General features: G+C 66.2%; 45 protein-coding genes and 1 tRNA gene. 34 read left to right on the top strand and 12 right to left on the bottom strand.

All coding sequences use genetic code 11. From position 1 onward, the window contains the following. The 5 genes from DPV79_RS37230 to DPV79_RS37210 form a co-directional block, all read left to right on the top strand. Positions 1–365, top strand: a 365-nt coding sequence (locus tag DPV79_RS37230; protein ID WP_165843581.1) for a GNA1162 family protein, incomplete at its 5' end; no start/stop codon positions are given. A 209-nt stretch (positions 366–574) separates the two neighbouring features. Further along, positions 575–2284 (top strand): molecular chaperone HscC, encoded by a 1710-nt coding sequence (locus tag DPV79_RS37225; RefSeq protein WP_113047765.1) that lies wholly within the window; start codon positions 575–577, stop codon positions 2282–2284. A gap of 13 nt (positions 2285–2297) precedes the next feature. Beyond that, positions 2298–4022: a hypothetical protein gene (locus DPV79_RS37220; RefSeq protein WP_113047764.1), complete on the top strand. Its 1725-nt coding sequence runs from the start codon at positions 2298–2300 to the stop codon at positions 4020–4022. A 92-nt stretch (positions 4023–4114) separates the two neighbouring features. Further along, positions 4115–5779 (top strand): zinc-ribbon domain-containing protein, encoded by a 1665-nt coding sequence (locus DPV79_RS43510; RefSeq protein ID WP_244321871.1) that lies wholly within the window; start codon positions 4115–4117, stop codon positions 5777–5779. Between the two features lie 58 nt (positions 5780–5837). Continuing rightward, on the top strand, positions 5838–6269 hold the full coding sequence (locus tag DPV79_RS37210; RefSeq protein WP_244321870.1) for a hypothetical protein: 432 nt from the start codon (positions 5838–5840) through the stop codon (positions 6267–6269). A gap of 89 nt (positions 6270–6358) precedes the next feature. Here the strand turns inward: DPV79_RS37210 and DPV79_RS37205 are convergent, their stop codons facing one another. Continuing rightward, positions 6359–7498, bottom strand: a complete 1140-nt coding sequence (locus DPV79_RS37205; RefSeq protein ID WP_113047761.1) for a tyrosine-type recombinase/integrase — start codon at positions 7496–7498, stop codon at positions 6359–6361. Positions 7499–7584: 86 nt separating this feature from the next. On the opposite strand from DPV79_RS37205, the gene DPV79_RS37200 reads away from it, so the two are divergent. The 7 genes from DPV79_RS37200 (at position 7585) to DPV79_RS37175 (ending at position 13949) form a co-directional block, all read left to right on the top strand. Next, positions 7585–7678: transfer RNA gene (locus tag DPV79_RS37200), tRNA-OTHER, on the top strand. Continuing rightward, positions 7649–7918, top strand: a complete 270-nt coding sequence (locus DPV79_RS42345; RefSeq protein ID WP_133295761.1) for a hypothetical protein — start codon at positions 7649–7651, stop codon at positions 7916–7918. The genes DPV79_RS37200 and DPV79_RS42345 overlap by 30 nt, the downstream gene beginning before the upstream one ends. Continuing rightward, complete coding sequence (locus DPV79_RS37195) at positions 7915–8244, top strand: helix-turn-helix domain-containing protein (protein WP_021161135.1); 330 nt, start codon at positions 7915–7917, stop codon at positions 8242–8244. Before DPV79_RS42345 ends, DPV79_RS37195 begins: the two co-directional genes overlap by 4 nt. Positions 8245–8393: 149 nt before the next feature. Then, entirely contained in the window at positions 8394–10049 is a 1656-nt protein-coding gene (locus DPV79_RS37190; protein ID WP_113047760.1) for a TIGR04222 domain-containing membrane protein, read from the top strand. 421 nt (positions 10050–10470) lie between these two features. Then, on the top strand, positions 10471–11214 hold the full coding sequence (locus DPV79_RS37185; RefSeq protein WP_113047759.1) for an LbetaH domain-containing protein: 744 nt from the start codon (positions 10471–10473) through the stop codon (positions 11212–11214). A gap of 39 nt (positions 11215–11253) precedes the next feature. Further along, positions 11254–13194, top strand: coding sequence for a tetratricopeptide repeat protein (locus DPV79_RS37180; protein WP_113047758.1), 1941 nt, complete (start codon positions 11254–11256; stop codon positions 13192–13194). Positions 13195–13286: 92 nt separating this feature from the next. Beyond that, on the top strand, positions 13287–13949 hold the full coding sequence (locus DPV79_RS37175; protein WP_113047757.1) for an acetyltransferase: 663 nt from the start codon (positions 13287–13289) through the stop codon (positions 13947–13949). A gap of 10 nt (positions 13950–13959) precedes the next feature. Here the strand turns inward: DPV79_RS37175 and vioA are convergent, their stop codons facing one another. From vioA to DPV79_RS37150, 5 genes are all read right to left on the bottom strand, one after another. Further along, entirely contained in the window at positions 13960–15102 is a 1143-nt protein-coding gene (vioA, locus tag DPV79_RS37170) for a dTDP-4-amino-4,6-dideoxy-D-glucose aminotransferase VioA (RefSeq protein ID WP_027788660.1), read from the bottom strand. A 28-nt stretch (positions 15103–15130) separates the two neighbouring features. Continuing rightward, the gene (locus DPV79_RS37165) at positions 15131–17470 is read right to left on the bottom strand and encodes a tetratricopeptide repeat protein (protein WP_113047756.1); all 2340 of its coding nucleotides are present in this window, start codon (positions 17468–17470) and stop codon (positions 15131–15133) included. A gap of 244 nt (positions 17471–17714) precedes the next feature. Continuing rightward, the gene (gene fliT, locus DPV79_RS37160; protein WP_113047755.1) at positions 17715–18014 is read right to left on the bottom strand and encodes a flagellar protein FliT; all 300 of its coding nucleotides are present in this window, start codon (positions 18012–18014) and stop codon (positions 17715–17717) included. Between the two features lie 25 nt (positions 18015–18039). Beyond that, the gene (gene fliD, locus DPV79_RS37155; protein WP_059620871.1) at positions 18040–19548 is read right to left on the bottom strand and encodes a flagellar filament capping protein FliD; all 1509 of its coding nucleotides are present in this window, start codon (positions 19546–19548) and stop codon (positions 18040–18042) included. A 132-nt stretch (positions 19549–19680) separates the two neighbouring features. Continuing rightward, entirely contained in the window at positions 19681–20850 is a 1170-nt protein-coding gene (locus tag DPV79_RS37150; protein ID WP_113047754.1) for a flagellin, read from the bottom strand. Between the two features lie 520 nt (positions 20851–21370). Between DPV79_RS37150 and rpsU the strand changes: the two genes are divergently transcribed. After that, complete coding sequence (gene rpsU, locus DPV79_RS37145; protein WP_006401410.1) at positions 21371–21583, top strand: 30S ribosomal protein S21; 213 nt, start codon at positions 21371–21373, stop codon at positions 21581–21583. Positions 21584–21749: 166 nt separating this feature from the next. On the opposite strand, the gene DPV79_RS37140 is transcribed toward rpsU, so the two are convergent. Continuing rightward, positions 21750–23873, bottom strand: coding sequence for a TonB-dependent siderophore receptor (locus tag DPV79_RS37140; protein ID WP_113047753.1), 2124 nt, complete (start codon positions 23871–23873; stop codon positions 21750–21752). Between the two features lie 227 nt (positions 23874–24100). Between DPV79_RS37140 and DPV79_RS37130 the strand changes: the two genes are divergently transcribed. After that, positions 24101–25342: a PepSY-associated TM helix domain-containing protein gene (locus DPV79_RS37130; protein WP_113047751.1), complete on the top strand. Its 1242-nt coding sequence runs from the start codon at positions 24101–24103 to the stop codon at positions 25340–25342. A 117-nt stretch (positions 25343–25459) separates the two neighbouring features. Here the strand turns inward: DPV79_RS37130 and DPV79_RS37125 are convergent, their stop codons facing one another. Next, positions 25460–26062 carry a DNA-3-methyladenine glycosylase I gene (locus DPV79_RS37125; protein ID WP_048025305.1) on the bottom strand — a complete coding sequence of 201 codons (603 nt, stop codon included), beginning with the start codon at positions 26060–26062 and terminating at the stop codon, positions 25460–25462. A gap of 142 nt (positions 26063–26204) precedes the next feature. Here DPV79_RS37125 and DPV79_RS37120 point away from each other — a divergent pair, with 142 nt between their 5' ends. Then, positions 26205–27086: a glucosamine kinase nucleotide-binding domain-containing protein gene (locus DPV79_RS37120; protein ID WP_113047750.1), complete on the top strand. Its 882-nt coding sequence runs from the start codon at positions 26205–26207 to the stop codon at positions 27084–27086. Positions 27087–27229: 143 nt separating this feature from the next. Then, positions 27230–28054 carry a Cof-type HAD-IIB family hydrolase gene (locus DPV79_RS37115; RefSeq protein ID WP_048025307.1) on the top strand — a complete coding sequence of 275 codons (825 nt, stop codon included), beginning with the start codon at positions 27230–27232 and terminating at the stop codon, positions 28052–28054. Between the two features lie 118 nt (positions 28055–28172). Here DPV79_RS37115 and aqpZ read toward each other — a convergent pair whose 3' ends face one another. Continuing rightward, the gene (gene aqpZ, locus DPV79_RS37110; RefSeq protein WP_021162848.1) at positions 28173–28913 is read right to left on the bottom strand and encodes an aquaporin Z; all 741 of its coding nucleotides are present in this window, start codon (positions 28911–28913) and stop codon (positions 28173–28175) included. A gap of 304 nt (positions 28914–29217) precedes the next feature. Between aqpZ and DPV79_RS37105 the strand changes: the two genes are divergently transcribed. Continuing rightward, complete coding sequence (locus DPV79_RS37105; RefSeq protein ID WP_021162849.1) at positions 29218–29514, top strand: H-NS histone family protein; 297 nt, start codon at positions 29218–29220, stop codon at positions 29512–29514. 106 nt (positions 29515–29620) lie between these two features. Here DPV79_RS37105 and DPV79_RS37100 read toward each other — a convergent pair whose 3' ends face one another. Continuing rightward, positions 29621–30685, bottom strand: coding sequence for a glycosyltransferase family 4 protein (locus DPV79_RS37100; protein WP_021162850.1), 1065 nt, complete (start codon positions 30683–30685; stop codon positions 29621–29623). A gap of 227 nt (positions 30686–30912) precedes the next feature. Then, positions 30913–31308: a hypothetical protein gene (locus tag DPV79_RS42340; protein ID WP_133295760.1), complete on the bottom strand. Its 396-nt coding sequence runs from the start codon at positions 31306–31308 to the stop codon at positions 30913–30915. Between the two features lie 39 nt (positions 31309–31347). Here DPV79_RS42340 and flhD point away from each other — a divergent pair, with 39 nt between their 5' ends. From flhD to DPV79_RS37015, 16 genes are all read left to right on the top strand, one after another. Continuing rightward, complete coding sequence (gene flhD / locus DPV79_RS37090) at positions 31348–31668, top strand: flagellar transcriptional regulator FlhD (protein ID WP_027788649.1); 321 nt, start codon at positions 31348–31350, stop codon at positions 31666–31668. 96 nt (positions 31669–31764) lie between these two features. Beyond that, complete coding sequence (flhC, locus tag DPV79_RS37085; RefSeq protein WP_011350591.1) at positions 31765–32319, top strand: flagellar transcriptional regulator FlhC; 555 nt, start codon at positions 31765–31767, stop codon at positions 32317–32319. Positions 32320–32498: 179 nt separating this feature from the next. Further along, complete coding sequence (gene motA / locus DPV79_RS37080) at positions 32499–33359, top strand: flagellar motor stator protein MotA (RefSeq protein WP_011350592.1); 861 nt, start codon at positions 32499–32501, stop codon at positions 33357–33359. Between the two features lie 13 nt (positions 33360–33372). Further along, the gene (gene motB, locus DPV79_RS37075) at positions 33373–34392 is read left to right on the top strand and encodes a flagellar motor protein MotB (protein WP_048025309.1); all 1020 of its coding nucleotides are present in this window, start codon (positions 33373–33375) and stop codon (positions 34390–34392) included. A gap of 24 nt (positions 34393–34416) precedes the next feature. Next, positions 34417–34794 carry a response regulator gene (locus DPV79_RS37070; protein WP_021164383.1) on the top strand — a complete coding sequence of 126 codons (378 nt, stop codon included), beginning with the start codon at positions 34417–34419 and terminating at the stop codon, positions 34792–34794. 33 nt (positions 34795–34827) lie between these two features. Continuing rightward, entirely contained in the window at positions 34828–37107 is a 2280-nt protein-coding gene (cheA, locus tag DPV79_RS37065; RefSeq protein WP_113047749.1) for a chemotaxis protein CheA, read from the top strand. Positions 37108–37158: 51 nt separating this feature from the next. Beyond that, positions 37159–37674: a chemotaxis protein CheW gene (gene cheW / locus DPV79_RS37060; protein ID WP_021164320.1), complete on the top strand. Its 516-nt coding sequence runs from the start codon at positions 37159–37161 to the stop codon at positions 37672–37674. A gap of 37 nt (positions 37675–37711) precedes the next feature. Next, entirely contained in the window at positions 37712–39679 is a 1968-nt protein-coding gene (locus DPV79_RS37055) for a methyl-accepting chemotaxis protein (RefSeq protein ID WP_113047748.1), read from the top strand. Positions 39680–39682: 3 nt separating this feature from the next. Then, positions 39683–40675 carry a CheR family methyltransferase gene (locus DPV79_RS37050; RefSeq protein WP_059587976.1) on the top strand — a complete coding sequence of 331 codons (993 nt, stop codon included), beginning with the start codon at positions 39683–39685 and terminating at the stop codon, positions 40673–40675. Continuing rightward, positions 40672–41451: a chemoreceptor glutamine deamidase CheD gene (gene cheD / locus DPV79_RS37045; protein ID WP_059587977.1), complete on the top strand. Its 780-nt coding sequence runs from the start codon at positions 40672–40674 to the stop codon at positions 41449–41451. Before DPV79_RS37050 ends, cheD begins: the two co-directional genes overlap by 4 nt. Beyond that, the gene (locus DPV79_RS37040; protein ID WP_042977249.1) at positions 41448–42539 is read left to right on the top strand and encodes a protein-glutamate methylesterase/protein-glutamine glutaminase; all 1092 of its coding nucleotides are present in this window, start codon (positions 41448–41450) and stop codon (positions 42537–42539) included. Before cheD ends, DPV79_RS37040 begins: the two co-directional genes overlap by 4 nt. Positions 42540–42606: 67 nt before the next feature. Then, entirely contained in the window at positions 42607–43002 is a 396-nt protein-coding gene (gene cheY / locus DPV79_RS37035; protein WP_006485893.1) for a chemotaxis response regulator CheY, read from the top strand. 1 nt (position 43003) lies between these two features. Continuing rightward, the gene (cheZ, locus tag DPV79_RS37030) at positions 43004–43735 is read left to right on the top strand and encodes a protein phosphatase CheZ (protein WP_021162684.1); all 732 of its coding nucleotides are present in this window, start codon (positions 43004–43006) and stop codon (positions 43733–43735) included. Between the two features lie 268 nt (positions 43736–44003). Beyond that, positions 44004–44507, top strand: coding sequence for a DUF2844 domain-containing protein (locus DPV79_RS37025; RefSeq protein WP_059678248.1), 504 nt, complete (start codon positions 44004–44006; stop codon positions 44505–44507). Between the two features lie 16 nt (positions 44508–44523). Continuing rightward, positions 44524–45765 carry a DUF3443 family protein gene (locus DPV79_RS37020; RefSeq protein ID WP_113047747.1) on the top strand — a complete coding sequence of 414 codons (1242 nt, stop codon included), beginning with the start codon at positions 44524–44526 and terminating at the stop codon, positions 45763–45765. A gap of 170 nt (positions 45766–45935) precedes the next feature. Beyond that, positions 45936–46433, top strand: a complete 498-nt coding sequence (locus tag DPV79_RS37015; RefSeq protein ID WP_021162681.1) for a VOC family protein — start codon at positions 45936–45938, stop codon at positions 46431–46433. Positions 46434–46528: 95 nt separating this feature from the next. Here DPV79_RS37015 and DPV79_RS37010 read toward each other — a convergent pair whose 3' ends face one another. Next, complete coding sequence (locus DPV79_RS37010) at positions 46529–46933, bottom strand: hypothetical protein (protein WP_060343785.1); 405 nt, start codon at positions 46931–46933, stop codon at positions 46529–46531. A 375-nt stretch (positions 46934–47308) separates the two neighbouring features. Between DPV79_RS37010 and DPV79_RS37005 the strand changes: the two genes are divergently transcribed. Next, on the top strand, positions 47309–47689 hold the full coding sequence (locus DPV79_RS37005) for a DUF805 domain-containing protein (protein ID WP_021162679.1): 381 nt from the start codon (positions 47309–47311) through the stop codon (positions 47687–47689). The last annotated feature ends 167 nt before the right edge of the window (positions 47690–47856 follow it).

The raw sequence follows: 47856 nt of genomic DNA, 5'->3' as shown, positions 1-47856 counted from the left end.
TGCGCGAGATCTTTGGAGCGGATGCGGCGCTTTACTCCAAGGTGACGCAGTATGGCTCCGTTTATCAGATCATCGACAGCACGACTGTGGTTGCGGCATCGGCAAAGCTCGTTGATCTGAAGAGCGGTGATGTACTGTGGCAGGGCAACGGGCGAGCGACCGGCAAGGAAATGGGTAATAACGTCAACGTGGGCGCATTCGGGATCGTCGGCGTGCTGGTCCAGGCCGCTGTCAAGCAGGTCGCGCATTCGTTGTCTGATGAAGGCCATGCTGTTGCTGCGCTGACGAGCAATCGACTCCTGTCCGCTGGGCCGCCGAACGGCTTGCTGTATGGTCCGAGATCGCCGAAGCACGGAACGGACTGAGAGCATCTTCCTGGTGTGAGCTCACACGGCGGTGTGTGAGCTCCTCATCAGAATCAGCGTGAGGGAACTGGATACGCAGGCGCCGGGCAGCGATCCGGCGTGCAGGCGCTTGCGCTTGATGCGCACCGAGTTCGCGATCGGCGAAGTAAAAATCGAGTAATCAAGGCGTCGTTGAAAGGACGACCTACCGGAGTTCGGGGAACCGCAATATGTCTCATATCGTTGGAATTGACCTGGGCACGACGAATAGCCTAGTCGCTGTTTGGCGTGACGACGGTGCCGAATTGATTCCGAACGCGCTCGGAGAACGCCTCACGCCATCGTGTGTGTCGATCGACGCGGATGGGGCGATATTGGTCGGCCGGCCCGCGCTCGAACGCCGCACCACGCATCCGGAGTGTACTGCTGCGAGCTTTAAGCGCTACATGGGTACGGAACGGAAACTGCACCTGGTCGATCGTCTCTTTCGGCCAGAAGAGCTGTCGTCGCTGGTTCTGAAGTCGCTTAAGGCGGATGCCGAGGCCTGGTTGAATGAGCCCGTCTCGGACGCCGTGATCGCTGTTCCGGCCTATTTCAACGATGCGCAACGCAAGGCGACCCGGATTGCCGGCGAGCTCGCAGGCCTCAATGTGTTGCGTTTGATCAATGAACCGACCGCCGCTGCGCTTGCATACAGCGTACATCAGCGCGACGCGGAGCGGAAATTCCTGATCTTCGATTTGGGCGGCGGAACCTTCGATGTGTCAGTTCTCGATTTCTTCGAAGGTGTGATGGAGGTGCGGGCCAGCACGGGTGACAACTTCCTCGGCGGCGATGACTTCACCCACGCACTATGTGAGCTGTTCTGTCGCCAACGGGGTTTCGCGTTGAGTGATCTTTCGTCGGCCGACGCGCAGCGATTGTGGCGTCAGGTGGAAGCTGGGAAGCGGCGGCTGACGCAGAACGACAATGATCGCATCACGCTGGAACTGCGAGTCGGCGATGTCGAACACGTTGTCGAGTTGAATGCCGATGATCTCGATCGCACTTTTGAACCATTGCTGGATAAGCTGCGCAAACCGGTTGAGCGAGCCCTTCGCGACGCGAAGATTCCGCTCGGCCAACTCGACGAGATTATCCTGGTCGGCGGCGCGACCCGCATGCCTGCGGTTCGCAAGCTTGTGTCGCGGATGTTTGGTCGCTTGCCGGCCGGTCACTTGAACCCGGACGAAGTCGTCGCGCTTGGGGCCGCCGTGCAGGCTGGACTCGTCGGTCGTCATGCAGCGCTCGACGAAATGGTAATGACCGATGTCGCCCCCTATAGTCTCGGGATCGATGCGGCAATTCAGGTGGGTGCCGATAGTTATGCGGGTGGGCATTTCGTGCCGATCATCGAGCGCAACACGATCGTGCCGGTCAGCCGCGAGCAGCGAGTGACCACGATTCGCGACCGGCAACAGTATCTGAACATCAGAGTATTTCAGGGCGAAGCGCGGTTGACTCGCGACAATATTGCCCTCGGCGAGCTGAAGCTTGAAATGCCGCTCAAGCCGGCGGGCGAGGCGGGCGCGGATATTCGCTTCACATACGACGTCAGTGGCGTACTGGAAGTGCAAGCGACGGCGTTCCCAAGTGGTGTTACGCGGACAATCGTTATTGAAGAGAATCCGGGCGTGATGACACGGGAGGAGATTGCGCGCTGTGTGGCCGCGTTGGCGGCGCTGAAGGTCCATCCTCGAGATCAAATCGAAAATCGAACTCTGCTGGCGCGGGCGGATCGCATTTACGAGGAATTGTTGGGCGAACCGCGTCGCTTTCTCGCGGCGCATATCGCGCGATTTCAGGCAGTGCTCGAACGCCAGGCATCCGACGAGATTCCGCGTGTACGGAGGGAACTGGGCGCGCTGCTCGATCAAATTGACGCTCAATCCACCTACTGAGCCGAGAGCGCACATGAATCAATGGCCTTGGAGCGTGCTTGAGATTGAATCGGATTCCGATGAGCGGGCCGTACGGCGAGCCTATGCACGAGTGTTGAAGCAACGGCGCGCCGACGAGAATCCCGAGCAGTTTCAGGCGTTACGTAGCGCGTATGAACATGCGTTGATGCTCGCCCGTCATGCGGCGCAGGAGATCACGCTCACCGTGGTCGAGGCCGATGGCGCGGATTTGCAGGCGCAACTCGACCGGACCGAAGTCGGCCACAAGGAGAGTGAAACATCGCGGGGCGGCGGTGTCGAAACGCCCGATCGAGCGGAATCGCCCCCGCCGGTGGACACGCCTGATGCGGCTGCCGAAGCGACGAGAATCTGGAGCGAGTTCGCGGCGGAGCCTGATAACGTGACCTCGCGGCGTTCGATCACGGAACTGTTTGCGTCAGTGATCAGCATCGCACTGCGTGACGAGCTCGAATGGCGCGCATTGCTGTACTGTCTGCGCGATGATATTCCGGACGGTTGTCGAGGCGACATCGCTGCGGTTCTGAATTGGCGCGAGCAATCGGAACATTTGATGCAAAGGAATGTCTTCGTGGCGCGACAGGCATTGGCGAGAGTCTTCGCCGACGACGAATACCGCGACCTCGAACGGCGTTTCCCATTGTCGGTCGATCTCCTCGATCGACCGCATCCGGGTATGGCGAAAGCGCTGTTTCGGCTGATTGATGGCGCCCGCCTTCGCGCGATGCAGGCACTGCTCTTCTCGTTACAGACGTCCTCCACCAATGCTCGGCTTCTCAGATTCGACAGCGAACAGATCGCATTCTGGGAGCGCGCGTGCGCGTATCGGGCGAAATGGGGCCGACTGGGTACGATGGTGCCGTTGCTCGGCGTCTGGTGCGGCGTGCTGTTGGCCAAAGGCTTGTCGGTCGCGCATTCGGACGGCGGCCACAGGGCGTGGAGCGGGCGCGAATGGGTAGTCGTCGCACTGGTCGCGCTCCTGACTATGCTCGTCTACGGCATCGCCGTGTTCGGTTCGTCACCCTTATCGTCACGCTCGAAGCGCATCGCACAGGAAAATCTTGGTGCGCGATATGGATGGATCGGGTTGTGGGTTGCGGCGGCATGCGCCGGCTATGCCGACCAGCAAGGCAGTATCGTCACGGCGGCGGCGTTGGGATCACTATCGATTTCGTCCGCATGGGCGGTAGCTGTACATGGCTGGCCTCGCCTGAGAGGGTTGCTGATCGTTACTGCCTACGCAGCGGGAGGTTTTGGCTTCTACAGCTATTTCGTCCACGTCGCTGGTGGTCCGTGGCAGTTGCCGATCGCGCAAGGCGCGTTGTATGCGATGTTCAGCGGCTTTGTCCAGGACGAGTTGCGCGGGATCATAGGGCGCTGGCCGCGCACGCATCACGTGGCGGTGGCGGCGTGGCTTGTTGGGGCAGCTGTAACGGCGATATTGCTCGTCGCGCCGGATCTAGCGGATGCGGGTACTGCGTGGGTCGGGCCGACTTGGAGTGCCTATGCGCTACTTGTCGTGGTTGGGGGCGTGCTTGGGAGCATGCGTTGGGGGCAATTGACGGAAATTTTCCCGTCTATGTTCCGGGGCTACGGATTTATCCTTTGGTTTGCAGTGGTATTTACACAAGCATCATTCGCGGCGTTTGTCGTGCTATGCGTGATGGGTTTCTGGATTGTCCAGGACATTTTGAGAAAGAGGCATGCTCTACCCGGATAGTCGAGAAAGGGGAGCGGATTGGAGCGTCACTGTTCCTGCGTGGAGCGGTTTCAGGTGATGCACGACGACAGCACTTTGAGTCGTGACGCGTCGTGTGGTTGACCCGTGAGCAAGTTGCTTCGGTTGGCTCGATGTTCGATGGTTTCGACGAAACGGTACCTTATTCAGATATGGCGCGTACGGGTGAACAGGCGTTCCAACAGGTCGCGAATACTGCAAAGGCAGCCGGCCTTACGTTAATGGCGTCGGAATGGGTCGGTGCGGACGCTCGCTACGTTTTCATGTGTTCAAAAGGGCACAAGTTTGAGCGGCGCGCAACTTCCATTCTGTATAAAAATGCGACCGCGTGTCCCGAATGCAAATGCGAAGCGCTGCGTGATCGATGGATGGCAATAGTTCAGGAGCGCGGAGGCGAACTTGTAGAGGGCGAATTCACGACCGTAGTCAGGCGCTATCGGCTGCGCTGTGCAAAGGGGCACGAATGGGAGGCGTTGGGCGAGCATATCGTCGCCGGCCGCTGGTGCCGCCGTTGCGTGGCCGAAGCCAACTCAGCACGCCTATTGGATCAGGAGGGGCTCGCCCGCCTGCAAGCAGCGGCACGGAGCAAAGGCGGTCGCTGTCTCGCGACGGAATATGTGGGTAGGGCGGCACGCTACGAAATGGAATGCTCGCGCGGTCACCGCTGGCAGACCAAAGGCGGGCTTGTTTTAGACGGTCATTGGTGTCCAGCGTGCGCGAGAAAGGAAAGTGCCGAACAACAGCGCAGATCCGATGGCCTACAGCGATTGCAAGCAGCAGCAGCGTCAAGAGGCGGCATTTGTCTGAGCGAAACCTATACCGGTCTGATGTCACGATACAGGTTTCGTTGCGCAACCGGCCATGAGTGGCAAAGCTTTGCCGGCGCAATATTGGGCGGGACATGGTGTACGGCATGTCGATTCGACGAAGCGGGGGCGGTAGCGTTTGAGCGATTGCACGCCACTGTTACGGCACTGGGTTGGCGATGTCTCTCTGGCACCTGGGCCGGCTACAACGAGCGGTATGAATTCGAATGCGAGAAAGGCCATCGATTTACTCGCAATGCAATGGCGCTACTGTACCGAGGCGAGCAAGCTCGTTGTGAGGCATGCGATGCAGACGAGATTGAAGCACGTTGGCTGGCGACTATCACCGATCGCCGTGGCGTGCTCCTCAATGGACCGTTCAGCGGATTATTGAAACGTTACCGCCTCCGCTGTGCCGAAGGGCACGAGTGGGAGACAACTGGCGAGTTGATCCGTAGGGGTAAATGGTGTCCGGAATGCGGACGAGTGAAATCGGCAGAATGCAATGTTTTGGCCGATGGGCTTGCGAGATTGCAGGCGATTGCTTTACAGCATGGTGGCCGGTGCTTGGCTGCGCAGTACACGCGTAGTCGGGATCATTACCCGTTCGAATGTGCGAAAGGCCATCGATGGAAGGCGTCTGGACAAATGGTGGTGACCGGGCATTGGTGTCCGAAATGTGCGGGTCTTGCGCGACGTCTTACGCTCGAAACCATGCAGGCAATTGCGAGGGAGCGCGGCGGGCTGTGCCTGTCCGACGAATACCAAGGCGCACATGTGAAACTGACCTGGCAGTGCCATCGTGGGCATGTCTGGCAGTCGTCACCGGCGAACGTCAAAAACAAGGGACGTTGGTGTCCCAATTGCGCGTTTCTTGAAATGACGAAGGACCCGAAGAAGCGTCTGAGGTGGGATTACGAGGGCAGGGAGTGATCGGGTGAGCTGATCAGTTCGGACAATATGAAAGGGTAGGCAAGTGGGAAAAAGTACGATGCGACGTGGTGGACGCGCCGGGCTGACGAAAGAGATGTTGTTGCCGTTGTCGACTGAAAAGGTGCGGTCGTTGTCGCTGGAGAACCATATGGCTCTGGCTGTGATTTGCTCGGGAAACGGAGATTGCGATCAGGTCACTTGTCTGTTGCGAGTCGTTTACTTGGCGTTCTACCTGCGTAACGAGACAGCCTCCGGTGTGGGTTTGGAGTTGTACCGTCGAGCGGAGGCCGTACTAGATGCCTGTATTGCACGAGCAGAGCGCGAGGAGCCGTGGATGCTTCACGAGAACGAAGCCGCTGACGTGGAGCGGCTTCTAGTCGTGCATGACGCACAACTGGCAGCGGTGCCGAAGTACCGCTATCTTACGGCGTGGGATCAGTTGCAGCGATTTGTGACGGGAACGGGGCGCTCGCCGATTCCGCTGGCATGATGGGGAGCAGGGTATGATTCGAGCCAAGAGTAGCCTGCGGCATGAAAGCGTCCGGGCTATATTGGCTCGCGACTTCCAGTGGCCCAAACTTACAGAATAGCAATGGCATCGAGCTTTGCGCGCATCCTGTCGTGCCGGAGATGTCCGTAGTGCTTGTCGATCATCTCCGTTGATGTTCCTGCCATCCGGGCGACTTCGAAGCTGTCTATGCCGCTCGCGATCATTTCGCTGATTGCCGTGTGGCGAAGCGAGTACATAACAACGGTCGAAGGAAGCTGTGCGGCTTTGACGGCGTCTTTAAATGGCTTCTTCCATAAATCCTTGTTCCATGGCTGGCCATACTCGGTCGAGAAGATGGGGGCGTTGGCGATCTTTCCCTTGACCTGCTCCTCGAAGAAGTGGATTGCCATAGATGACAACGAGACGATGCGATGTCCGGTTTTCCCATCGAGAACGAGCGTACCTTGCTGGCGATCAAAATGCTTGACACTGGTACGTGCGAGTTCGCCTGGGCGAGCTGCGGTGAATAGCATGGCTTTGACCAGTTGCCGGAGATCTTCGCCGCAGGCTGCAATTAATGCACTTCGTTGCTCAGAGGGAAGGAACGACTGTCTACGACGTCCGACGTCTTTGAATTTTGTGACGGTTTTCCATCCCGCGTCTGTCGCAACGAGACGGTCGTGTAGTGCAAGATTCAGGGCTGCTTTCAACGATGCGAGGTTGCGGTTAGCCGAGTCCTTAGCACGCCGGAGGTCATCTTCGTCCTCGGCGGACTCCTCGATCTCGCTGATTTGCTCGGCGAGCCAGTCCTTCACGTGCGAGGTACGCAGCTTTGATAGATCGATGCGACCAATCTTGTTGTCGTAGATCAACCGTTTGAAGCGGCCTTCGGCGTCCGATTTACTGGAGGCACCTTTGTGCAACCCGAGATGCTTGACGTAGTGCTCGCAAGCATTCTTGATGGTAGTGGCCTTGGTCGATACCCCGGCGTCGACAGCTTTCGACCATTCGAGGGTGGCTTTTACCGCGTCGTCGAAGTTCGGGAGGGTTCCGAGCGCCTTGTATTCTTGTTTGCCTGCTTCATTGCGTCTGCGAGCAATCCATGTCCCGTCACCCTCGGCAAGTTTGCGGAATCCGACGTAGAGACCGGATTGGACCCGAGCAAAGTACGGTTCGCGGCGCGGGGGCAATTTGTCGCGTGCGGTCTTGCTGGTGATAGAGGTGGCCATGGTTTTCGTACGGAAATGGTACGGAAATTATAGGCTGGACATCGCCGGATGGCAATAAACGTATATTTCATTAAAATCAGGGTATTGCGCTTGTATTTGGATGTCTGTGGATGGATGTGGATCTCGAATCCTGCCCTCCGAAGGCAGGGGTTGCTGGTTCGATCCCAGCCGGGCGCGCCAAAACATGCCTGTTCAGGCGTTCGGCGGTTTCGCCGTCTCATCCGCATCACCATTTCCCCGCTTGCAGTAATATTTCGGCCTGCCATCAGCGTGGCGGTTTCCGAACGCACGCATCCGACCGAGCGAAACCTTGCACCGATGTCGTTCGACGCACCCGAAGCCCGCCTGAAACACCGACTGAGCATGTCGACCGAAACGACGAACAGCCGCCCGGAAGCCGGCGCCGCGATCACCGCATGACCAAATCCCTCCCAGTCCAGATCATCAACGGCCCGGACGGCGCGCCAGCCTTCGTCGTGATTCCGTACGCGGACTATGTCGCGCAGCGGTGCGCCGCACGCGACCTGATTCCGCACGAGCTCGTGACGCGCGTCGTGTTCGACGGAAGCTCGCCCGCGCGTGCGTGGCGTGAGCATCTCGGCCTGACGCGGGCCGAGGTCGCGCGGCGGATCGGCATCAGTCGCTCGGACTACGCCAAACAGGAAAAGCGCGGGAAGCTGCGCAAGTCGATGCGCAAGAAGGTCGCGGCCGCGCTCGACATCACGATCGCGCAGCTCGATTTCTGACGTTCCGACCCGCGGCGCAACGCGGCGAGCGCCCCGCATGCAGGCGGCCGGCACGCCGTCGCGCCGCCTCGCCGATGTGCGAGAATCCCCCGCAACGACAACTCCAAGCGTCGATCGCGGCGGCCGTCCGCGCATCGCGCCGACTCCCGATGGCTGCCATTCCGTCTACCTCGACCGCAGTCGATGCCCGCGCGCTGACCGATGCGCAGCACGCGTTGCTCGCGCGTCTGCACGCGTATTCCCCTGACGACCCGAACGCGCCGCTGCCGTACAGCCGGCGTCTTGCCGAAGCCGAAGGCTGGTCGCATGCGCACGCGCTGGCCGTGATCGACGAATACAAGCGCTTCGCGTTTCTCGCGCAGGCGGCCGGACACCCGGTCACGCCGTCGGTCGCGGTCGATGCCGCATGGCATTTCCACCTGCAATACACGCTCGAATACTGGGACGTCTTCTGCGCCGGCGTGCTGCGCGCGCGGCTGCATCACATGCCCGGCACGGGCGCGCCGGACGAGGCCGCCGTGTACGCGCAGCGTTATCGCGACACGCTGGACAGCTATCGCCGGCTGTTCGGCTGCGAGCCGCCGGAGTCGATCTGGCCGCGGCCAGCCGACTTGCGTGCCACATCCGGATCGCCGCTCCCGGAACCGTCGGCCGCGAACGGGGCGGGGGACGCGAATTCGCCGGCCGCCGTGCAGTCGCGCAGAACCTGGCGCGACCGGCTGCCGAAACTCGCGTGGCCGGCCGCCGCCGCGAGCGTCGCGGCGACCTGCGCATCGGCGCAGGACTTCAACGTGTTGAACTACGCGGGGCCACAGTTTCTCGCGTTCTATGTGCCTGCGTGCGTCGTCGCGTTGTTGTTGATCGTCGTGCTTCAGGCAATCGAGTTCCGCTGTCGACGCTGGGGCGGGCGTACGCGCAAGGCGTCGGCCGACCTGAGCACCGACGAAGTCGCCTATCTCACCGGCGGCGAAGCACGGGTCGCCGAGGTCGTGACGATGTCGCTCGCGCAGGCGGGTGCGGTCGACCTGTGGACCGCACCCGGGCAGGGTGGCTGCGTGCAGATCGCCGACATGGAACGTGCGGGGCGTCATGACGACCACTGCGCGTGGCTCAAGGAGCAGCCGTCCGGCACCGTGAGCTACGACGTGTTTCGCAAGCGACTCGCCGGGTATGCGCAGGAGGTCGTCGATGGAATGCGCGCACAAGGCTGGCTGTGGGCACCCGGCGAGATGCGCGCGTCGCGCCTGGCCGCGCGTGCGATCGTGCTGATCGTACTGGGCACGGGGGCCGCCAAACTCGCGATCGGCCTGAGCCGCGGGCGACCCGTGTTGCTGCTCGCGGTCTGCATGGTGGTGTTCGCGGTCGCGTACCGGATCGTCGTGCGGCGGCTGACCGGTTTCGGGCGCGGTGGGGCGACGGCTGCCGGGCGGGCCGCGCTGCTTGCGCGCCGGATCGCGCACGATCCGCGTGCCGCGCGAAATCCGCAGCGCCCGCAATCCTCGCAACCCGATGCGCACGCAGCGCAGCAGGCGCAGGACCGCGAACGCGACGAGACGGACCCGTTGCTGTGGACTGCCGCGCTGTTCGGTGCGGGTGCGCTGGCCGGCACCGCTTGGTCGGTGTATTCGCAAACCGTGCAGACCGCGTCGCGGATGTCGTCGCTCGCCGCGCTGAAAGCGGGCAGCGGCAGTGCGTTCGATGCATCGGACAGCAGTTGCTCGTCGTCGAGCTGCAGTTCGTCGAGTTCGTGCAGTTCCAGCTCGTGCAGTTCGAGTAGTTGCGGCGGGTGTTCGTCGAGTAATTGAGTGCGGGAGAGTGAGCGGCGCACACCGTTGGTGAAGGCGGCGGCAGCACATCGCCACGGCGGCCGGCTCCGGTGACGGAACGTGCTGGCCGGATCGAAGCGGCGCCTCCGCCGACGTGTGAGCATCACGAAGGAAAACCGGGCGCCAATGCCCGAGCGCCGAATGATGCACGCACCCGTCATCGGCCGGCGACGGCAATTCCACGCCCACGCGCGGCGCATCCGGGCCACGGACGCGAGACCCCACCAGCCCCTATCTCCGGAACAGAAGCCAGAACGCCGTTCTTATTCGTTGTCGGTTGCCGTCGCCGGCTTTCTATACTGCATCGTCCATGCTCGTGGCCGATGTGCCGCGACGTTTTCCACCGCCGTATCGAGCGGCCCGGCATCGAGCCGCCGCAACGGCACACTTGCGACCGCGAATGAACGTTACGACCTCCGACGATTGTATTGGCGTGCTGCCTGACCATCCGTGGGCGAAGCATTTCATCGTGCTCGGCTACCGGGATGGCGCCTTTTCGGCGATTCCGAACAATTTTTTCCGCACCTGGGTCGATGAAGAGGCGCAGGTCGGTACGTTTCATATCGGCCGGTGCTCGTCGATCGGTGTGGGTTCGATCGCAAAGTACGATCGGGACGTTCAGAAACTCGTGATCGGCAAGCACGTGGCAGGCGGAATGCGTCTGCGATTCCTGTTGAATGGCCAGCACGAGATCCGGACCATTTCCACGAGCCCTTTCAGCGTCTATGGTAACGGCCTCGAGAGTCCGCCGATACCGCAATACGCGGACACCGTGATCCACAACGACGTCTGGATCGGCGACGAAGCGCTGTTTCTCGGTGGCAGCCAGATCGAGAGCGGATGCGTGATCGGCGCGCGGGCCGTCATCCCGCCCAATTTCCGCACCGAGGCGTACGGCATCTATGCCGGCTCGCCGGCCCGTCTGATTCGCTTCCGCTTCACGGAAAAAGTGCGCGAACGACTGCTGCAGCTCGCGTGGTGGGACATGCCGCTCGACTGGATCAAGCAGAACAACGACGCATTTCTGGTCGATCTCACCGCCGACGAAGGGCGCGCACTCGACACGCTCGCAGCGCTCCAGGAAGCCAGGGACCGGGCCGTCAGCCAGCCGGGCCAACCGGCCGCCGTGCCTGCGTCCGTCTGACCATCCGTTCGCGCCGCGCGCCGCGCGGCGCCGCATGACATGACCCCTGCTTCCGACGAATCCGCGCTGGTTCAACACGCGGCGACCCTGTGCCAGAACGGACAATTCGCCGACGCACTGTCGCTCGTCGCGCCCCTGCTCGACCGGCCGGCGTCGGCAGTCGCGGCGCTGCACATCGCGGCCGTCTGCGCGCTCGGCCTGAACCGGCTGGCCGACGCGGAAGCATGGTGGCGGCGCGCGATCGACGCGATGCCGGCGTTCGAGCCGGCCTGCGACGGCCTCGGCGCGCTGCTCGTGTCGCAAGGGCGCCTGCCCGATGCCGAGGCACTCCTGCGCCGGCAGCTTGCGTCCGTCACGCCGTTGCGGGCGTCGCACCATCACCGCTTCGGCAAGGTGCTCGAAGCGCTCGGCCGGCTCGATGAAGCGGAACAGGCATTCGGGCAGGCGCTGCTGATCGAGCCGCAGTCGGCCGACGTGCTGACCGATCTCGGCAACCTGTTGCGTGTGCTCGGCCGCCACGCCGAAGCGGAACTCGCCTACCGGCTCGCGATTACCGTGCGTGCGGACTCCGTGCTCGCGCACGCCAATCTCGGCGCGATCCTCGTCGACATGCAGCGGTTGCCGGAAGCGGAAGCCGCCAGCCGCCAGGCGCTCGTGCTGTGCCCGGATCACCCGGAGGCGCACTACAACCTCGGCGTCGCGCTGCAGAACCTCGATCGCCTGCCGGAAGCCGAAGCGGCCTATCGCGACGCGATCCGTTGCCGTCCCGGCCTGCCGCAGCCGCACAACAATCTCGGCTGCGTCCTGCGCGCGCAGGGGCGCCACGACGAAGCGATGGCCGTGTTCGCCGACGCGCTGTCGCTCGCTCCGGACATGGCCGAAGTGCATTACAACCTCGGCACCACGTTCGCGCACACCGGCCGCCACGACGACGCCGAACGCGCGTACCGCCGCGCGCTCGAACTGCGTGCGGACTATGGCGATGCGCGTTTCGGCCTGGCGACGCTGTTGCTCGGCCTGGGCCGGTTCGAAGAAGGCTGGCGGCGCTACGAATCACGCTACGAACAAACGGCGTTCGTGCACCGCCGGACCCGCGAGGTGCTGCGGTGCGCGCAGTGGCAGGGCGAGCCGCTCGCCGGCAAGACGCTGCTCGTCTGGCAGGAAGACGGCCTGGGCGACATGCTGCAGTTCAGCCGCTATTTCGCGGAATTTCGGGCGCGGCACGCGGCGCGCGTGGTGTTCGCGTGTCAGCCCGCGCTGCATCGGCTGATGGCGACGGTCGACGGCGTCGACGCGGTGCTCGATCACGAGACGGCGATGGCGCAAGCCGCGCAGTTCGATTACTGGACGAGTTTGCTGAGCGCGCCGATGCACACGGGCACGACACTCGACACGATCCCGCCACCGGTGCGGCTCGCGCCCGATCCGGCCAGCGTCGCGCGCTGGCGCGCACGCCTCGATGTATTGCCGGCCGGCCCGCGCGTCGGGCTCGTGTGGAAAGGTAACCCGAAGCATCGCAACGACGCGCACCGCTCGCTGCCGTCGCTTGCGTTGCTGACGCCGCTATGGAGCGTGCCGGGTGTGAATTTCGTGAGCCTGCAGAAAGGGCAGGGCGAGGACGAGGCGCGTCAGCCGCCGGGCGGCCTGCCGCTGCTGCACCTGGGCTCGGAGCTCGACGATTTCGCGGATACGGCCGCGATCGTCGCGCAACTCGATCTCGTGGTGTGCGTCGACACGTCCACCGCGCATCTGGCCGCGTCGCTCGGCAAGCCTTGCTGGGTGCTGCTGCCGAATCAGGACGTGGACTGGCGCTGGATGCACGGCCGCGACGATTCGCCGTGGTATCCGGGCACGGTGCGGCTGTTCCGGCGCGGGCGCGACGAGAGCTGGATCCAGATGGCCGAGCGCGTGCGGGCGGCGTTTGCCGCGCATTTCGCAGCGGGTCGCGTGACGGCGGACGAGACGGCGCAGGTCGTCTGACGTGACGGCGCGCGCCGCGCGAGTGCGGCGACGCGGCATACTGCGGGGAACGCGGCAAGGCCGCCCCTGCTTTCAGATCAATCGAGGCCCTTGTGGAAAACATCGTCATCGTCGGCTCGTCCGGTCACGCCAAGGTCGTGATCGACATCGTCGAACAGGCTGGCCGGTACCGGATCGCCGGGCTGATCGATTCGTTCCGGCCCCGCGGCGAGGAGACCCTCGGCTACGCGGTACTGGGCGCCGAACGCGACCTGCCGGATCTGGTCGACGCGCACGGCATCGCCGGGCTGCTGGTCGCCATCGGCGACAACCACGCGCGCGAGAACGTGACGGCCGCTCTCGCGGCGCTCGTGCCGTGCCTGCCGTGCGTGTCGGCGGTGCATCCGGCCGCACGCATCGGCAAGGCGTCTGCGATCGGCGCGGGTACGGTCGTGATGGCCGGCGCGGTGATCAATCCGTGCTGCGCGATCGGCAACGGGTGCATCGTCAACACGAACGCGTCGCTCGATCACGACGGCACGATGGAGGATTTCTCGAGTCTCGCGCCAGGCGTCGTCACGGGCGGCAACTGCCGGATCGGCCGCGGCGCGGCGATCGGCCTCGGCGCGATGCTGCGGCACCGGATCGCGGTGGGCGAGCACGGCGTCGTGGGCGCGGGCGCGGTCGTGCTGCACGACGTCGAGCCGTACACCGTCGTGTACGGCAACCCGGCCCGCCGGATCCGCGCGCGCGCGGCCGGCGAGCGTTACCTGTAGGCGTCGCGCGTCAGCGCGCGATCAGCTCGACGATACGGCGGACCATGTCGTCGGTGAGCGCCGGGTAGATCGGCAGGCACAGCACCTTGCGCGCGGCCTCGGTCGCGACGGGCAGGTTGTCGCGGTTGGCGGACGGCAGCCCGCGGTACATCGGGAATTCCGAAATCAGCGGATGGAAGTAGCGGCGCGCGTACACGTCGTAGTCGCGCAGCTTCCGGTACAGCCCGTCGCGATCGAGCGGATAGTCTTCGTCGACGAGGATCGCGAAATACGCGTGGTTCGCGACGGTCTGGCCGCCGAGCGGCACGCAGCGGATGCCGCGCACGTCGGCGAGCAGCGTGCGGTACAGCGTGTCGATTTCGCGGCGGCGCGCGAGTGCGCCGTCGATGTGCTGCAACTGCAGCATCCCGAACGCGGCGTTGATTTCGCTCATCTTGCCGTTGATGCCGGGCGCGACGACCGTGACTTCGTCGACGAAACCGAAGTTCTTCAGGTGGTCGATCCGTTGCTTGGTCTTCGCGTCGGGGCAGATGATCGCGCCGCCTTCGAACGTGTTGAACACCTTCGTCGCGTGGAAGCTCAGCACCGACAGATCGCCGTGGGTGAGCACGCTGCCGGTGGTGTTCTGCACACCGAACGCATGCGCGGCGTCATAGATCACGCGCAGGTTGTAGTTGTCGGCGATCTTCTGGATTGCGTCGACGTCGCACGGATTGCCGTAGCAGTGCACGGGCATGATCGCGGTCGTTTGCGGCGTGATCGCCGCCTCGATGCGCGCAGGGTCCAGGTTGAGCGTGCCGGGCGTGACGTCGACGAATACCGGCTTGATGCCGTTCCACAGCAGCGAATGCGCGGTGGCGACGAACGAATACGGCGTCGTGATCACTTCGCCGTTGATGCGCAGCGCCTGCAGCGCGGTGACGAGCGCGAGCGTGCCGTTCGCGAACAGCGACAGGTGCGGCACGCCGAGATACTCGCACAGCGCGCGCTCGAACTGCTGGTGGAACGGGCCGCCGTTGGTCAGCGTGCGGCTCTCCCAGATCTTCTCCAGGTACGGCAGGAATTCGTCGAGCGGCGGCAGGTGCGGCTGCGTGACGTAGATGCGTTCGTGCGGCAGTTGCGCGACGGACGACGCGGGCAGGCTGGCGGTCATGATGGTCTCTCTCGATCTGACGTGAGGTTCAGGCCTCTGCCGCGGCCTGTGCGGTGGTCATGTCGTCGAACAGCGGCGTGTCGAATGCGGTCGCGGGTTCGCCCGCGCACCAGCGGGTCCACATCGTGCGCAGCGCCGACGACAGCCCGGCCGCGACGACAGCCGGCCGGAACGCGGCGGACTCTCCGCAGCGCGCGCGCAGGCCGGCGCGAAGCGCCTGCAGCGCGGCGGTGTCGCGGCCGAGCGCCAGCGCCCTCGCGACGAAGTCGTCCTCGTCCGTCGCGATGTACGCGTCGAGCCCGACGTGCTGCAGCCAGCCCGCGCTGCCGCGCCCGGCCATCGTCGCGCCGGGGATCGTCACGGTCGGTACACCCATCCACAGCGCGTTCAGCGTGGTCGTCGAACCGGTGTAGGGGAACGCGTCGAGACAGAGGTCGACGCCGTGATGCTGCTGCATGTAGACGGGAATGTTCGAGCGCCGGTGGAACGTCAGGCGGTTGGCGTCGATGCCCGCGGCCGCGAACCATTCGGCCAGCGTCTGCTGGTCGCGGTCGTTGTCGAGTGCGCCGAGCGCCATGCGCGCGGTCGGGTCCGCGTGCAGCACGCGTGCCCACACCTCGATCACGTGCGGGCTCAGCTTGTTCAGGCGGTTGAAGCTGGCGTACGTCGTATAGCCGTTGTGCAGCGCCGGCAGCACGTTGACGGGCGGGCAGTTCGGCGCAGGCATGAACGGCGCGATCGCGGGCAGCCGCACGAGCTGCTCGACGAACTGGTCGTCGAATGCGCCATGCGGCGCGACGAAGCGGTCCGTCAGGTAGTAGTCCATCGCGGCGAGGCCGGTCGTGGCCGGATAGCCGATCCACGACGCCTGAACCGGCGCGGCGCGCTGCGCCAGCGCAACGAGCCGGTTGCGGCCGGTATGGCCCGACAGGTCGATCACGATGTCGATGCCGTCGTTGCGCACGCGTTCGAGGAAGGCCGAGTCGCTCATGCCGGCGACGTTGCGCCAGGTCGTCGCGTGGGCCTTGAAGCGTTCCGACGTGTGATCTTCCTCGAAGTGATTATGATAGAAGTGCATCGCAATGCCGGGGTCGGCCGCGAGATGCTCGATCACGGGCACCGCGTAGGAGGCGACCGCGTGGCTGAACAGGTCGCCCGACACGAAGCCGACCTGCAGCTTACGCGCCGGATCGCGCGGGTTCGAGAACACGGCCGCGCGCTTGCGCTTTTGATTGTCGTAGCGCTTGCCGAACTTGCGGTGCTCCGCCACGAGTGCCTGCGGATCGAATTCGGTGCTGTGCGCGATACTGAACAGCATGCTGCTGTGAGTGACGCTGTCGGTCGGGTTGATTTCGATCGCGCGCCTCAGCCAGCCTATCGCTTCCTGCGTTGCACCCAGTTCGAGCAGCACGAAGCCGAGCGTGCCGCACGGCGCGGCCGCACCGGGCGCGAGTTCGACCGCGCGCCGACAGGCCGCGAGCGCTTCATCCGTGCGGCGCAGCGCGAACAGCACGAGACCGCGAATCCGCATGGCCTCCTGGTGATCGGGCTGAAGCTGGTACAGGCGCGTGCACTGCTCGTCGGCTTCCGAGAGACGGTTCATCGCCCGTAGCGTATCCGCGAGCAGGATGCGCACGAGGACTTCATCCGGCAGCAGTTCGACCGTGCGAAAGCCTGCCTCGATCATCTCCGCGAAGCGGCCTTCCCGGTGAAGCGATGCGGACAGCGCGCGCCAGCATGCGCCGTCTTCCGGGTAGTCGGCGACCAGTTTCCGCGCAAGCGCGGTGGCTTCAGCGTGCCTGTTCTTGGCGAACAGCGCTGCGTGCTTTTGCAGCAGCGTCTGATTGGGGCGGCGGGCAGACTTGCCGGAGTCGCTCCGCCCGGCCGCGGTTTCCAGGACGATCGCCGCGTCGATTCCGCTTGGGGCGGTCGCGACCGCTGCAGTTGCGAGCACGATATCGGGTGACGCCAACTGGGCGATCAGGCTGTTCAGCGCGGGCCCGTGCACGCCGCGTTGTTGCGCGATTTCGACCGCGATCCACGCGGCGGCCGTCTGCCCGCTGCGATGCAGCGCGTGAATGTAGCTGACCCAGTAGTAGCCGTTGTCCGGGCTTGCGCCGAGGGCGGCTTCGAAATGCGGTACCGCATCAGCCGCCTGGCCCATATCGGCCAGCAGCACCGCGAGGTTGTAATGCGCATCCCCATGCGCGGGCATCGCGTCGAGGATGGCCTCGTACAGCGCCCGGGCGTCGTCGAACGCGCCGCTGCGATGGCGCTCGAGCGCGTTGCCCATGACGAGCGCAATGTCCTGCGCAAGCTGCTGTTCGGGCGTAAGCGTGGCGGAGGCGGACAGGTCGAGCGAGAGCATGATGGAATCTGCGGAAAGTCGGTCGATACCATTATGGGTAGCGTGCCGCTGCGCCGATGCCGCGAGATGACGGTAAAAGCCCGGTCAGTTTGGCCGATTGAACGGGCCGCCGCGGGGCCGGGCGGCACCCCAAAAAAACGCCCGCACGAGGCGGGCGGAGGCGAACGAGCACGCCCTCACATCAGCGCGTAGTTCTTGTTGTCAGGTTGGCGGCGCGCGCGTGTCGGGCGCCGCGTGGCGCGATTTAACGGCTCGCGATGCTCTGGTACTGGCCGACGGCCTGCACGCGGCCCATCGCCGCCTGGTATTCGTTGGTCAGCTCCTGCTGCGCGCGTTGCGCGTCGGCGAAGATGCGCGCGTTGCTGGCCTGAATCCGGCGGATCGCGGCGATGCCGGCCGGCGGCTGATCGGCCGCGAGCGACGTAACGAGCGGCTCGCGCAGGTCGACGAGGCGCGCCGCCTCGATCCAGTCGGCCATCGCGGCCGCATGTTCGATCGCGTCGGTGAGCGCGTCGAGCTGGGCGATCAGTTCGGTCTGTTCCATCGTGGCTCTCCTGTCCGGCCGGCGGTCAGCTCTTGTTGCTCGACAGCGCGCCGGCACTGTTCGTGCCGCCGAACAGCTGCGTCAGGTACTGCGAGTTGCTGTTCATCGTCGCCATCAGCGTGTTGAGCGCGGTGAATTGCGCCTGGTACTGGCTGGTCAGCTGCGCGACGTAGTTCGACAGGTTCGTCTGCTGCGTGGCGACGCTTTTCAGGTCGTTGTTGAGCGCGGTCGTGCGTGCGGCGATCAGCCCGCCCGTCTGCGTGTAGTTCGTGATGTCCTTCGTCAGCTGCTGGCCGATCCCGTTCGTCGAGTTGAACAGCGACGCGACGCCGGTCGGGTTGTTCTGCAGCGCGGAGTTGAGCGCGGTGCTGTCGACCTGCAGCGTGCCGTCGGCCTGCAGCGTGACGCCGATCGACGCGAGGTTGACCGTCGAGCCGTTGCTGCTCACGCCGCCCGCGACGACCGACGCGAGTGCGTTGCGGATCGTGTTCAGCGTCGAGTCTCCGAGCAGCGGGCCTTGCGACGACGCGCCGGCCGTGAAGCTCGACAGCGAGCCCATCGTCGTGACGAGCGTGTTGTAGAGCGTCACGAAGTTGTTGATCGCCGACGCTTGCGTCTTCGTGTCGGTGGCGACCGTCAGCGTTTGCGGCTGCGTGCCGCTGACGGCGGCCGAGGTCAAGTTCAGCGTGACGCCGGTGATCGCGCCCGTCACGGTGTTGCTCGCGCTCGTCGCGGCGATGCCGTTGATCGTGAAGGCGGCGTCCTGCGCGGCGGTGCTTTGCTTCCAGGCGGCGCTGCTGTTGGCGGACGCAATGGACGACTGGCCGCCCGTCGTGCTGGCCGTCGACGTGACGCCGAGGCTGGAGAGGCCGTTGTCGCCGGTCACGTTGCTGACCGCGACGCTGATCGCATTCGCCGCGCCGGTCGGCGTCGAGCTGAGTACGAGGTGCGCGCCGTCGCTGCCGTTGACGACGGACGCGACGATGCCCGGGTTGCCGGTCGTGTTGTTGATCGCGGCGGCGATGCCGGACAGCGTGTTGTTGTTGCTGCCCACGTTGACCGTGAACGACTTGCTGCCGAGCGACAGCGTCATCGTGCCGGTGCCGAGCGCCGTCGACGCACCGAACGCGGCCGACGACAGCGACTGCGACGTCGCGATCTGCGTGACGCCGACCGAATAGCTGCCGGCGACGGCGCCGGCGCCCGCGGTCGCGGTCAGGCCGGTGCCGCTCGCGGTGGCGGTGAAGGTGTTTTGCAGCGAGCCGTTCGACAGTGTCGTGACGCCGGCCTGGAGTGCGCTCAGCGCCGCCGAAAGGGCGCCGTACGCGGAAATCTGGGTGTTGTCGCTGGCCTGCTGCGCGCTGAGCGCGGCGGTCTGGCCGGCGGTCTTCGCATTGACGAGCGCCGTCACGAGCGAGTTGACGTCCATCGACGAGTTGCCGGTCGATCCGCTGATGATCGATTGGGCAGCCTGTTGCAGCGCGCTGTTGGCCGAGCTGTTGGCGGCGGTGACGGCGGGATTGATCGTCGACATCGTAGTGCTCCGTGCGGCGGGTAGTCCGTGAAATTCTGGATAAGGACCTGGCGGCGGGGCAAGGCCCCGCGCGCCAAGTGACTACGGCCGGGCCGCGCGTTACGCGGGGCCCGGCCGTGGGTTGCTACGCGATTACTGCAGGAGCTTCAGGACCTGCTGCGGCAGCGAGTTTGCCTGTGCGAGCACCGAGATGCCAGCTTGTTGCAGCACCTGGTTCTTCGACATGTTCGCGGTTTCCTGCGCGAAGTTCGCGTCGGTGATCTGCGACTGTGCCGACGACAGGTCGGTCGATTCTGCCTGCTGCGCCGTGGCGATTGCCGTGAAGCGGTTTTGTGCCGCACCGAGCTGTGCCTGAACGTTGTTCACCGTCTGCAGCGCGTTGTCGATCGACACCATCGCGACGTTCGCACCGCTGACGGTGCTGATGTCGAGGGCAGACACGGTTGCATTCTTGTTGACGGCGTTGATCTGCGCAACTGCGTTCGTGGCCGCGGTGAGCGCCGCTGCCGACATGCTGGCGCCGCCGACGCTGGTTGCGCTCGTTTGGAGCGTCAGAGTGCCGACTGCCGCACCCGTGCCGCCCGTTGCGTTAGTGCCGAACACGGACTGGGCATAGGTTTGCGAGATGGCGCCGCCGTTCTGGTCGGTGAACGTGTAGCCACCCTTGCCGTCCGACAGCACGTTGATCGCGGTGACCGTTACAGCCGCCGCCGCCGTCGTGTACGCGCCGCCGCTGTCGAGGCTCAGGCCCGTCACCGTGCCGACCGTCTGGCCCTTCTGCACCAGACCGCCGCCGATCTGTGCTGCCGACATGCTTTGGCTCAGGTCCAGCGTGATCGTCTGACCGACGTTCGCGCCAACCTGGAACGACACGATGCCTGCGTTGCCGTTCAGGATGTTCGTGCCGTTGTACGTCGTTTGCGACGCGATACGGTTCACTTCCTGGATCTGCTGCGCGACTTCCTGTTGCAGTGCTGCCTGGTCGGTCGTGGACATCGTGCCCGTCGACGCCTGGACGGCCAGCTGGCGGATACGTTGCAGGCTGTTCGTCAGCGACGACAGTGCGCTCGATGCCGTTTGAATCATCGACACGCCGTCGTTCGCGTTCGACACGCCCTGGTTCAGACCGTTGATCTGGGTCTGCATCCGGGTCGAGATCGCGAGGCCTGCTGCGTCGTCTGCCGCGCTGTTGATGCGCTTGCCCGACGACAGGCGGGTGATTGCCTGGGACAGGGCGTTTTGCGAGCCGTTGAGGTTCTGCTGTGCAACCAGCGAGTTGATGTTGCTGTTAATTCCGAGCATGGAAAAATCTCCTGTGTAAGCCGAAAGCCCTGGAAAGCCGTTTTGGCGTCGGCGGAAGCACTCGTTCATTGCTGGCCGCCTCAGAGCAGGATTTCGGCGCACCAAAACAAAACTTGAGGGGCGCGTTGAGATTCGGCCCGATTTTTTATCCTTCTTTGTCATTTCGGACCGATCCGGCGCGATGCCGGATGGAAGGGGCCCGAGAGCGGTCTCGCCACGCAGTCGTTCGCCTGTGCACACGCAATCGACAAAAGGGTGGTTTTGTCTGTGATTCCCTGCTATGATGGCGGGCTGAATTGAGATTTCTGTCAAGCCTCTGCCGTTTTCGGCGTGTCTGCTGGCAGTCAAACGCGGCGCTGCACGCGGCTTGTGAAGCGTACTCGCGGTGCTTTCCGCCTCTCTTTTCCGGCCTCCGAGGCCGTATTTCCGCTCGTTTCGCCTGTTTGTGGGGACGCTCGGATGGCCGGTGCGTGGCGCTTGGCCGCTACGTTTTTGACCGTTTAAGCAATTTAGGAACGACATGACGACGATTCTTCTGAAAGAAAACGAGCCGTTCGAAGTGGCGATTCGCCGCTTTCGCCGTGCTATCGAAAAAAATGGCCTGATCGCTGAACTGCGCGAACGCCAGTCCTACGAAAAGCCGACCGCAGTCCGCAAGCGCAAGAAGGCAGCAGCCGTCAAGCGCCTGCACAAGCGCCTGCGCAGCCAGATGCTGCCGAAGAAGCTCCACTAAGAGCGTCTGACGGTTCGCCGCGAAACGGCGGAGCGAGCTTCGAAAGAAGCCGCTCCGCCGTTTTGCTTTTGGGGGCCCGGAATTTTTCGAGCCCCGGGGAAAATCCCGAGGCCGCCGCGGTGCGGCCATGCCGGCAGCCGACGGCTTGCGGTCGCCGGCGCGGCGTTCAGAAGTCGAGCTTCGCGCTCAGGCTCACCGTGCGCGGGTCGCCCGGCTTCACGTAGTCCGCGTACTGGTATTCCCAGTAACGGCGGTTCAGCACGTTGTCGATCGACGCACGCAGCGTCACGTCGTGGCGGCCGATCCGCGTCAGGTAACGCGCCCCCGCATTGACGACGAGAAAGCCCGGGGCGTCGAGGCCGCCGGCCGCGCGCAGCGGCGTCGCGCCGGTGAATTTCGCATCGACGCCGAGCGTCAGCCCCGGCACGCCGGGCACCGCATAGCCGATGTCGCCGGCGAGCACGAAACGCGGTGCGCCCGCGACGCGGTTGCCGTTGTTGCCGATCCCGTTCGCGTACCACGCGTCGAGCAGCATCGCGTCGACGCCCGCGTTCCAGCGCGCGCCGAATTTCGCGCGCGCACCGAACTCGATCCCCTGAATGACCGATTCGCCGTCCTGCACGTAGACGTTCGCCGCGTTCGCATATTCGGCGCTGCGCTCGATGCGGAACAACGCGGCCGTCGCGCTCCAGCGCGCGTGCTCGCTCTTGATCCCCAGTTCGTACTGCTTGCTGCGCAGCGGCTTGAGCACCTGGCCGGCGTTCGCGTAGACGTCGTTCACGCGGCTGCCGGGCTCGAGCGATTCGGCGTAGCTCGCGTACGCGGTGGTCGTCGGCGCGAGCCTGAACACCACCGCGAACGTCGGCGTCACCACGCCGTTCTGGCGATAGCCGGGATCCTCGGCGCCACTCGCCTGGAACGAGCGCTGCTCGTAGTTCATGTAGCGCGCGCCGGCGAGCACCGACCAGCGCTCCGTGAGCTGCACGGTATCGCTCGCGAACAGCGATTTCTGCACGATCTCGCTCGTGCGGTACTGGATGAAGCCGTGCGGGCTGTCGTAGCGGTAAGGATTCGGCGCATACAGGTTGCCGGCGCCGAGCGGCACGAACACGCTGTTCGCCGAATAGTCGTTCGCCTGCTTCTGCCACGACGCGCCGATCACGATCTGGTGGCTGAACGGGCCGGTGCGTACCTTGCCCTCGACCATCGCGCGCCACTGGCTGAAGCGATGATCCTCCATCCCGACGTAGCGGCTGTCGGTGTAGTTGCCGGCCGCATCCTGCAGGTACAGCGTGCTTTCGTTGCGGCGGCGCGTCGCCTTGCTGTAGCTGTACGCGACGTCGAGCTGCCAGTCGGGCGCGAGCTGGTACTGCAGCCCGGCCGTATAGAGCTGCAGGTTCGTGTTCAGGTACTGGTCCCTGCCGCCGAGGTTCGTCGTGCCGCCGCTGATCGTCGCGGGCAGCACGCCGCCCGGATAGCTGCCGGTGAAGATCGACGGCGTCTGGCCCGTCGTGCGGCGATCCTGGTACAGCGCGCCGACATTCACCGACAGGTCGCGCGTCAGGTTCGCCTGCAGCGCGAGCGATACGCTGTCGCGGCGGATGTTGCCGTCGTTGTACGTCTTGCCTTCCTCGTGCGTCGCGTTCAGCCGCGCGCCGAACCTGCCGTCCGGCCCGAAGCGCTGGCCGAGATCGACGTGCTCGGTCCATACATTGGTGCTCCGGTAGCCGACGTCGACGCTGCGCACGGGTTCGGCACCAGGCTGCTTCGTCACGTAGTTGACGACGCCGCCGGGCGTCACGAAGCCGTACAGGAAACCGCCGAGCCCCTTCAGCAACTCGACGCGATCGAGCTGCTCGTACGGCATCGTGATCCCGTACGTGACGAACGGCAGCCCGTCGATCTTGTAGCCGTTCTGCCAGTCGAGCTGCATGCCGCGCACGGTCATGTAGCTGGCCCACGCGCTGTACGCGCCGCTGTTGTCGGACACCGACGCGTCGTTCGCGAACACGTCGCCGAGCTTGTACGGCTGGCGTGCCTCGAGTTCCTCCGACGTGACGATCGTCGTCGAGAACGGCGTGTCGAGCTGGCGGCGCGTGCCGAGCGCGCCGGTGGAGACCGTGTCGGTCAGGTGCTGCGGCGAGTCGTGCGCAGCCGTGACGTTGACGGCAGGCAGCACCGTGGCGCCGCCGGGCGAATCGTCCGCGTGCGCGAGCGACGCGGCAACGCAGGCAAGGGCGGCGGCCACGCGACGTGGACGGACAGGAGGGCGGGCGAGGCTGACGGTCATCGTGGATAAGTAAAAATGCAAGTAAGAATCATTCGCATTGCGATAAAATGTCGCGCATCGTATCAAAACCTGTCGAACGCGCAACAATTCCATGCCGCGTGCAAGGGCATCCAGCCTCGCCAGCGACGGCCGGCACCGCTCGTGCGCGGCGCGTGACCTCAAATGACCTGCATTCCGTTGATCCGGGGCCGCTCGTGCCGGCCCGCTTTCCCTTTGCCGGGTGGGCGATGAACGCGTTCCTGCGACCGTTTCTCGTCCGCCTGCATCGCTGGTTCGGCCTCGCGATCGCGCTGTTCCTGTTCGTCGCGGGGCTGACCGGCGCATTGATCGCGTGGGACCACGAGCTCGACGCGCTGCTGAACCCGGACTTCTACGCCGCACGCAGCGATGCGGCGCCGCTTGATCCGCTCGCGCTCGCGGCGCGTATCGAGGCCGCCGACCCGCGCGTGCAGGTGACTTATCTGCCGCTCGCGATCGAACCGGGACACACGCTGCAGGCCGGCGTGATGCCGCGCACCGATCCGGCGACCGGCCAGCCGTATGCGCTCGACTTCAGCCAGATCGCCGTCGATCCCGCGACCGGCGCGGTGCAGGGGCGCCGCGAATGGGGCGCGCTGTCGCTCGCGCGGCTCGACCTGATGCCGTTCATCTACCGGCTGCATTACTCGCTGTTCCTGCCGGTGTATGGCGGGATCAATTTCGGGTTCTGGGTGATGGGCGTCGTCGGCATCGTGTGGGCGATCGACAGCCTGATCGCGCTCGTGCTCGCGTTTCCGAACCTGAAAAGCTGGCGCAAGTCGTTCGCGTTCCGCGTGCGGCGCGGCGGCTATCCGCTGGTGTTCGACCTGCACCGCTCGGGCGGCGTGTGGGTGTGGGGGCTGCTGCTGGTCGTCGCGGTCACGTCGATCTCGATGAATCTCGCCGTGCCGGTCGTGCGGCCGCTGGTATCGCTGGTGTCGCCGCTCGCCGAGACGCCGTACACGAACCCCGAACACTTCCCGCCCGCGCCGCCGGGCAGCACGATGCTGCCGCGCGAGCGGATCGTCGAGATCGCGCGCGCGGCCGGGCGCGACGCGGGGATCGCCGCGCCGCCCGGCGCGCTGCTGTTCGCGCCGGCGATGAATGCCTACGCGGTCGGGTTCTTCACGCCCGGCAACGAGCACGGCGACGTCGGGCTCGGCAACGCGTGGCTCTACTGGGATGCCGTGACCGGCAAGCCTGTCGCCACCCAGGTGCCGGGCCGTGGCTCGGCCGGCGACCTGTTCATGCAGGCGCAGTTTCCGCTGCACTCGGGGCGGATCGCCGGCGTCGCGGGCCGCGCCGCGGTGAGCGTGCTCGGGATCGTCATCGCGATGCTGAGCGTGACGGGCATCTGCATCTGGGTGAAGAAGCGCAGCGCGCGCGTGCGGGCCGCACGCAGTGCGCGGGCGATTGCGCCGGCGCCGGCACCGTCGCGCGCCGCCAGGTGAGCGGTTGCGCGTTGAGCATCGTTTCGTGAGGGGGCAGCCGGCGGCCTGACCGGAATTGCCGGCATAACCGCCGCAGGGCCGCGGCGAACGATGAGCGGCCGGCGGATGCCCGCGCCGTCAGCCCGCCTTGCGCCGGCGTGCCGGCTGCTTGCCGCCGAGCGCCGCGCATTGCGCGTGGCACGGGCAGCCGACCTCGTGATCGTTGACCATGCCGGTGGCCTGCATCAGCGCATAGCAGATCGTCGAACCGACGAACTTGCAGCCATACGCCTTCAGCGCCTTGCTGAGCGCGTCGGACTGCTCGGTCGACGCGGGCGCGTCACGGTACGACTGCCACGCGTTCTGGACCGGCGTGCCGCCGACGAACGACCACAGGAGCGCGGCGAGCGACCCGTGTTCTTCCCGGATGCGCTGCACGGCACGCGCATTGGTGACCGCCGATTCGACCTTGGCGCGATTGCGCACGATACCGGGATTCTCGAGCAGCTTTTCGATGCGCTTCGGCGTGAAGCGCGCGACGGCATCGACGTCGAAATCCGCAAAGGCGTCGCGATAGCCCGCGCGCTTGTTCAGGATCGTCGACCACGACAGCCCGGCCTGCGCCCCTTCCAGGATCAGCATTTCGAACAGGTGGCGATCGTCGTGCGACGGCACGCCCCACTCGGTATCGTGATAGTGAGCATCCGCTTCAGTCTTCACCCAGTTGCACCGCTGCGACATCGTCTGCCTCGTTTTCAGTGTCGATTCGATCGTGCCAGCATAGCGGAAGCCCTTTTCACGGAACAGCCGGCCGAACGGCAGATGGGCGCGCGGCGCCGATCCGGTTAAGCTTGGCGCCTGTTCGAATCAGCGGGATGAAGGCATGGCGGCATTACTTTTTGCGATCGGGATCGACGGTGGCGGCACGGGCACGCGCGCGGTGCTGGCCGACCGGCACGGGCGCGAGCTCGCGCAGGGGCGCGGCGGCCCGTCGGGGCTCGGGCTCGGCATCGAGCGCGCGTGGGCATCGATCGGCGCAGCTTGCGCGGACGCGTTCACGCGGGCCGGCCTCGCATTCGACTGGCCGCAGTGCGCGCTCGGCTGCGGGCTCGCGGGCGTCAACAATGCCGCGTGGCTCGCCGCGTTTCGCGCGCAGGCGCCGCTCGGCGCGCTCGCGGTCGAGAGCGACGCGTATACGACCGTCGTCGGCGCACACGGCGGCGCGCCGGGGCTCATCGTCGCGCTCGGCACCGGCAGCATCGCGGCGGCGCTCGACGCGGCCGGCGCCTGCCGGATCGCGGGCGGCTTCGGCTTTCCGTCCGGCGACGAGGCGAGCGGTGCATGGGTCGGCGTGCGCGCGCTCGCGTATGCGCAGCAGGCGCTCGACGGCCGCGTACCGCGCGATGCATTCGCGAACGCGTTGCTCGCGGAAACGGGCGCGCAGGATCGCGACGCGCTCGTCCAGTGGTCGTGCGATGCGAACCAGACGATCTACGCGCGGCTTGCGCCGACCGTGTTCGCGCACCGTTCGCATCCGGTCGCGGGCGCGCTGATCGCGCAGGCTGGCGACGAGATCGGCAAGATGATCGACGCGCTCGATCCGCAGCAGGCGCTGCCGGTCGCGCTGTGCGGCGGCCTGGCGGACGCACTGGCTCCGGCCGTGCCGGCGCGCCACGCCGCCCGGCTGCGCGCGCCGCTCGACGATTCGGCGCACGGCGCGCTGCGGCTCGCGCTGCAGGCGCTGCGCGAGGCGGAAGGCAACTGAGCAACTGAAGGCATTCGAGGGCAGCTGAACGCGCACCGAAACCGGGCCGACGGCGGCGATCGACCGGGAACCGTCCGGCAGGCAACCGGGCGCGACGTTAGAATGGCCGTTCCGCAGAGCCCCGAGCGCCATTCTTCCGTCCCATGTACAAAGTCATCGCCACCGATCTCGACGGTACCTTGCTGAACAGCGACCACCAGCTCGATCCGTACACGATCGACACCGTCCGCCGGCTCGACCGCGACGGCCTGCAGTTCGTGATCGCCACCGGGCGCCACTACGCGGACGTCGCCGGCATTCGCGACGTGCTCGGCATCCGGCCGTACCTGATCACGTCGAACGGCGCGCGCGTGCATGCGCCGGACGACACGACGATCCATGCGCAGGACATCGATCCGGCAATCGTCCGCGGCCTCGTGCAGCCGGATATCGTCGGTGCGCACGGCCGCGTGATCGTCAACCTGTTCACCGACCAGGGCTGGCTGATCGACCGCGACGCGCCGCACCTGCTCGAATTCCACCAGGATTCGGGCTTCCGCTACGACGTGATCGACATGGCCGCGCACGACGGCACGGATATCGCGAAGGTGCTGTACATCGGCGATCCGGCCGATCTGGCGGTCGTCGCCGAGCAGATGCGCGTGCGCTTCGGCGATGCGCTGTATGTCACGTACTCGCTGCCCGACTGCCTGGAAGTGATGACCGCGAACGTGTCGAAGGGCCGCGCGCTGCGCTCGGTGCTCGCGCGGCTCGGCGTCGACACCGGCCACTGCATCGCGTTCGGCGACAACATGAACGATATCGACCTGCTCGAAACCGCCGGCCACGCGTTCATGATGAACAACGCGAACCCCGACCTGGTCGCGCGGTTGCCGCACATCCCGCGGATCGGCAACAACTTCGACGCGGGCGTCGCCCGCCACCTGCGCACGCTGTTCTCGCTCGAAGGCAACGCCGCCGCGTCCTGAGCGTCCCGCCCGGGTGGAAATGAAAAACGGGCGCCAGCGGCGCCCGTCGAAATTACCTGCCTCTATCTTCTTGGACAGCGTGAGGCTCGCTGCTCTGCTCGCTTGACCCCGTAGTGATTTATTCGCTTGTGCGAGCGGATGCCGGCAGCAGGTCGACGGCGTTGTCACGCCCCGCGACCAGCGGGTAGATGATCCCGGCGAGTGCCGCGCCGATGATCGGCGCCACCCAGAACAGCCAGAGCTGGCCGATCGCTTCGCCGCCCACGAACAGCGCAGGGCCGGTCGAGCGGGCCGGGTTCACCGACGTGTTGGTGACCGGAATCGAGATCAGGTGAATCAGCGTCAGGCAAAGGCCGATCGCGATCGGCGCGAAGCCGGCCGGTGCGCGCTTGTCGGTGGCGCCCAGGATCACGAACAGGAAGAAGCCCGTCATCACGACTTCGCAAATGAACGCCGCGCCGAGTGCGTAGTGGCCGGGCGAGCGCTCGCCGAAGCCGTTCGTCGCGAAGCCGCTGCCGACGACGTCGAAGCCCGGCTTGCCGGTCGCGATCAGGTACAGCACGAATGCGCCGAGCGTCGCGCCGACAACCTGCGCGACGATGTACGGCACGAGATCGCGTGCGGGGAAGCGGCCGGCGACCGTCAGGCCGACGCTCACCGCGGGATTCAGGTGGCAGCCCGAAATATGGCCAATTGCGAATGCCATCGTCAGCACCGTCAGGCCGAAGGCAAGTGCGACGCCGGCAAAGCCGATGCCGAGGCCCGGAAAGGCGGCGGCCAGCACGGCGCTTCCGCACCCGCCGAGCACCAGCCAGAACGTGCCGAATGCCTCTGCAGCGAGACGCTGAGAAAGATTCATGTAAGGACCTCGTTCAAGTTCAAGTGGATTGAAGGCGACCGGACGACGCGACGCATTTAAACCGTCATCCGGAATTGGTCTGGATTATAGGAAATGAATCGGGTGGGGGAGGGTCAACGATTGTTAAATTTTAATGGCTGACGAATGCCCTTATTAGAATAAGTCCGCATTCTCGATATAGTCGAATCGGTTAAAGATGGCAGCATTAATTTCGAAGGGCAGGGCGGCAGTGCGGATGGCGTAACGGATGTTGGTGTCCCGGCCGGATTCGCCGGGGCCGCATCATCAAAAGGGGAGTCGAAAAATGTCTCAATACGCGAAACTCAAGGCGCAGATCGCGGATCTGCAGGCCCAGGCGGACGATGTGCGCCGCCAGGAAGTGGCGGCAGTGATTGCCGAAGTCCAGCAAAAGATTGCCGAATATGGACTGACTGCCCAGGATCTGGGCTTCGCGGAGCGAGCGAAGCGCGGGCGCCCGCCGAAGAAGGCGCCGCTGCCGCCGAAATACCGCGATCCGAAGTCGGGCGCGACCTGGAGCGGGCGCGGCAAGCCGCCGAATTGGATCGTCGGTAAAAACCGCGATCGTTTCCTGATCGAATGATCGAAAACCCCAAACAAAAGAGCCGCATCGAGATGCGGCTCTTTTGTTTGGCGCGCCGATTGCGGCGCGGATTGGATTACGAAATATTTCTTCGCGGATTTCCGTATCAGGCGCCGGCGACGCGGCGCAATACCGGCTGGCGTGCTCCCGTGCAAAGCGATTCGTAAGTTTCGACATAACGCTGCGCCATTGCCTTCGAGCTGAAGCGCGTATCGAAACGTTCCCGGATTGCGGTGCGCGACAGGCTGTCGATCCGGTGCAGTGCGCCGACCGCGCCCTGTACGTCCTCGACGATGAAGCCCGTGACGCCGTCCTCGATCACTTCCGGCACCGAGCCGCGGTTGAATGCGACGACCGGCGTGCCGCAGGCCATCGCCTCGATCATCACGAGGCCGAACGGCTCCGGCCAGTCGATCGGGAACAGCAGCGCCTTCGCGCCGGACAGGAACGCGGGCTTCTGCGCCTCGTTGATCTCGCCGATGAATTCGACGTGCGCCTCGCCGAGCAGCGGCTCGATCACTTCCTTGAAATAGTCGGCGTCCGCCTTGTCGACCTTCGCGGCGATCTTCAGCGGCAGCCCGCTTTGCGCGGCGATCCGGATCGCGGTGTCGACGCGCTTTTCCGGGCAGATCCGGCCGAGGAACGCGAGGTATTCGGGCTTCACGCCCGGCTGCGGCGTGAGCAGCGTGTCGGGCAGCCCGTGATACACGGTGCCGGCCCACGCGGCCTGCGGCAGCGGCTTGCGCTGGTTGTTCGAGATCGACACGACCGGCGCGTCGGGAAACGCGTCGAACACCGGCTGCAGTTCCGGCAGGTCGAGGCGGCCGTGCAGCGTCGTCACGTACGGCGTGTCGAGGCGCGACATCAGCGAGAACGGCAGGTAGTCGAGGTGGAAGTGCAGCACGTCGAATTCGTGCGCGACCCGGGCAACCTGCTCGAGGAGGCGCATATGGGGCGCCATCGAATCGCGGATCGACGGATCGAGCCGCAGCGCGCGCGGCCAGGCCGCCTCGAGGCGCGCCGACGTGACGGAGTCGCCGCTGGCGAACAGCGTCACGTCGTGGCCGAGTTCGACGAGCGCCTCGGTGAGGTAGGACACGACACGCTCGGTGCCGCCGTAGAGTTTCGGCGGAACGGCTTCGTAAAGCGGCGCGATCTGGGCGATTCGCATGGGTGTTCTCCTGTTTGATCCGGGGGCACGGTGGTGCCGGTGCGGATCCCGTACAAGGTTGCGGAACTCGCCGACGCACGCGGTTGGCGGTACGTGGCCGTGCCCTGGGCGGGGTGCGCGGGGCGCCGGACGGCAAGCTGCGGGGCGGGCCGGCACGGCTCGCGCCGCCGCCCATTGGAGTCCATTATCGATATCGCCCTGAGGGGTTCGAGTGTTTTTTCAAACACTTAAGGCTTGTTACACGATGAAATACGCAAAAACCCCGAGAAAAAGGGCGCGGAATCAGGAATGGAGACAGATGCAACTATTGTTGCGTCATTGTGAAAAAGCACTATAATTTTTACCGATCCGATTGCCGGCAGCCTTGCCGGCAAGCCTTTCGTCATTGAACCGGGGCCATTGGATCCATCTCGGCCGAACCCGCGTCGGAACTTGCTTTCGCGATTGAAGCTTTCAATTCGCCTTGTCGGAAAAATTCCTACACGGTTTACAGACAAATCCTGCATGGCATACGCCACTTCGCTGATACCGGCATAAATGCCGTTTGGCCAAAATTCGCCCTGTAAGACTATAAACGAGCCGACCGAGCGCCCAGAGCGCTCCGAGCGAGCAAACGTTTTCATAACACGAATGGCCAAAGAAAGCTCTTTAACGGGGGAATCATGAGCGCTACCAGCGAAATGCTCAGTGAGATCAAAGAGGTCAACCTGTCGTACCTCCTCCTCGCGCAACGCCTGCTGCGGGAAGACAAGGCGATGGGCATGTTCCGCATGGGAATTTCCCAGGAACTGGCCGACGTGCTCGGGAACCTCACGCTCGCACAGACCGTGAAACTCGCCGCGTCCAACCAGATGCTGTGCCGCTTCCGCTTCGATGATCACGCGCTGCTGTCGTCGCTCGCCGACAAGGGCCGCAGCGATGTCGTCGCGCACGCCCACTCGGCCATCCTGATGGCCGGGCAGCAGGTCGAAGGCGTCCGCTGATCCATCACCCCGCCTTGCGTTGAGTCCCGGCGTGTCGCGCCGGCGGGCAGCGTACTGGCCATCCATCCGAATCACGTCAAGCGGACGGTTATCACCATGGCAAGCAAAAGCGTCGTGATCGAGGTGAAGGAAATCACCCTCGCCATCGAACTGATCGAACTGGGCGCCCGGCTGCAGTTGCTGGAAGCGGAGACGAGCCTGTCGCGGGATCGTCTGATCAAGCTGTACAAGGAACTGAAGGGCGTGTCGCCGCCGAAGGGGATGCTGCCGTTCTCGACCGACTGGTTCATGACGTGGCAGCCGAACATCCACTCGTCGCTGTTCTACAACATCTACCGGTTCATGCAGGACCACGGCCGCTGCGAGCCGATCCAGTCGATCGTGAAGGCGTACCGGCTCTACCAGGAGCACGTGAACCTGTCCGGCGACGAAGCCGCGCTGAGCCTCACGCGCGCTTGGACGCTCGTGCGTTTCTTCGATTCGGGGATGCTGCAGATGACCCCCTGCACGCGCTGCGGCGGCCACTTCGTCGCGCATGCGCATGATCCGCATCAAGGTTTCGTCTGCGGCCTTTGCCAGCCGCCGTCGCGCGCGGGCAAGACCCGCAAGGCCGCCGCCGCGCGCGCCGAACTGGCCGCCGCCGCGGCCTGAGCGCCGCCGGGCGGGCGCGAGCGGGCCGCGCCGGGCGGTGCGGATCGCCCGCTAATCGTCTGCGAATTGCTGGTAAACACCGTCGGGCCGCCGCCGGGCGGCCGCGAAAGTTTTCCTGCCGACTGCCGTAAACCTGTTTAACGGCGGTCTCCCCGCCGGTCATTCGTGAGGGACAGGCAGTGCTGATTATCGTGGGAACACTCGTGACGCTGTTGTCCGTCTTCGGCGGTTATGCGCTGGCAGGCGGGCATCTGGGCGCGTTGATCCAGCCCGTCGAGATCCTGATGATCGTGGGTGCCGGCGTCGGCGCATTCATCCTCGGCAACGGCGGCAAGACCATCAAGGCGACGCTGCGCGTGCTGCCGACGCTCTTCAAGGGCTCGAAATACACGAAGGATGTCTACATGGAGCTGATGGCGCTTCTTTACGTGCTGCTCGCGAAGGCACGCAAGGAAGGCACGCTCACGCTCGAGGCCGACATCGACGATCCGGAAAAGAGCCCGATCTTCACGCAATACCCGAAGATCCTCGCCGATCACCACATCGTCGAATTCCTGACCGACTACCTGCGCCTGATGGTGGGCGGCAACATGAACGCGTTCGAGATCGAGAGCCTGATGGACGAGGAGATCGAGACGCACCACGCGGAAGGCGAAGGCCCCGCGCATGCGTTGATGCGCGTCGGCGACGCGATGCCGGCATTCGGCATCGTCGCGGCCGTGATGGGCGTCGTGCACACGATGGCGTCCGCCGACAAGCCGCCCGCGGTGCTCGGCGCGATGATCGCGCAGGCGCTGGTCGGCACGTTCCTCGGGATCCTGCTGTCGTACGGGCTGATCGGGCCGCTCGCGAGCCTCGCGGAGCAGCGCGTCGCCGAGTCGACCAAGATGTTCCAGTGCATCAAGGTGACGATCCTCGCGACGCTGAACGGTTATGCGCCGGCGATCGCGGTCGAGTTCGGCCGCAAGGTGCTGTTCTCGACCGAGCGCCCGTCGTTTTCCGAGCTCGAAGAGCACGTGCGCCGCGTGAAGGCGAAGTGACGCGGAGCCCCCGATGAGCAAGAGCAAGGATCGCGCAATCGTCGTCAAGCGGGTGGCCCCGGCGAAGAAGGGGCACCACGGCGGCGCATGGAAACTCGCATACGCGGACTTCATGACCGCGATGATGGCGTTCTTCCTGCTGATGTGGCTGCTGAGCTCGGTCACGCCGGTGCAGCTGAAGGGGATCGCCGAATACTTCAACACGCCGCTGAAGGCCGCGCTGTTCGGCAGCGGCGACCGCAGCTCGCAGGATTCCAGCATCATCAACGGCGGCGGCCGCGACCTGTCGAGCGTCGACGCCGGCACGCTGCGCCGCACCGACGGCATGACGCAGCTCGCCGAGCGTCTCGCGAAAGCGGGCGACGAGAATTCCCGGTCGCAGGCGCAGGGTGCGCAGGACCGGCTCGAGCAGGCGCGCCTGCACGACCTGCAGATCAAGCTGATGGCCGCGATCGAGGCCAACCCGACGCTGCGCCAGTTCAAGCAGCAGATCCGCATCGATTCCACGCTGATGGGGCTGCGCATCGAGATCGTCGATTCGCAGAAGCGGCCGATGTTCGCGATGTCGAGCGACCACGTCGAGCCGTACATGCGCGACATCCTGCGCGAGATCGGCAAGACGCTGAACGACGTGCCGAACCGGATCATCGTCCAGGGCCATACCGACGCCGTGCCGTACGCGGGCGGCGAGGGCGGCTACAGCAACTGGGAACTGTCGGCCGACCGCGCGAACGCGTCGCGCCGCGAGCTGATCTCCGGCGGCATGGACGAGGCGAAGGTGCTGCGGGTGCTCGGCCTCGCGTCGACGCAGAACCTGAACAAGGCCGACCCGCTCGACCCGGAAAACCGCCGGATCAGCGTGATCGTGCTGAACCGCAAATCCGAAGAGGCGCTGATGCGCGACGATGCGACGACCACGACGCTGTCGGCCGATGCGGCCGGCTCGCAGCAGCTCGCGCAGCAGCTGGCCGGCCCGGCGCCGGCCGCGCGGCCGGCGCTCGCGGCGTCCGCCGTCGCCGTGCCGAAACCCTGACGCTTAAAAGATTCCGAGACAGACATGATCCGAACCATTCTCGCCATCGACGACTCCGCGACCATGCGTGCGCTGCTCCAGGCAACGCTGGCGCAGGCCGGCTACGACGTGACGGTGGCGCCGGACGGCGAGGCCGGCTTCGACCTGGCGGCCACCGTGCCGTACGACCTGGTGCTCACCGACCAGAACATGCCGCGCAAGAGCGGGCTCGAAGTGATCGCCGCGCTGCGCAAGCTGACCGCCTATACGGAAACACCGATCCTCGTGCTGACGACCGAAGGCAGCGACGCATTCAAGGACGCCGCGCGCGACGCGGGCGCGACCGGCTGGATCGAGAAGCCGATCGACCCCGCCGTGCTGGTCGACCTGGTCGCGACGCTGTCCGAACCGGCCGCCTCCTGACATTCACGCGACGCATTCAACCCGGGACCGGGCATGACTCTCGACATCACTCAGTTCTACCAGACATTTTTCGACGAAGCGGACGAGCTGCTCGCGCAGATGGAGCAGTTGCTGCTGAACCTCGACGTCGGTTCGCCCGACCCCGAGGATCTGGCCGCGATCTTCCGCGCCGCGCATTCGATCAAGGGCGGCGCCGCGACGTTCGGCTTTTCCGCGCTGACCGATACGACGCACATCCTCGAATCGCTGCTCGACCGCGCACGCAACCATGAGCTGACGCTGACCAAGGAAATGGTCGACGCGTTCCTCGAGACCAAGGACGTGCTGTCCGACCAGCTCGTCGACTACCGCGCGAGCGCCGAACCGGACGCGGCCGCCGCCGCGACGATCTGCGCGAAGCTCGAGCGGCTGAAGGCCGAGAGCGGCGCGGACGCGCCGGCTGCCGCTGCCGCGCCGGTCGCCGCTGCCGCTGAACCGGCCGCGCCGGCCGCTCCGGCCGTGGAGACGGCCGCCGGCGACGATCGTGCGCCCGACCACGTGGTCGAGCAGGCCGTCGCGGCTGCGCATCCGGCAGCCGATGCCGGCGCGGACGAAGGCGGCCCGCACCTGAAGATCACGCTCGTGGGCGTCGACGCGAAGGACCAGGAGCTGCTGACCGAAGAACTCGGCAACCTCGGCCGGATCGTGGGCCGCGAGCAAGCGGGCGCCGACCTGACGCTGTGGGTCGAATCGGACGTGCCGTCCGACGACATCGTCGCCGTGTGCTGCTTCGTGATCGACGAAAGCCAGATCCGCGTCGCGCACGGTACGGCGCCGGCCGCACCGGCCGCCGCTCATGACGCCGCGGCATCCGCCGTGGAGCCGGCCCCCGCTGCAGAACCGGCCGCCGCCGCGCAGCCGGTGCGCGCCGAGGTCTTCGCGCCGCAGGCCGCCGCGCAACCGGCCGCACCGGCATCGGCAGCGCCGCCCGCGCCCGCGCCCGCCGCGCCGGCTGCCGCCGTGCCGGCGCCGCAGCCGGCCCAGCAAGCGCACGCCGACCACGCGCCGCAGGCCGCCGCGCATCACGACGACAAGCGCGCGCGCCCGGCCGCCGCGGCCGCATCGGGCGCCGAAGGCAGCTCGATCCGCGTCGGCGTCGAGAAGGTCGACCAGCTGATCAACCTCGTCGGCGAACTCGTGATCACGCAGGCGATGCTCGCGGAAACCGCGAGCGCGTTCGATCCGGCGCTGCACGACCGCCTGTTTAACGGGATGGCGCAGCTCGAGCGCAACGCGCGCGACCTGCAGGAAGCCGTGATGTCGATCCGGATGATGCCGATGGACTACGTGTTCAGCCGCTTCCCGCGGCTCGTGCGCGACCTCGCCGGCAAGCTCGGCAAGCAGGTCGAGCTCGTCACGTTCGGCCAGGCGACCGAGCTCGACAAGAGCCTGATCGAACGGATCATCGATCCGCTCACCCACCTCGTGCGCAACAGCCTCGACCACGGGATCGAGACGGTCGACAAGCGCGTCGCCGCCGGCAAGGATGCGGTCGGCCAGCTCGTGCTGTCGGCCGCGCATCACGGCGGCAACATCGTGATCGAGGTGAGCGACGACGGCGCGGGCCTGAACCGCGAACGCATTCTCGCGAAGGCCGCGAAACAGGGCATGCAGGTGTCCGACAACATCAGCGACGACGAAGTCTGGCAATTGATCTTCGCGCCGGGCTTCTCGACCGCCGAGACGGTGACCGACGTGTCGGGCCGCGGCGTCGGGATGGACGTCGTGAAGCGCAACATCCAGTCGATGGGCGGTCACGTCGAGATCACGTCGCAGGCCGGCCGTGGCACGACCACGCGGATCGTGCTGCCGCTCACGCTCGCGATCCTCGACGGGATGTCGGTGAAGGTCGGCAACGAGATCTTCATCCTGCCGCTGAACTTCGTGATGGAGTCGCTGCAGCCGTCGAACGACGACATCTACACGGTCGGCAACGGCGAGCGCGTGGTGCGCGTGCGCGGCGAATACCTGCCGCTCGTCGCGCTGCACGAGGTGTTCTCGGTCGATGACGCGCGCACCGACCCGACGCAGGGGATCGTCACGATCATGGAAACCGAGGGGCGCCGCTTCGCGATGCTGATCGACGAACTGGTCGGCCAGCAGCAGGTGGTCGTGAAGAACCTCGAAACCAACTACCGCAAGGTGCACGGCATCTCGGCGGCGACCATCCTCGGCGACGGCAGCGTCGCGCTGATCGTCGACGTCGCGGCGCTGAACCGCGAAACCCGTGCGACGCACGGCGCCCGTGCCGGCGCCGAGCTCGCGATGTTCTGATGTCTCTCGCCATTCAACCGATTGGGGGCAAACGTGTCTGCTGAAGTCCAAATGATCAATCCGGCCGCGGCGAACGCGGCAACGAGCCGCCGCGACGCGGAACAAGGCGACGCGACGGGCCAGGAATTCCTCGTGTTCACGCTCGGCGACGAGGAATACGGGATCGACATCCTGAAGGTGCAGGAAATCCGCGGCTACGACAGCGTCACGCGCATCGCGAACGCGCCGGATTTCATCAAGGGCGTGATCAACCTGCGCGGGATCATCGTGCCGATCGTCGACATGCGGATCAAGTTCCATCTCGGCCGCGTCGAGTACGACCACCAGACGGTCGTGATCATCCTGAACGTCGCGCATCGCGTGGTCGGGATGGTGGTCGACGGCGTGTCGGACGTGCTGACGCTGCAGACCGACCAGATCATGCCGGCGCCGGAATTCGGCGCGACGCTGACGACCGAGTACCTGACGGGCCTCGGCACGGTCGACGGCCGGATGCTGATCCTGATGGACATCGAGAAGCTGATGTCGAGCCGTGAAATGGCGCTGATCGAGACGCTCGGCGGGTAAGCGCGCCGCGCGCGCAGGAATTTCGGGAGAATCTGCAATGTTGCATAACTGGTCGATCCGCACGACGCTCACGGCGGTCGGACTCATCCTGGTGGCGCTGGCCGCAGCCGTCGGCGGGCTCGGCCTGTACGCGCTGAATCACGCGAGCCGCTCGCTCGACGAGATCGCGCACGTCGACCTGCCGGCGATCCACACGCTCGACGACACGGCCGCGCACCTGCTGCGCTCGCGCGTCGCGCTCGACCGCTTCCGCACGCTGACCGAAGCCGGCAACACGGCCGACGCGCCGAAAGTGCTCGACCGCGCGCAGGAGCTGTTCGCGAAGTCGAACCAGAACTGGCAGGCGTTCCAGTCGTTGCCGAAGCTCGGCGTCGAGCAGGCGCTCCTCGACGAGCTCACCGCACGCTACACGACGATCGTGAAGGAAGGCGTCGAGCCGGAATTCGCGGCGGCGCGCGCGGGCGACATGGCGGCGTACCACGCGATTGCCGACGCGAAGATCAGCCCGATGTTCGTCGCGTTCGACCAGACCGCGGCGGCCGTGATCGCGTCGCTGCAGAAGCGCGCGGAAGAACGCCAGGCCGCGACGCAGTCGCAGATCTCGCTGATGATCGGGCTGATCGCGGCCGGCATCGCGATCGCGTTCGTCGTCGTGATCGCGATCCGCTTCGCGCTGCGCGGCCTGATCGTGCAGCCGCTCGAGGACGCGATCGCGCACTTCGAGCGCATCGCCGGCGGCGACCTCACGCAGCCGGTGAACGTATTCAGCACCAACGAGATCGGCCGCCTGTTCGGCGGCATCAAGCGGATGCAGGACGCCGTCACGGCGATGGTGCAGGCCGTGCATCGCGGCACCGAATCGATCGACGTCGGCGCGCGCGAGATCTCGACCGGCAACACCGATCTCTCGCAGCGTACCGAGGAGCAGGCCGCGTCGCTGCAGGAAACCGCGTCGAGCATGGAGCAGCTCACGGGCACCGTGCGCCAGAACGCGGAGAACGCGCGGCAGGCGAGCCAGCTCGCGGTGAACGCGTCCGACATCGCGACGCAGGGCGGCGACGTGGTCGGCCAGGTCGTGTCGACGATGCAGGACATCGCGGCGAGCTCGGGCAAGGTCGTCGACATCATCGGCACGATCGAAGGCATCGCGTTCCAGACCAACATCCTCGCGCTGAACGCGGCGGTCGAAGCCGCGCGCGCGGGCGAACAGGGCCGCGGCTTCGCGGTGGTCGCGGGCGAGGTGCGCTCGCTCGCGCAGCGCAGCGCGAGCGCCGCGAAGGAAATCAAGCAGTTGATCGGCGATTCGGCGGAGAAGGTCGAAAGCGGGTCGGCGCTCGTGTCGCGCGCCGGTTCGACGATGGACGAGATCGTGCAGGCCGTGCGCCGCGTGACCGACATCATGGGCGAGATCAGCGCCGCGTCCGAGGAGCAGTCGACCGGCATCGAGCAGGTCAACCGTGCCGTCGGCCAGATGGATTCGGTCACGCAGCAGAACGCGGCGCTCGTCGAGCAGGCGGCCGCCGCGGCCGCGTCGCTCGAGGAGCAGACGCGCCAGATGAAGACGGTCGTCGCAGGCTGGCGCGTCGCGGGCGGCATCGTGCTCGCGCCGTCGCGCGGTGTCGCGCGGCCGGTCGCGCATGAACCGGCGCCTGCGCCGGCGCTGACGTCGGAGCCGCGTTTCGACGCGGCGCCGGTCGCCGCGCTGCCGGCCCCGCCGGCCGCCGCCCAACCCGCACGGCGTGCCGCGCCGGCGCCGCGTGCCGCGGCCGCGTCGGGCGCCGGTCACGAATCGAAGCGCGCGGCCGATGCCGGTGCGCACGCGCCGAAGGACGCGCCGGCTTCCCGTGGCGCCGCCGCGGGCGGCTACGGGCCGCGTCTCGCGAAAACCGCTGCGCCGGCCGGCAAGCCGGCCGCGAAGCCCGCGCTCGTGCGCCCGGCGCTGAACGGCGAGAAGCCGGCGCCGGCCACGTCCGGCACGTCCGATGACGATTGGGAGACCTTCTAAATCATGTCGCACGCGCGCGCGCCGTTTCGACCCGATGCACCGGATGCCTCGCCTCGCGCGGGCGAGCCGGGGCGCGACTTCGCGTTCACGGGCGCGGATTTCGCACGCATCCGCGCGCTGATCCATCAACGCGCGGGGATCTCGCTGTCCGAGCACAAGCGCGACATGGCGTACAGCCGTCTCGCGCGCCGCTTGCGGGCACGCGGCCTCGACACGTTCCGCGACTACCTCGACCTGCTCGAGCAGGAAGACGATCCGCTCGAGTGGGAAGCGTTCACCAATGCGCTGACGACGAACCTGACCGCGTTCTTCCGCGAGTCGCACCATTTCCCGATCCTGGCGGATTTCGTGAAAGGGCGCCCGGCGCCCGTATCGGTCTGGTGTTCGGCGGCGTCGACCGGCGAGGAGCCTTATTCGATCGCGATCACGCTGATCGAGGCGCTCGGCGAATCGGCCGCGCGCGGCGCGTCGATCCTCGCGACCGACCTCGACACGCAGGTGCTCGCGAAGGCGGAGGCCGGCATCTACACGTATGACCAGGTCAAGCACCTGGCGCCGGAGCGGCTGAAGCGCTTCTTCCTGAAGGGCACGGGCGCGCAGGCCGGCCGCGTGAAGGTGCGCCCCGAGCTGCGCGCGATGATCCGCTTCGAGCAGCTGAACCTGACCGATGCGGACTACGGGATCGCGAAGCCGTTCGACGCGATCTTCTGCCGCAACGTGATGATCTATTTCGACAAGCCGACGCAGGGGCAGGTGCTGTCGCGCTTCGAGCCGCTCGTGAAGCCGGGCGGGCTGCTGTTCGCCGGCCATTCGGAAAACTTCACGTACGTCACGCAGGCGTTCCGGCTGCGCGGGCAGACGGTGTACGAACTGACCCGCGACGCCGCGCAGGGCGCGCGGCCGCGTGGCGCGCAGGCGGCCGCGTCGGCCGCGACGGCGTCGCCGGTGCGTGCGCGGGCCGCGGGCGCCGTGCCCGCCTTTGGAGAGCGCGGATGAGCGCACTGCCGATCGCGACCAATCGCTACTTCGACAACCACTTCGGCCTGCCCGGCGTGAAGCTGCTGCCGAACGAGTTCTACACGACGTCCGAGGACATGGTGCTGATGACCGTGCTCGGCTCGTGCGTCGCCGCGTGCATTCACGATCCGTACGCGGGCATCGGCGGGATGAACCACTTCATGCTGCCCGACGACGGCGCCGATGCGGGCGCGGCCGCGTCCGACTCGATGCGCTACGGCGCGTACGCGATGGAAGTGCTGATCAACGAGCTGATCAAGGCCGGCGGGCGCCGCGAGCGCTTCGAGGCGAAGGTGTTCGGCGGCGCGGCCGTGCTGGCCGGCATGACGACGATCAACATCGGCGATCGCAACGCCGATTTCGTGCGCCGCTACCTGGCGCTCGAACGCATCCGCATCACCGCGGAGGACTTGCAGGACGTCCACCCGCGCAAGGTCGCATTCATGCCGCGCACGGGCCGCGCGATGGTGAAGAAGCTGCGGCTGCAGGTGCCGGGCGTGACCGAGCGCGAAGCCGCGCTCGCGCGCGAGGCCGACCGCCTGCGCGCCGCGCGGCCGCGCCCTCACGTCGAGCTGTTTGCGGCGAAACGGCCGGCCGCGCCGCAGCCGGCGCGCCCGCGTATCGAGCTGTTCGGCGCACGCGGCGCGGCGCCGGGCGGTGCCGGCGGCTCCAGTGGCTCCAGTGGCTTACGGGCAGCGAACCCGCAAGCCGGCAGCCCGTATGCGGCGAACCTATCAAGAAAGCAGGAGGCATGACCGCAGTGCAGAAGATCAAAGTATTGTGCGTCGACGATTCGGCGCTGATCCGCAGCCTGATGACCGAGATCATCAACAGCCAGCCCGATATGACGGTGGTCGCGACCGCGCCCGATCCGCTCGTCGCGCGCGAGCTCATCAAGCAGCACAACCCCGACGTGCTCACGCTCGACGTCGAAATGCCGCGCATGGACGGGCTCGACTTCCTCGAGAAGCTGATGCGCCTGCGGCCGATGCCGGTCGTGATGGTGTCGTCGCTGACCGAGCGCGGCTCGGAAATCACGCTGCGCGCGCTCGAGCTCGGTGCGGTCGATTTCGTCACGAAACCGCGCGTCGGGATTCGCGACGGGATGCTTGACTACGCGGAAAAGCTCGCCGACAAGATCCGCGCGGCGTCGCGTGCGCGCGTGCGCCAGGCGCCGCAGCCGCAGGCCGTCGCGCGCGCGGCGGACAGCCATGCGGCCGCGCCGATGATCAACAACCCGCTCGTCAGTACCGAGAAGCTGATCATCATCGGCGCATCGACGGGCGGCACCGAGGCGATCCGCGAAGTGCTGACGCCGCTGCCGCCGGACGCGCCGGCCGTGCTGATCGCGCAGCACATGCCGCCGGGCTTCACGAAATCGTTCGCACAGCGGCTGAACGGCCTGTGCCGGATCGCGGTGAAGGAAGCCGAGCACGGCGAGCGCGTGCTGCCGGGCCACGCGTATATCGCGCCGGGCCACGCGCACCTGTTGCTTGCGAGGAGCGGGGCGAACTATATTGCGCAACTGTCGGACGAGCCGCCGGTCAACCGGCACCGCCCGTCGGTCGACGTGCTGTTCCGCTCGGCGGCGACGCACGCGGGCAAGAACGCGATCGGGGTGATCCTGACCGGGATGGGCCGCGACGGCGCGGCCGGCCTGCTGGAAATGAAACGCGCGGGCGCCCACACGTTCGCGCAGGACGAAGCAAGCTGCATCGTGTTCGGGATGCCGCGCGAGGCGATCGCGCTCGGCGGCGCGGACGAGGTCGCGCCGCTCGCCGACATGAGCCGCCGCGTGATGGCGCGCCTGGCGACGATGGGCGACCGCGTGCAGCGCGTTTGAATGGAATGTCACGGGGCGCGTGCCACGATACGCGTCCCGACGGAAACGAATCTGGAAAGGAACGACGATGGACAAGAGCATGAAAATCCTGGTGGTGGACGATTTCCCGACGATGCGCCGGATCGTCCGCAACCTGCTCAAGGAACTGGGCTACTCGAACGTCGACGAGGCCGAGGACGGCCTCGCCGGCCTCGCGCGGCTGCGCGGCGGCGGCTACGACTTCGTGATCTCGGACTGGAACATGCCGAACCTCGACGGCCTCGCGATGCTGAAGGAAATCCGCGCGGACGCGACGCTCACGCACCTGCCGGTGCTGATGGTCACGGCCGAGTCGAAGAAGGAGAACATCATCGCGGCGGCGCAGGCCGGCGCGAGCGGCTACGTCGTGAAACCGTTTACGGCCGCGACGCTCGACGAGAAGCTGAACAAGATCATCGACAAGATGGCGAAGGCCGGGAGCTGACGTGAACGAGCCGATCCATGCCGCGCTGACGGGCGCCGGGTTCAGCGCCGACGGCCAGGCCGAAGGTGCCGATTACGCGAGCGACCGCATCCTCGCGCGCATCGGCCATGTCACGCGCACGCTGCGCGATTCGATGCGCGAGCTCGGGCTCGACAAGCATGTCGAGCGGGCGGCCGAAGCCGTGCCCGATGCGCGCGACCGGCTGCGCTACGTCGCGACGATGACCGAGCAGGCCGCCGAGCGCGTGCTGAATGCGATCGAGGTGGCCAAGCCGATGCAGGCGCGCCTCCAGAGCGAAGCCGAAGCGCTCGACGCGCGCTGGGCGCAGTGGTATGCGGCGCCGATCGAGCACGCGGAAGTGCGCGAGCTGATGGACGATACGCGCACGTTCCTGCGCACGCTGCCCGAATCGACGTCGGCGACCAGCGCGCAACTGCTCGAGATCATGCTCGCGCAGGATTTCCAGGACCTGACCGGGCAGGTGATCAAGAAGATCATGGACATGGTCTACCTGATCGAGCAGCAGCTCCTCACGGTGCTCGTCGAAAACATCGCGCCCGAGCGGCGCGAGCAGTTCGCGGCCACCGCGGCCGCGCTCGCCGCCGAGCAGATGAGCTCGACCGGCAGCCCCGAGTCGCTGCTGAACGGCCCGCAGATCGCGCCGGAAGGCAAATCCGACGTGGTCCAGGACCAGGGGCAGGTCGACGACCTGCTCGCCAGCCTGGGCTTCTGACCCTGCCGCGTGCATCGGCGCGCCTCCGTTTCGCGGGGCGGCGCGATGCATGCGTCGCGCCGTTTCCACAACGTCCACCACGTTTACCCGGGCTAGCCGCCTGCGCACGCGCCGGTCGGCCTGCGTCGAATTGACACTTCGACACACTCAGCAGGCATACTACGCGTCAGCAGCAACGAAGCGTCATTCATACGACTCATACGTCGGCAGGCGGCGCGGGCACGATCGCCGCGCACGCTGCCACGAAGCCAGTCCCGTGGGAGGGAATGTGAAGCTGAAACGCTTGGGCCGCGCCGTCGCGCACGCGACGGCTGCAACGGGTGTGCTGTGGGCCGTCCACGCGCACGCCGAACTGGGCGGCGCACCGATGTCGCCGCCGGCGGACGATCAGGCCGCAAGCGTGCGCGCGCTGCAGCGCGCGATGCGTTCGGCGGACGGCGTGCAGGCGAGTGCCGCCGCCTATACCGTCCGCGAAATCACGCTCGGGTCGGGCACCGTCATTCACGAATACACGTCGGCCGCCGGCAGCGTGTTCGGCCTCGCGTGGCAAGGGCCGACGATGCCGGATCTCGCATCGCTGCTCGGCAGCTATTTCCCGCAGTACACCGCTGGCGTCCAGGCGGCGCACAAGGCGCGCGGCTGGCGCGCGCCCGTGTCCGTCGACACGAGCGGCCTCGTGATCCGCACGGGGGGCCACATGGGCGCCTTCTCGGGCCAGGCGTGGCTGCCGGCGGCGCTGCCTGCCGGCCTGGCCGGCACCGACATCCAGTGACAGCGGGAGAGCGACCTTGAGCATTCCTCGTACATTCAAGCGCTGGCTCGGCGTGCTGGGCCTCGCGGCGGCGACGGCCATCCTCGTGACCGCATGCGGTGGCGGCGGCGACGGCGGCGGCAGCAGCAACTCGGGCAACACCGGCAACAACGGTTCGGGCGGCTCGGACGGCAATTCCGGGAACACGGCCGTCATCAACGTCAACGCCGGCGTGGCGAACGTGATCAACATTCCGACCATCAGCGTGAAGGTCTGCGCGCCGGGCACGTCGAACTGCCAGGTGGTCAACAACGTGCTCGTCGATACCGCGTCCTACGGGCTGCGGCTCGTCGGCAGTGCGGTGTCGGGCGTGCTCGGCAGTCTCCCGCAGGTGACGAGCGGCGGCGCGCCGGTCGCCGAGTGCGGCAAGTTCGTGTCGAGCTATACATGGGGTTCGGTGCGCACGGTCGACCTGTCGATCGGCGCCGAGCAGGCGCGTTCGCTGCCCGTGCAGATCATCGGCGACCTCGGCACGACGAACGTGCCGGCCTCGTGCACGAACGGCGGTGCGTCGGCCAACTCGGCGAGCGCGCTCGGCGCGAACGGGATTCTCGGCATCGGGCCGGCGCCGGTCGACTGCGGCACGACCTGCGCGACGTCGACGTCGTCGAGCAACAACTACTACGCGTGCCCGAACGGCGACAACGCGAACTGCGCGGTCGCGCTCGTGCCGGTGGCGCAGCAGGTGGCCAACCCGGTTCATCGTTTCGCCGACAGCAGCGGGGTGAGCGTGACGATGCCGAGCATCTCGAACAGCGGGCAGGCCAGCGCAACCGGGACGCTGACGTTCGGCCTGCCCGACCTGACCGGGAAGACCGTGATGACGTCGACCACGACGGGCGACGTCAACGCGACGTTCCTCGGGCGCAACGTGACCGCGTTCTTCGATACGGGCTCGAACGCGTATTTCTTCAACGATTCGTCGGCGAACGGGACGGCATGCACGAGGAACACGCAGTTTTACTGCCCGGCGACTACGGTCAATGACTCGGCGACACTGACCGGCCAGAACGGCGTGTCCGGCACCGTGCCGATCACATTCATGAACGCGGATTCGCTGTTCTCGAACCCGTCGACATACGCGTTCAACGACATCGCGGGCCCGTTCGGTTCGTCCAGCTGGCTCGACATCGGCATGCCGCACTTCTACGGCAGGACGATCTACTTCGGGATGGACAAGACCTCGACCGGCGGCGCGCAGCCGTTCGTCGCGTTCTGACGCGGCAGGGCCGCACGCTGAAGGGAACGGGGGCGAGAAATCGCCCCCTTTTTTTATCCGGCGGCCGCGCACGGCACGACGGGGCGGGCCGGAGCGCCGCCGCGTGCGGGCACAGCGCCTACGATGTAATACCGGCGGCCGTGCCGGCACGACATCGAGGAGGCAGCGCCATGAGCCCGCGCATACAACGCATCACCCCGTTCCTTTGGTTCGACCGCGACGCCGAGGCGGCCGCCGGTTTCTACGTGTCGGTGTTCGACAACGCGCGCATCGTGCACGTCGCGCGTTACGGCAAGGCCGGCGCGCACGCATCCGGCAGCGCGGAGGGCGCGGTGATGACCGTCGCGTTCGAGCTCGACGGGCAGGCGTTCATCGCGCTGAACGGCGGCCCCGTGTTCCAGATCACGCCGGCCGTGTCGTTCGTCGTCAACTGCCGGGACCAGGACGAAATCGACCGCTATTGGGCGCGCCTGTCCGAAGGCGGCGACGAGCGCGCGCAACAGTGCGGCTGGCTGCGCGACCGGTTCGGCGTGTCGTGGCAGGTCGTGCCGGTGCAGCTGCCGGAACTGATGGCGGGCGATCCCGCGCGCGCCGAGCGCGTGATGGCGCAGGTGATGACGATGAAGAAGCTCGATCTCGCCGCGCTGCAGCGGGCGGCGGCGGGCTAGGCGCGTGCGCCGGCCCGTTGCCGGCGTGAACGGTGCCTCGCCGGCCCCATGGCCGGCAGGGGGCCGGGAAAGCCCGTGATCGGCGTATACGGGCGCTAGACCGGCGGCCGGCCGGCACGCCTCAGCTGCGTATGGTCGAGGAAGCGGTGGCCGGGCCCGTACGCGGTGCTTTCGATCCGGACGGCATCGGCCGGCGCGACCGGGCGCCCGGCGGCATCGACCGACACCGATTCGATCTCGACGACCGGCACGCACCAGGCCGCGCGGGCACGTTCCGACGGTTCGCCGCGCGCGTCGGCGCAGCGGAAAGCGACGCTCGCGGGGACATCCTGCGCGCGCAGGGTTTGCGTCGACCCGTTCCACGCATGGTGCAGGGCGATCGTGCCGGGATGCGGTGCGTCAGGCGCCTGCGCGCCGGGCGGCAGGGCCGGCGTGCCCGCGCAGCCGGTTGCCAGCGCGCAGGCGAGCGACAGCGACGGAACGAATGGACGACGGAGCATGGTGCGGTTCGGCCGGAATCGGGAATGACGAAGCGTAGCGCGCCTTGCGCGCCGGCGTAATACCGGCCGGTTAATCGAATGCGTCACTCGCAGCGATTATCGATCGCGCCGGGTTTCATTCGGTTGTAATCAAGTGCCGGATTATCCGGGGCTGTCGTTTATGTCAGGTGTTAAAGATTATTAAAATGACGCGGCGTGCAAGCCTGTGGCGCCGCATTCCGCTGCGGTATCCGTTCCCGCGCCGTACTGGCATGCGCTTCAGCCGGGCGAGCGCATTACCCGCCATGTGAAAATAGATTGGAGTCCGCCGAAATTCAAACATATAATGCCGGCGTTGTTTCCGGGGTCGTCAATATAAAACAGGAGGGTAATAAGATGAATTTTTCAGAAGCCGTTCGTTCCGTACTCAATAAATACGCGACCTTCGAAGGCCGCGCGCGCCGTGCCGAATACTGGTATTTCGCGCTGCTCACCTGCGTGCTGTCGATCGTCGCGCAGGTCGTCGGCGCGGCGGGCCACGACGCGGGCCTGATCACGCTGCTGCTGCTCGTCGTGCTCGGCCTGATTTCGCTCGCGCTGATCATTCCGAGCATCGCGGTCAGCGTGCGCCGGCTGCACGATACGGGCCGCTCGGGCTGGTTCCTGCTGCTGGCACTGATCCCGATCGTCGGCGGCATCCTGCTGCTCGTGTGGATGTGCTCGCGCGGCACCGAAGGCCCGAACCGCTTCGGCGCGGACCCGATCGCGGCGGCCTGACCGACGCCTGCCCCGACGCGCGACGCTGTCGCGTCGGGGCCTGGTTTCGTGCCGCACCCCCTAGACCGCTACACCCGCTTCACCGCTTCACCGCTTCACCGCTTCACCAACCGCTTCACCATTTTCCGGCTTCGCGCCGTCGTCGCTCGGCCCGAAGCCCCAAGCCC

The sequence above is a fragment of the Burkholderia reimsis genome, assembly GCF_003294055.1.
GTDB classification, from domain to species: domain Bacteria; phylum Pseudomonadota; class Gammaproteobacteria; order Burkholderiales; family Burkholderiaceae; genus Burkholderia; species Burkholderia cepacia.
The sequence above is the reverse complement of the archived record's forward strand: the minus strand, read 5'-3'. Positions and strand labels throughout refer to the sequence as shown.

What these genes read in the sequence shown, in the direction of transcription:
- DPV79_RS37225 (WP_113047765.1), top strand. Translation starts at nt 575, where the DNA reads ATGTCTCATATCGTTGGAATTGACCTGGGCACGACGAATAGCCTAGTC.
- DPV79_RS37220 (WP_113047764.1), top strand. Translation starts at nt 2,298, where the DNA reads ATGAATCAATGGCCTTGGAGCGTGCTTGAGATTGAATCGGATTCCGAT.
- DPV79_RS37210 (WP_244321870.1), top strand. Translation starts at nt 5,838, where the DNA reads ATGCGACGTGGTGGACGCGCCGGGCTGACGAAAGAGATGTTGTTGCCG.
- DPV79_RS37205 (WP_113047761.1), bottom strand. Translation starts at nt 7,498, where the DNA reads ATGGCCACCTCTATCACCAGCAAGACCGCACGCGACAAATTGCCCCCG.
- DPV79_RS37195 (WP_021161135.1), top strand. Translation starts at nt 7,915, where the DNA reads ATGACCAAATCCCTCCCAGTCCAGATCATCAACGGCCCGGACGGCGCG.
- DPV79_RS37190 (WP_113047760.1), top strand. Translation starts at nt 8,394, where the DNA reads ATGGCTGCCATTCCGTCTACCTCGACCGCAGTCGATGCCCGCGCGCTG.
- DPV79_RS37185 (WP_113047759.1), top strand. Translation starts at nt 10,471, where the DNA reads ATGAACGTTACGACCTCCGACGATTGTATTGGCGTGCTGCCTGACCAT.
- DPV79_RS37180 (WP_113047758.1), top strand. Translation starts at nt 11,254, where the DNA reads ATGACCCCTGCTTCCGACGAATCCGCGCTGGTTCAACACGCGGCGACC.
- vioA (WP_027788660.1), bottom strand. Translation starts at nt 15,102, where the DNA reads ATGACCGCCAGCCTGCCCGCGTCGTCCGTCGCGCAACTGCCGCACGAA.
- DPV79_RS37165 (WP_113047756.1), bottom strand. Translation starts at nt 17,470, where the DNA reads ATGCTCTCGCTCGACCTGTCCGCCTCCGCCACGCTTACGCCCGAACAG.
- fliT (WP_113047755.1), bottom strand. Translation starts at nt 18,014, where the DNA reads ATGGAACAGACCGAACTGATCGCCCAGCTCGACGCGCTCACCGACGCG.
- fliD (WP_059620871.1), bottom strand. Translation starts at nt 19,548, where the DNA reads ATGTCGACGATCAATCCCGCCGTCACCGCCGCCAACAGCTCGGCCAAC.
- DPV79_RS37150 (WP_113047754.1), bottom strand. Translation starts at nt 20,850, where the DNA reads ATGCTCGGAATTAACAGCAACATCAACTCGCTGGTTGCACAGCAGAAC.
- rpsU (WP_006401410.1), top strand. Translation starts at nt 21,371, where the DNA reads ATGACGACGATTCTTCTGAAAGAAAACGAGCCGTTCGAAGTGGCGATT.
- DPV79_RS37140 (WP_113047753.1), bottom strand. Translation starts at nt 23,873, where the DNA reads ATGACCGTCAGCCTCGCCCGCCCTCCTGTCCGTCCACGTCGCGTGGCC.
- DPV79_RS37130 (WP_113047751.1), top strand. Translation starts at nt 24,101, where the DNA reads ATGAACGCGTTCCTGCGACCGTTTCTCGTCCGCCTGCATCGCTGGTTC.
- DPV79_RS37125 (WP_048025305.1), bottom strand. Translation starts at nt 26,062, where the DNA reads ATGTCGCAGCGGTGCAACTGGGTGAAGACTGAAGCGGATGCTCACTAT.
- DPV79_RS37120 (WP_113047750.1), top strand. Translation starts at nt 26,205, where the DNA reads ATGGCGGCATTACTTTTTGCGATCGGGATCGACGGTGGCGGCACGGGC.
- DPV79_RS37115 (WP_048025307.1), top strand. Translation starts at nt 27,230, where the DNA reads ATGTACAAAGTCATCGCCACCGATCTCGACGGTACCTTGCTGAACAGC.
- aqpZ (WP_021162848.1), bottom strand. Translation starts at nt 28,913, where the DNA reads ATGAATCTTTCTCAGCGTCTCGCTGCAGAGGCATTCGGCACGTTCTGG.
- DPV79_RS37105 (WP_021162849.1), top strand. Translation starts at nt 29,218, where the DNA reads ATGTCTCAATACGCGAAACTCAAGGCGCAGATCGCGGATCTGCAGGCC.
- DPV79_RS37100 (WP_021162850.1), bottom strand. Translation starts at nt 30,685, where the DNA reads ATGCGAATCGCCCAGATCGCGCCGCTTTACGAAGCCGTTCCGCCGAAA.
- DPV79_RS42340 (WP_133295760.1), bottom strand. Translation starts at nt 31,308, where the DNA reads ATGAAAACGTTTGCTCGCTCGGAGCGCTCTGGGCGCTCGGTCGGCTCG.
- flhD (WP_027788649.1), top strand. Translation starts at nt 31,348, where the DNA reads ATGAGCGCTACCAGCGAAATGCTCAGTGAGATCAAAGAGGTCAACCTG.
- flhC (WP_011350591.1), top strand. Translation starts at nt 31,765, where the DNA reads ATGGCAAGCAAAAGCGTCGTGATCGAGGTGAAGGAAATCACCCTCGCC.
- motB (WP_048025309.1), top strand. Translation starts at nt 33,373, where the DNA reads ATGAGCAAGAGCAAGGATCGCGCAATCGTCGTCAAGCGGGTGGCCCCG.
- DPV79_RS37070 (WP_021164383.1), top strand. Translation starts at nt 34,417, where the DNA reads ATGATCCGAACCATTCTCGCCATCGACGACTCCGCGACCATGCGTGCG.
- cheA (WP_113047749.1), top strand. Translation starts at nt 34,828, where the DNA reads ATGACTCTCGACATCACTCAGTTCTACCAGACATTTTTCGACGAAGCG.
- cheW (WP_021164320.1), top strand. Translation starts at nt 37,159, where the DNA reads ATGATCAATCCGGCCGCGGCGAACGCGGCAACGAGCCGCCGCGACGCG.
- DPV79_RS37055 (WP_113047748.1), top strand. Translation starts at nt 37,712, where the DNA reads ATGTTGCATAACTGGTCGATCCGCACGACGCTCACGGCGGTCGGACTC.
- DPV79_RS37050 (WP_059587976.1), top strand. Translation starts at nt 39,683, where the DNA reads ATGTCGCACGCGCGCGCGCCGTTTCGACCCGATGCACCGGATGCCTCG.
- cheD (WP_059587977.1), top strand. Translation starts at nt 40,672, where the DNA reads ATGAGCGCACTGCCGATCGCGACCAATCGCTACTTCGACAACCACTTC.
- DPV79_RS37040 (WP_042977249.1), top strand. Translation starts at nt 41,448, where the DNA reads ATGACCGCAGTGCAGAAGATCAAAGTATTGTGCGTCGACGATTCGGCG.
- cheY (WP_006485893.1), top strand. Translation starts at nt 42,607, where the DNA reads ATGGACAAGAGCATGAAAATCCTGGTGGTGGACGATTTCCCGACGATG.
- DPV79_RS37015 (WP_021162681.1), top strand. Translation starts at nt 45,936, where the DNA reads ATGAGCCCGCGCATACAACGCATCACCCCGTTCCTTTGGTTCGACCGC.
- DPV79_RS37010 (WP_060343785.1), bottom strand. Translation starts at nt 46,933, where the DNA reads ATGCTCCGTCGTCCATTCGTTCCGTCGCTGTCGCTCGCCTGCGCGCTG.
- DPV79_RS37005 (WP_021162679.1), top strand. Translation starts at nt 47,309, where the DNA reads ATGAATTTTTCAGAAGCCGTTCGTTCCGTACTCAATAAATACGCGACC.